Raw genomic sequence first — 57,671 nt, forward strand, 5'->3', positions numbered from 1 at the left:
TTTACCCTGATGGAGATTCTGATCGCCCTGCTCATTTTCGGCATCATTGTCACCACTGTCTTCGCCTCCCATCGATCCGTATTCATGAGCGCACCGATTATCGAAAACAGCGTCGACCTGTATGCCATGTCGGATGCATGCCTGGAGCGCATCGCTCTCGACCTCAGGTCGGCCTGCATCGTTCAGCTTCCTGTCTATGGGAAACCCCAATTCAATGCATCTCCCGATCCTTACCGGGTGGTCGGATATGATGGGGACAACGGCGGAAAAGACGGTCAACGCCTCAGGTTCGCCTCCTACGCCCATCTTCCCCTCGAGCAGTCCGTGAGGGAGGGCGTCGCCGAGCTTGTCTATTACGAGCGAACCAGGGGAGAGGCGTCGTTTGACCTAATGCGCTCGGACAGCCTTTATCCTTATCCGGAATTCGAAGCAGACGGCCGCGATCCCGTGCTGTGTGCGGGGCTCAAACGACTGGAGATCACCTATTTCGATCAGGAAGGCACCGATCACACCTACTGGGATTCTGAGTCCGATGAATTCGATTATGCCACCCCCGGAGCCGTAGAGATTCTGATTGAAATGTCCCGGGGCGAAACCGGCGCTGTATTCGAAACCCGGGTGGCCATGCCGGTGGTGCGCAGGGGGATAGAGGAATGAAAAGAAAACCCGGCAGTCGGGGAATCGCCCTGCTGATCACCCTTTCCGTCATCACCCTGCTGTTGGTGACGGCGTTGGAGCTGCACCGCAAGGTCCGGGGGGCGCTTTTGGCGTCGGACACGGAAAAAAGCGCGCTCATCCTAAGGCAAAAGGCGACAGCGGGTATTCATGCGGGCATGGCGCTGCTGGTGAAGGACAAGGAAGAAAGCGATATCGATTCCATTCAGGAAGATTGGGCCGACAGTGAAAAAATAAATGAACTCTTGCTGGATCTGCCTTTTGAGGACGGCGTTCCCGCGGTGACCATAACCGATGAACTCGGGAAGATCCAGGCCAACGCCCTGGTGCAGTTTCCCGAAGGGCGGCAGTTCAATGAGGCCCAGCGCAGCATGTGGGAGCATTTCCTAAACCTGGCCATCTCATCGGAAGAAAGAACGGAAGACACCGAACCGACGGCCATCATCAACTCCATCAAGGACTGGTTGGACTATGGCGACGACGACGCCACGACCGGACTGAGCGGCGCCGAATCCGATTATTACATGGATCTTCCCGAAGCGTATCCGGCTAGGAACGGGCCCCTGACGCATCTTGGAGAATTGACCATGATCAAGGGCATTACCGAGGCGCTTTTTCTGGGGGCGGGCGGTGTGCCGGGAATCGAAAAGTACATGACCGTATTCGGGGTGAGCGGTACCGAAGAAAATCGGTTCACGTTCAAAGGAACGATCAACATCAATACGGCCGACCACCCGGTCATCGCGGCCATTTTGCCGGTTGAGGATGAGTTTTTGGCGCAGGCCATTTATGAATACAGGGAGGAACGGTCCGACGACAAATTCATCCACGACCTTTCGACATCGACCTGGTATAAAAACGCACCCGGGTGCAGCGAGGTTGAAATCGACCCGAATCTGATCATGACGGCCAGCGATGTTTTCAGAATTTCATCCGAAGCGCGTATGGGGGAAATGAGAACGACTATCAGCGCCGTCGTCAAGCGGGTCAAGGCGCAGAAATCAGCTCGGTGGTATTGTAAAATCTTGAGCTGGCAGGAAAAATAAGCTATACAGAAACCTTATGAGCAGAAAAATTCTGGGCGTAGACATTGGCCGCAACGCTGTTTCGGCTGTACTCGTCAGAGGCGGCATAAAGGGAAACTGGATCGAGGACCACAGGCGTGTTCCCATTTCCCCGGACGTTTCTTTTGAGGAATCCCTGCCCAGCGCGCTGAATTCGGTTGCTTCCGAGATGGATATCGAAGGGGCCACCCGCATCGTCGCCTTTCCGGCGGAAGAATTGTCATACCGCAATATCGAAGCACCGTTCAGCGACCGGAAAAAGCTGCGCCAGATTCTGCCCTATGAACTGGAGACGAACCTGCCGTATCCGCCCGAACAGATTATAATCGATTTCACCGTTCTCAAGGCTTCGGCCGACCATGACAGGCATCGCGTATTCGTGGCCGCCGTTCAAGCGGAAAAGGTGGCATTTTACCTCGACCTCTTGAAGGCGCAAGGGATGGAGCCCGACGTAATGTCCATCGGCGGGTATTCCCTGGCCCAGGCACTGGTGAGATTTTCGGATGAAAAGGCCGACAGGCTGCTCTTGGCCGTCGAACCTGGGCGGGCCGGGATTTTCCTGTTATCGGGAGAGGAGATCTGCCTGGTGCGTTCGTTTGGCGTGACGACCGGCTCCGAAGCGGATATTCAAGGTCTCTGCAGGACGGTCCAGCAGACCCTTGCGGGCTTCGGGATGCGTTCGGGATTGACCTGCGACGTCCAGGAGGTCTTTTTAACGGGAAGCCTGTTTGAAAACCCCGACATGGAAAAAGCCGTAGCCGCCGGTTTAGATCTTCCGGTTCGCTCCATGGACCTCATCGGCATGAGCGGACTGGTTTCGATCGACACCGAGGGCGTGCCGTGGCGGTTTTCAACCATGGATGCCGCCCTTTCCCTGGCATTGTCGGACGTCGTCGGGTTAAACCTGTTAAATTTCCGGCGGGGGCGCTTCGCGGTCCAAAAGGAGTGGAAGGCCCACAAAAAGGATTTTCTCAAAACCGGCCTGCTGGCCGTGCTGGTTTTGCTGCTCCTGGTGGCCACCTTTACCGTCGATTATTTTTCCATGGAAACACGGTCGGTGCAGCTGAACAAAGAGATTCGAGGCATTTTTTCGGCGACGTTCCCCGATGTCACCCGTATCGTCGACCCTCTCCAGCAGATGCGTGTCAAGATCAAGGAGATTAAAGAGGCCGAAACCTTCTCCGCTGAAATGGGCAGGCCTGTCAAAGCGATCGACATCCTGAACACCCTCAGCCGGAATATTCCTTCCCGGATAGACGTTCAACTCGTCAGCGTCATCATTGGGACGGACAGTGTTCTCATCTCCGGCGACACCGCCGGATTCGACGCGGTGGACGATATGAAAAGCAGTTTGGAACAGGCGGCCATGTTCAAGAGTGTCGCCATTTCCTCAACCAACAAGGAAAGAACGGGAAACCGCGTGCGCTTCAAGATAAAGGCGACCATCTGATGCAGTGGCTCAAACCCATAACCATGAAACTCAACCGGCGCGAAAAGCTGGCCGTGATGGCGGGCATCGGCTGCTTGTGCCTGTTCATCGTCGTGAAATTCGGCGTCTTCCCGTTCATGGACAAAAAGGAACGGCTGCAGCGCAGCCTGAGGACCAGTCAGCACAATCTGGAAGAGATCCGTCTGCTCAGGGCCGAATATGAATCCCTGACGCGTGCGGGTGAAAAGGCCAAAAAACGCTTCAAACAGAGGCCCAAGGGGTTTACGCTGCTTTCGTTTCTCGTGCAGCTCGCCGGGGAGGTGGGGATAAAGGACAGGATGTCTTCCATGAAACCGACGCTGACCCAGCAGAAGGACAGCCCATACAAAGTTTCCCTGGTGGAGATGAAACTGACGGGCCTGAACCTGCAGCAGGTCACCGAGTATATCTACAAGATAGAAACTTCCAAAAACATGGTCAGCATCAAGAGAATTTCCATGACCAAAAGCGATGATCAGAAAGGTATTTTAAACGTTGTTCTCCAGGCGGAGACCCTCGAGGAGTGAGCCATGAAAAAGATAAAGAACTGGATACTTTATCCCGGCTACATCCTCGGAATAACCATTGTGTTCCTCTACATGCTGTTTCCGTCGGAAGCGGCCAAGGGGTACATCACCGGCTATCTGGACCGTCATTATCCCGACTACCAGGTCACGGTAGGAAACGTTGCGCCGGTATTTCCTCCAGGATTGGTGCTGGAATCAATCTCCCTGGCATACCGGGGGGACAAATACCTGGATCTGACTTGGCTCAAGGTTCGCCCCCGGTACCTGTCCCTCTTCAAGTCCTGGAAAACATTGCTTCTGGAGGGCCGGGCCTACAGCGGTGATCTCAAGGGTTCCGTCGATTTCCAGAAGGGCCCGTCGATGTATCGGATAAAGACGGTTGCCGATCTATCCGGCATCATGCTCGAGGAGTGCGAACCCATACAGACCCTTTCCGGGAGAAAAGTGGCCGGTGTTCTCGGAAGCGCCATCAGGTACAGCAGTGAAAAGGGACCCGATGGAAAATTGTATGTCGACCTGGCGGTGGCGGATGGCGGGATAGGGCTGACGAATCCGGTTTTCAGCATCAGCAATCTGGAGTTTGACCGCCTGGATGCGGAATTGATCGTGGACACGCGCTCTCTCAGGCTCAAACGCTGTGACGTGCGCGGAAAACAGGTTAACGGCAGTGTGACCGGCATCATCCTTTTTCGAAAGCCAATCGAGAAAAGCCGGCTCGAATTCAAAGGCAATGTCATGCCCCAGCACCTCCTGCTGGCCAGTTTACAGAAGGTGCTGCCGAAAAGCCTTCTGCCGTCGAGGAAAGCTGGCGACAAGGGGTATCCGATCAAACTTTACGGAACCATCGAGAAGCCGAAATTCGTTTTGCGATGAAAGCCTATTTTACCATAGCCAACATTCTGCTCGTCACCTGTCTTTCGTATTTCGGCGTCGACCTGTTTTACAAGGCGGCCACTTCGAGGATCGTCACCGCCACTCACATGTCGACTGCCGATGCCGCCGCGCCGTCGGCCGAGAAGGAAACCCTCAGTCCCTTGAGCGAGTACGGGAACATCCAGGAACGCAATCTTTTCAATATCGACACAAAGAAGCGCGCCAAAGCCGTTGCCGAAAAGGTCGAAATCGCCGATTTGAAAAAGACTGAACTCAAGTTGAAACTGTGGGGGACCGTAACCGGGGAGAAGCAGGAATCCTATGCGGTTATCGAAGATACCAGATTGCGGCGGCAGATGCTGTATCGGGTCGACGATGCGATCCAGAACGCCCTCATCAAGGAGATTCACAGGGAAAAGGTGATTCTGGATGTCGACGGGACACTGGAAGTCCTGGAGATGGAAAAGGTGAAAAGTGGGCCGCCCTCCAGGCGTTCGGGTGTACCTTTGCAGCGACAGGCCGGGGGGGGCGGACAGACGAACATCACCCTGAAACGGGAAAAAATCGAGAACGCCGTAAACGATTTGAACTCCTTGATGAAGAACGTCCGCATACGCCCCCATTTCAAGGACGGGCAACCGGACGGCCTGAGTATATCCGGTATTCGTTCCCGGTCCATCTTCAGCGAAATGGGGCTGCGCAACGGCGACGTCATCATCGGTGTGGACGGCAACAAGATCGAATCGGTGGACGATGCCCTCAAACTTTACGAGAGCCTCCAGTCGGCCACGGGCGTCCAGGTTCAGATCCGGCGAAGGGGTCAGCTTCGCGACATCGATTACCGTATCGAATAATAACAGGTATCTCAAGAATGCAAGGTTGCGGTTTAAATAATGCGGCTGCGCCGCTGATTGGGGAAGATTATTCATGAGCATGCATAAGGACAATAGCGGAACGATGCAGACACACTGGAAACATATTAAGCTCTTTATTTTGGTGACCTGCCTGTGCCTGGTGATGTGGCCGTACGGGGTGTCGGCACAAAACGACGAGAAACCGGCGGAGACGAAGGGGAATGCCGAATCGCCCACTCGACTGGATCCATCGCAGCCGGTGTCCATCGATTTCAACAATGTGGACATCAACGTCCTGATCAAGTTCGTCAGTGAAATGACCGGCAGAAATTTCGTCGTCGACCAGCGGGTCAAGGGAAAGGTTACCATCATATCGCCGTCGAAGATTTCGGTTGACGAGGCCTACCGCGTGTTCGAGTCCGTTCTGGAAGTGCATGGCTACACCACGGTGAAAGCCGGCAAGATCATCAAGATCGTTCCGGCGCCGGATGCCCGTTCCAAAAACATCGAGACCCGGTTGAGGGAGGAGAGCGGCGTAGGCGAGGATAAGGTGGTGACCCAGCTGATCCCCTTGAAGTTCGCCAATCCCAGCGAGGTCAAGAAACTGTTGTCGCCGCTGGTTTCCAAAAGCAGCGTCATTCTGGACTACCCACCGACCAATATGCTCATTGTCACCGATGTCTATTCCAACATTCGGCGCCTGCAGAAAATCGTGGAAACCATCGACATCATGGGCATCGGTCAGGAATTGACCATTCTGCCCCTGGATTATGCCAGCGCCAAGGATCTCGTCAAAATACTGGAGGAAGTATTTTCGGCGAAGAAGACCAGGTCCAAGAAAAACGCTGTCACGGATACGGTCAATTTCGTGTCCGACGACCGCACCAACACCCTGATCGTTCTGGCCAGCAAGACCAACACACACCGCATCCGGGAACTGATCGAGATGCTGGACAAGGAGACCCCCAAAGGCAAGGAGGGCATCCACGTGTATTACCTGGAGAACGCCGTTGCGGAAGACCTGGCCACGGTCCTCCAGGAGCTGCCTACCGATAAAAGCGCCAAGCCAGACTCAAAGGCCCCCCAAAAAGCGCCGGTGATATCCAGCGGGGTGATCATAAAGGCCGACAAGGCCACCAACAGCCTGATTATTATGGCCGAGAAGGAGGACTATAAATTTCTGGAGACCATCATCCAGAAGCTGGATATCCCCCGATCGATGGTTTACATCGAGTGCCTGATCATGGAGGTCAATGTGGAAAAGGATTTCAATCTGGGCACCGAGTGGACCGCTGCAGGCAAGACCTCCTATGAAGGGTACCAGGGTGGTTATGGCGGTGGGTTCAGCGGCCAGGATCCCGGTTACAGCAACATCGCAGGCCTCGGCGGGGGGGTCACCGGCTACGGCTCCTTCCCCACCGGTTTTTCGGTCGGTGTGCTGGGTGAGTTCATCGATGTGGGCGGGGTTAAATTCCCCAGCATCGCCGCCGTCATCCAGGCCTACAAAAAAGACAAGGATGTCCACATCCTGGCGACACCCCAGCTTTTGACCACCGACAACGAAGAGGCCAGCATCAACGTGGGCAAGAACGTTCCTTTTCAGACCCGATCGGCCGCCGAAACCGGTGTCGAAACCTACAGCTCCTACGAATACAGGGACGTGGGCATCACGCTGAAGATAACCCCCCATATCAACGAAGAGCGCTTCGTGAGGCTGACCATCTTCGAAGAGGTGACCAAGCTGGACGAACTGGCGACGACCAACGCGGACCGTCCGACGACCCTGAAGCGCACCATCGAAACCACCGTAATCGTCAACGACGAAAATACGATCGTCCTCGGGGGGCTGATCGACGACTCCTTTAACCGAACCGAAAACAAGGTTCCCTGTCTGGGGGACATTCCCTTTTTGGGGTGGGCTTTCAAATCGGTGTCCGAATCCCGGGAAAAAACCAACCTGTACATTTTTTTGACGCCGCGTGTGATCGAAAACGAGGAGGAGGCCGCCGCCATATACCAGAACAAGCATGAGACGATAGAGAAGAAAAGGAGCGGCAGCATTAAACTCTACGAAAACGATTCCGTCCATAAGCAGATGCGGTTGGAGGAAGAGAAGCCGAAGAAAACCGAATAGCGGCCAGCGTACCGCAAAACCTGAAAAACCGAAGATCTTGAAAAAAACCATTCTCGACACAGAAAAAGCATGATGCAACGCTTAGAACAGATAATGCGGACGCAATTCGACGTCTCCGAGAGCGATTTGTCCGAGGCCCTCGAGGCCCGGGATGAAAAGGGCGGCGACATCGGCGAGATCCTTTACAGCAGGGGGAAAATCACGGAAATGCAGCTTCTGGCGGCACGGGGGATGCAATACGGATTTGCGGTCATGGAAAAGATTCCCCTGGGGAACATCCGCCAGGATTTTACCCGCAAGATTTCGATCCAGTTTCTCAAAAAATATCATATGCTGCCCCTGGAGGGTTTGAAGCCGTCCTCCGGCGACGCCGTTGCGCAACTGGAAAGTGGCGCTTCGGAAGCGGAAAAAAAGACGTCAGGGTTCGCCATCGCCATCAACGACCCGGCGGATTTCCAGCCGCTGGACGATCTGTGCAGCATGTTGGGCATGGAGGGCTGCCATGTCGTGCTGGCGACCAAAGAGGAGATCCTGGCCGCCATCAATTTTGCCTATGACATGGGGAGGGATTCGGCCGAGCAACTGGTCCAGAACATGGAGGAAGACGACGGGATGATTTTGAGCGAGATAGAAAGCACCGCCGACCTCCTGGATGACACCAGCGACGCCCCCATCATCAAGCTGGTAAATCACATCCTCTCCCAGTCCATCAAGGCGAGGGCCAGCGACATTCACATCGAACCGTATCAGGAAAGCTTCAAGGTCCGCTACCGGGTGGACGGCATCCTGTACGATCTGCTGACCCCTCCCAAATGGATCCAGGCATCCCTTATCTCCAGGATCAAGGTGATGGCCAAGCTGAATATCGCCGAGAAAAGGCTGCCTCAGGACGGACGCCTGGAGGTGAGAATCGGCAGTACGCAGATCGATGTGCGCGTCTCCACCATTCCCACCACTTTCGGGGAGCGCGTCGTTCTCAGGCTGTTGAACAAAACGAGCTCTCTGCTGAAAATGACCGACCTGGGGCTCAGTGCGGAAGGGCTGGAGAGGGTGAAGCGGCTCGTGTCTTCACCCAACGGCATCATTCTGATAACCGGTCCCACCGGCAGCGGAAAAACAACGACCTTGTATGCCATCCTTTCCACCTTGAATTCTCCGGACATCAACATCATTACCATCGAGGATCCGATCGAGTATCAAATCAACGGGATCAGTCAAATACAGGTGAACCCGAAAATAGGCCTCACCTTCGCCCGCGGGCTGCGCTCCATTGTACGACAGGACCCCGACGTGGTTCTCGTCGGGGAGATTCGTGACCATGAAACCGCGGAAATAGCCGTGCAGTCGGCGCTTACCGGGCATCTCGTATTTTCGACCCTGCACACCAACGATTCGGCCGGGGCCATTACCAGACTCGTCGACATCGGAATCGAACCGTTTCTCATATCCTCTTCGGTTATTGCGGTCGTGGCGCAGCGTCTGGTGCGCGTGCTGTGCAAGAAATGCAAGGAACCCTACCATCCCAACGAAACGGTTCTGAACAATATCGGCATCCTGCAGGGCGAAATAGGGGAGGCGACCGTTTTCAGGGCGCGGGGGTGCGAACATTGCATCAACACAGGGTATCGAGGCCGTATCGGCATATTTGAAATACTGGAGCTGGAGAGCCGCCTGAAAAGCATGATTCTGGGGTCCTTCGACGCCAATCGCATCCAGGAGGAAGCGGTGCGCCAGAACCTTATTTCCCTGCGCCGGGACGGTATTCGAAAGGTCCTGGACGGAGATACCACCATCGAGGAGGTCCTGCGCGTCACCCAAAAATAATAAAAGGCGCAGTCGATGCGCCCCCGCGAATCGATGGCGTCTTTTATGTAACGCGGCTGCGCCGCTAGTATAAGTTGATACCATGATATCGTCTGCGGCGCTTTACCTTCACGCTATTGAATCCAGGGCTTTTGACCGGACTTTCCGCCTTTTCAAGGGGAATAAGGCCCCCATCGGTTAATCTTGGGAAACCGGGCTGTCGTTTATGATGTCACCCACTAAACATGTAAGACTTGCAATCTTCACCATTGTGTTGACCACGATGCCGTTGTTGGGAAGCGCTGAGTCCGCTCTGGCAGGAGATGCATTGCCGCAGGGCGTGATCAAATACGAAGCGGATACGGGTCCCATGGCCTATGCCTTGAAATTTTTTAGCAAGACAATTTCGAGGGCTGACGGGCATCGGTGCCCCATGTACCCTTCCTGTTCGGCTTACAGCGCTGAGGCCTTTGAAAAGCACGGTTTCGTGAAAGGCTGGATCCTGACCAGTGACCGCCTGCTGCGCTGCGGCCGCGACGAGAAACGACTCTCCGAAACCATCTTCATCAATTACCAACCGCATGTATACGACCCCCTGTCGCGCAATGATTTCTGGTGGAGCCACCCATGAGCGCGTTCATTAAACACGCAGCGGCGGCTTTGGCCTCGTTGATGCTGCTTTTGTTCAACCTCCCCGCAGCGGCTTCGGCCGGGCAGGTGGTTCAGGTGGATGCCCGGGAACAGTTTGGCTATGCAGAAAGCCTGTATGCCGGCGGCGACTATCTTTTGGCGGCAGGCGAGTACAAACGGTTTGAATATCTGTTCCCCGATCATGACAGCGCCGAAACCGCCGCATTCAAAGTGGGGATGTGTTATCTAAAGGCCGGGCGTTACCCGGATGCCATAGCATCCTTCAAGGATTGCATGCGCCGTTACCCGGAAGGCCGGCATTACCACGCGTCCCATTTCAAAATCAGCGGCGCCTACGTCGCGAGCGGTCAGACCGGCGCAGCCATAGCCACTCTGCAAAACCTCGTCGTGGTCGCCGAAGACGTCGACGTCAGAGACGAGGCCCGATACCGCATGGGCTGGATTTACATCGGCATGGCGCAATGGGAAAAGGCCCAAGAGGCGTTCGCCCATATCAGCGCGGAAAACAGCGGAGCCTACAGATGCCGTGAACTGTCCGCCAGGCTGGCGGAAGAAGAGAAGGAAATCCCGCGAAAAAGCCCGAAACTGGCCGGTTCTTTAGCCCTCCTGCCGGGGGGCGGCTATCTGTATTGCGGCCGGTACCAGGATGCCCTGGCCGCTTTTTTCGTGAACGGTGGCTTGATATGGGCGGCCTATGAGGCCTTCGACAACGAACTGTATGCGTTGGGGTCGGTGATCACCTTCGTGGAAATCGGCTTCTATGCGGGCAGCATCTACGGTTCCGTGGCCAGCGCGCACAAATACAATCGCAGAAATGAACGCCGCTGGATAGAGCGGTTGCGACAACAGCTTAAGGTGAAACTGGCGGCGCGCTATGAAAACCGGGGGGTTGAACTGTCCTTCAACTACACGTTTTAAATCTATTCCCTACGAGAGGCGATGCATGCCATTCGGAACGTTTTTCCGGCAACCACTCTAAATTAACACATCCTTTACAAGCAGCTGAATCTCCTCCCGACCGTTCCACCGGTTAAACTGCGGTTGGAAGGCAACCTTTTCAAAGACGTCCACTCCAACGGTTTCTGTCGGGGGATTGAAGTGAATGGCCTGAAAAGCGGGCCCGCGGGTCTGACGCAGGAACATGCGGCGGTGCCCCCCGCCGACTATTTTTGAGGACAGCACCCGGACATGATCGGCAACGAACAGGGGGGGCGGATTCTGTTCCCCGAACGGTTTCAGCATCTCCAGGTCACGGGTAAGGCGCCTGGTGATTTTCCTGAAGTCAAGCGGGCCGTCTATCGGCAGGATAGCTGCGGGCTTTCCCCCGATGGTCCGGTCTTGAACAGCCTGGTTGAGCGCCTGCCTGAATGCGTCGATCTTTCCGACGGCAATCTGCAGCCCGGCCGCCATGGCATGGCCGCCGTGGGAAATCAGAAGGCCCGAACAGGCTGAAAGCAGCCTGGACAGGTCGATGCCGGGCACACTCCTTGCCGAACCCTTGGCTACCTCACCGTCCTGCGTGAGAACAACCGCCGGACGGGCATACCGGTTGACCATTCTCGAAGCAACGATGCCCAATATTCCCAAATGCCACCCGCCGGCACAGAGGACGATGATGTCTCCCTCGAGATTTTCGGGGTGGTCGGTCAAGTGCCTGTCGATATCCGCTATGACGGCTTTCTCCAGGGACTGTCGCTGTTTGTTGAGTTCGTGAAGGCGTTCCGCCAAAAGAATCGCCTCGTCGTTGTCTCCCGTTGAAAGGAGCGCCATGGCCGTGTCGGCATGGTCGACGCGGCCGGCGGCATTCAAACGGGGGGCAATGCGGAAGGCGATGTCCCGGGCGCCGACATGGCTGCGGTCGACGCCGCATCGCTCCATGAGCGCCCGCATGCCCCTGTTACCCCTCTTTTGTAGTGTATTCAGGCCAGTGCAGGCCAAAACCCGGTTCTCATGTCTCAAGGGAACCATGTCTGCGATGGTGCCCACGGCAACCAGGTCGCACACCGCCTTGAGGTTGGGTTCCTTGCCGTGCCGCCAGTATCCCCTTTCACGCAATTGCATGCGCAGATAGATGAGTAGGTAGAAAATGACGCCGACACCGGCCAGGAATTCCATCCCGGCACTGCATTCCTTCCTTTTAGGGTTGACAATGGCCAGGGCAGGGGGGAGCTCGTCGGGTGGTTCATGGTGATCGGTAACGATGACGTCGATGCCCCGCCGGTTGGCTTCGGCAACGGCGTCATGGTCCGATGTCCCGCAATCGACCGTGATGATAAGCGATATTTTTCTGGATACGGCATGGAGCGAGACGTGTACCGGTTTCAGACCGTATCCCTCGTTGATCCGGTGAGGAATGAGATAAGAGACGCGGGCGCCTATCGAATCCAGGAAGCGATAAAGCAGGGTCGTCGCCGTGATGCCATCCACGTCATAGTCGCCGAAAATCAAAATGTTTTCTTTTTTGTCAACGGCCGCGATGATGCGCGCGGCGGCTTTTTCGATGTCCAGCAAATGATGGGGAGGACGCAGGTGACTCAAGGACGGCTCGAGAAACCGCAGGGCGTCATCGGAGGTAAATACAGATCGGTTGTTGAGGAGCCTGGCGATAACCGGGTGGCATCCGAGAGACCGGACCAGCTGCTCGCTGGTATCGGTCGCCGGCTTTCGCCACTGCCATTTTTTTTTAGGGGAACGGTCCATAGGTCAGCGGCATATACCACGAACGCGCAGGGCGGTGCAAACACGGATTTTTATATTGAATGACCGCGAGTGATGGTGGTATGCTGTTCCCACTACCCCGATGGCGAAAAAAGAAATGGCGGCAAAAGGATATGCGCAGTCAAAAGCGGTACTACCGTGTCGACAAACGTGAAATCGGTTTCATGAAATTCATATTCGAAGCCTATGACGGCATTGCGAACCTGACGACACTTGATGCAGATATGGGAACAATATTAATTAATATACCGGAAGGTTGTAATTTATATGTTGAAAATTTACTTAAAGAATTGGGCCGCGATATACTGATCGAATCGGTAAAAGGGGGAAACGTATGAGAAAAAAGGTGCTGGGTGGTTTGTTTGTCTGGATCTGTTGCCTGTCCCTGGGCATGGGAACCATGGGAGACCAGACCGCGGTTAAGCCCCCCGAACCCGATGTGAATTACACCGCCACGGTGGTTGATCAGGATGATGTTTCCCTGGACCTCGAAAAGTTTACCATGGATGGACAAACCTATCTGACCGGTAAATTAGGCAAAGCGGATCTTTCGATTGACTTTGAAAAGATTCGGTCTATTTTGTTTGTAACGGCAGACGGCAAGACAAAAGCGATCGTCACGCTCGACGACCGGAAGCAGGTCGAACTGACCATCGAACATGACGCCCCGTTTTATGGCATGTCCTCTTTTGCCGATGTGCGCATCGGGCTGCAGGATATCAAGAAAATTCTCATTACCGGGCGGAAGCGGGTAGGCGAGTGATCATGAGCAAGCTGTTGTACATCAATACCTTCGGCTGTCAGATGAATGTATACGATTCCGAAAGGATCGAGGGCAGCCTGAAAAAGCTGGGCTACACGGTTACGTCGCTGTTGGAATCGGCAGATCTGGTAATTGCCAACACGTGTGCCATCCGGGCGAAAGCCGAGCAAAAGGCATTCAGCTTTCTCGGCCGGCTGGCGAAGATCAAACGGAAAAAGCCCGAGCTGATCGTCGGGGTTGGCGGCTGTGTCGCTCAGCAGCAGGGGCGCGAGATACTGAGGCGGATGCCGCATGTCGATCTCGTTTTCGGAACCCATGCGCTCGGGCGGCTGTCTTCGGCCGTACAAAAGATTGAAAAAAATCGCTGCCGGATCGTGGACATAGACATGTCTGAAACCGTTGCCGACGAAAAGGCGGCGCCTGCCGGCCTGCCGGCGGAGGGCATAGCGAAATTTGTCACCATCATGCAGGGCTGCGACAACTATTGCTCCTACTGCGTCGTCCCCCATGTGCGAGGGCGGGAAGCCAGCAGGCACCCGGATGATATCCTCAATGAAATAAAAATGTTGGTCGATGGCGGCGTCAAAGAGGTGACCCTTCTTGGCCAGAATGTAAACAGCTATGGCATCAAGGAGGGGCTCTGTTCCTTTGCAGGACTGCTGTCGATGATCAACCGTGTGAACGGGCTGTCCAGAATACGCTTCACCACCTCCCACCCCAAAGATCTTTCGGATGACCTGATCGAGGCCTTCGGCGATCTGGAAAAACTCTGCCGCCACATCCATCTGCCCGTTCAATCCGGGTCGAACCGTGTGTTGAAGCGCATGAACCGTAAATACACCCGGGAAGCCTACATGCAAAAGGTGCGGCGTTTACGCGCGCGGTGCCCGCAGATCGCCATCACCTCCGATATCATTGTGGGCTTCCCCGGCGAGACGACGACCGATGCCGAAGACACCCTGGACCTGATGCGGCGGGTGCGGTTTGACAGTCTGTTCGCTTTCAACTATTCCGACAGGCCTTCGGCTCCTTCGCGGAAATTTTCCGGCAAGGTTGCCGCACACGAAAAAAATGAAAGACTGCAGCGGGTTCTCGCCGCCCAAGCCGTTATCACGGCGGATATCCATGCCGGCATGGTGGGAAAAACGGAACCGGTTCTGATAGAGGGCTACAGCAAGCTTCAGGAGACGGAAAAAGGGAAGCCGACGGGGGAGGGGCGGCAATGGTCGGGGCGTACGAGCTGCAATAAAATCGTTAACTTCGATATTGACGGGCCGGGCAGGACGACCGGGGACGTCATCGGGAGGACGGTGCCGATAAAAATAGAAAAAGCGCTTTCTCATTCGCTATGGGGAACATGGTGCCGCGATGCGGACACCGGGCCGACGACGAAAGGAGAAAACTGTTATGCTGCATAAGGTGAGTGTGGCCGGTCTGACCATGGACCCGGCATCGAATACGCCGATCATCATCCTGAAAACGGACGAAAGCGAACAGACGATACCCATATGGATAGGGCTTCTGGAGGCCACGTCGATTGCATCGGCACTTCAGGACATAAAATTCGATCGTCCGATGACCCACGACCTGTTCAAGAATTTGAGTGAGCGTTTGAATATCGTCGTTACGCGTGTCGAAGTCTGCGACTTGAAGGAAAACACCTTTTACGCCCGCATCTATTTCTCCTCGGAAGAAGGGGGTTTTGACATGGACGCCAGGCCGAGCGATGCCATCGCCATTGCCTTGCGCTTTGATTCGCCGATTTTCGTGGACGACAGGGTCGTGCAGAAAAGCAAGGCGGGGGAGGGCCCTCCTGAGGTCTTCGACAAAAGCGAAGAGGGGCGAAAGTGGGCTGAATATTTAGAAAAACTGAACCCAGAGGATTTCGGAAAATATAAGGTTTAATAACTGAAGCGTGGAGGGCGTCGCGTCGAGGGAGACGACGCTCGAAGTTGAAAATCGCCTTTTTTGACCCCTTGGACCTGTTTCCCGGACGGCTAACAGCCGAACACACCATTTTCGTAAATTACCTTGCTTGCCCCTCCTTTCAAACGGGCCGTCACCCGTTTTTTTTCGGTATTTACCAGGTCCCAATGCAGGGCGGAATCGTTGAAACCGAGGCTTGCTTTTATTTTTTTTGTCAGCCGGGACTTGTCGCCGCTGTAGGTGTCGGAGTAGGAAGACCCCAGGGCGATGTGGCAGTTGCCGTCCTTTCCGCCGTAATTTTCGTCGAAAAGGGTGTTGGCCATAAACCGGTCGATTTTAGAAAACCGCCTGTCGGTGAGAGAAAATTCCCCGATTCTGCAGGCACCCGCGTCCAGGGCCAGTTGCTTGCGCAAAAAAGACTCCCCTCGACCGGCCTCCACCTTCACCGCCTTGCCTTTGGCAAAAGAAAGCCTGGCCCCCTCAACCAGATTTCCGTTCCTGTAGGAAGGTTGATCCGCATAATAGGTGCCGCTGGTGCCTCTCCAGTCCGGAGAGATGAAAATTTCGAAGCTGGGGATGTTGTGACCGGAGATGCCGATCCACCGGCGCCTGTCGCCCGGCGTTACAATGAGGTCCACGTGTGACGACTCGATGTGGAGATGCTCGATGTCCAGGCTGTTGAGCCATTTCTTAATGCCGGCGGCCTTTTTGTATATCTCTTTCCAGGACGCTACCGGTTTTGTTTTGTTCAAAAAGCAGGCTTTGACCACCTGCCGGCTATAGGCGTCCAGGGAGAGGTCGGCGTGCCGGGCCAGCTCTTCGGTCGGGAGCGTGCAGAGCGTCCAGCTGAAATCGCCTTTCTCTTCCCTTTTGTCCAGGATGTCGCGCACGAATTTGCGGGCGACGGCGGCCTTGCCCAATTTTTTAGGGTCGATGTGGCTCAAATGGGTAATGGATTCCGGGGCGTGCAGATAGACACTGCCGTTTAAAGCGTTAAAAAACGGACGTTCGCCCGGGGGTGAAAAGACCAGTTGTTTGCCATTGGCTTTTTCATAAAAGTCGCATTCCATGCGGGGGGTGCTGTTCATGCGCAGCACGACATGCATGCCCATGTCCAAAAGCTTGGCCTGGAGTATTTCCGCCAAGCCAAGGGCCGCAAGGTCAAACCTGACCAAGAACAGGTTGCCGCGTTTGATTGTGTTTGTTCGGGAGGTCTTGAGTCCCCATATCAGTATGTCGGCATAACGATCGAGTTGTTTTTCCGTAAGCATTGTATGTTCCCCCACACTTATTAAAATTTGCGGCGGCGCAGCCGCGTTGCGTAAAAGTTGCTCCGCAGCGTTTACTCTTTCAGGAAAAGCGCATGATACTGAGGCTCTGTAAGGTGCCTTTTCAGAAGCCTGGTAATCAGGTTGAACACCTCTTCCAGTTCATCATCGGTCATTTTTTCCTTCAATGCTTCCATCAGACGGTCGTCCGAAAATTTTTGGAGATAATACACCAGTGTATCTTCATCGGTTTCACGGTTAAAGCCGAAACCGACGAAGCCCTGATATTCCTCCACGAATTGGTGCGAGTGCAGGGCCATCTATGTCTCCTTTCACATAATTTTGGATCTTCCGAGGGGCGCGTAATTTTACATTTATAAAAGGATTCGAGTGAAAGGGAAATGAGCTCATAGCTATCGGGTCATAGCACATGGCACGCTACCAGCTATGAGCTATTAGCTGTTTTCCACTCGGCCTCAGGATGCTATTTTACCTGTCCCCCCGGCCGTATAGCATTTTTTTAAAGATAACGCATGAAAATTATAACCGTTTGCAATGGAAACAGGTTTTCAATATAATCTATCTCGATTTATTCCAGTATGTAAGACTTGGTGGGTCAGAGCCATTGGTCCCTTATGTGATTAAATGACAGCAAAACACACACATTCAAGTGATCTTTATCTTTCGCTTTTTAAGGTGCTGTGATCTTAAAAAAAAGCCATCCGCTATTGCTCATGCAGACAGCCACCGTTGGATACATAAAGACAAAAAGCGGCATCCGCCTCCGCTGGGGAGAATGGAAAACCCGTGTTCCGCACAGGAAGGGGACGGTGGTGGTTCTATCCGGGCGCCGCGAGTATCTGGAAAAATATGACGAAAGCGCACATGACCTGACATCAAGAGGATATGATGTATTCGGTTTTGACTGGCGCGGGCAGGGGTTGTCTTCCAGGATGTTGAAAAATCCGCGTAAGGGATTCGTCCATTCGTATGACGACTATTTGTCCGATCTGACACGTTTCATGGAATCGGTGGCACTGCCGAGAGGAGAGCCGCCGTTTGTTCTGATGGCGCATTCCATGGGAGCCCACATCGGGTTGCGGTACCTGCACGACCATTCAAAACCGTTTCAGAGGGCCGTCTTGACCTCGCCCCTGATAGACATCGCCGTGCCGGGCCCGTTCAGGAAGATAATGCGACTTTATGCCGCTGCGGCGGTGGCAATGAGGATGGGTGAGAGGTATGTGCCGGGCACGGGTGGCGACGATGCAGGGACGCAGCAATTCAAAAACAACCGGCTGACGAGTGATTTGATGCGCTTTGAAACGGTGGCCGGCCAGTTGGAGCGGAACCCGGCGCTTGTTGTGGGCGGCGTGACCTTTCAGTGGCTCAAGGCGACCCTTGATTCCATCGGCATCGTCGGCAGCCCCGGATTCGCTGAAAAGGTGACTGTGCCCGTGTTGATGGTGACGGCTGGAAGAGACACCGTCGTTTGCAGGGAAGCCCAGGATGCGATCTGTAAAAGGCTCCCCAGATGCAGTCTGGTTCGAATCGAAGGCGCCAGGCACGAAATTCCGATCGAGGCGAACTGTTTTCGCGACCGGTTATGGGAGGCATTCGACCGTTTCATGGGAGAATAAACCCTGGAGAAAAAAATCACCGCCACGATCGGTCAACCCCGTATTTGGGATTATCGATCCGTAAAATTTCGTGTTTATACGTGCCGAAACGCAAAAAATTACAATAGGTGTTGATTTTTTCGAATTGTTTTCGTAGTTGGTGTTCACCAGTTGATAATCTGGATTTTGCAAATCAGGGGCTAATTCCCTTGGGGGTGATGCGAATGCAGTGGAAAGACTCCGACGACGGTTCCGAGGCGATCGACCAAGAAGCTGACGCTTATTACGAAGAGGAATATTCGCCACTGGGGGTAAAAACAGGTGCCGTCTCTCACGCATCCCAGCGGTTCGGTGCTTGGATCCTCTGGGTTCCCGCCCTCGTCGTCATACTCATCATCCTTTATCTGTTTCTGCCTGTCGGTAAAGATACCGCTGCAACAACCCGCGTCAAAGCAATCGAAGCCCGGCTCGACCTGCTTGAAAAACGCATGCTTACGATTGAAGGTGTGGGCGAGCGGGTCACGCAAATAGAAAAAAATATCAAGAATGACGGGACGGTAGAAACGCGTTTGGAAAACCTTCAAACCTCGATCGCCAAGCGAATGGATCAAGTGGACAAAGAATTGATCCAGTTGCGAAAAAAAATAGACGCGCAAGCGAGCAAAAAGCCTGCCGCTCAAGCAGGCGTACAACATCAGGAATCGGCGGTATCGAAGACGTCCACCGCCTATCATGTTGTCGAAAAAGGCGATACGCTTTACAGCATCGGTCGCCGCTACGGCATTTCCGTGAATAGGCTGCGGCAGATCAACAACCTGGGGTCGAACAGCGTTATTCACGTGGGGCAGAAACTGACCGTCAAATAACGGGTGATGGGGCATGCTGAAAATAGTTCGGGATTTCAACAGGTACCCGCCCAGCGTTAAAAAGGCGGTTGTACTTACGGCTGGGGCTTGGGTGTGGTTTTACATCTCTCTGGTGCTGATGGACCGGAGCTCCGACACTTTCGTAATCGAGAGACGTTTTCTCATGATCGGTGTGTGCATGTTAGCACTTCTGGCCAGCATGAAAAATTGGGCCAGACTGGTGTGCCTCATGGGAAACGTGATGGCGGCCCTGTTCTTCATTTTTTCCGTCGTTGTCCTTATCAAGTTGAAATTGATTGTCACTTTTCTGACGATAGAAATCGTTCTGTTGCTGCTCTCCAGTATCTACCTGGCTATCAGGCCTTCGGCACAGTTTTTTAGGGAATACAATCTGAAACCGGAACCGGGGGAGGGGACATGAGAATCGTCGATCCGTCCAACCCCATGCCCAAGTATCTTCAAATCAGCGCTTGGCTGAAGGAATTGATACAAAGCGGGCGTTTCAAAAGCGGTGAGAAACTGCCCTCGGAGGTGGAGCTTTCCAACCGGTGCCAGGTGCACCGCAACACCCTGCGTCAGGCAATTGCGGAATTGGTTTCCCAGGGAATCCTGCGGAAAGAGAAGGGATTCGGCACCTTCGTCACTTTGTCGAAGCCCCTCTCCGTAAAACATCGCCTCAACAAGATATCGAGCTTCAAAGACGACCTGAGCGAGATCGGGATACAGGAAAAGAACATCATTTTGAAAGCCGAGGTTGTCGTAGCGCCGACACTCGTTGCGGAAAAACTGGTTCTGGGGCCCGACGCCAGGGCCGTTGTCATTCGGCGGTTGCGGACGGGAGACGGCGTCCCCCTGATATATGAAGAGAGTTACCTGCCGTACAACATGTTCAAAAACATCATTCGCATGGATCTCACAGGATCCATGTACAAACTTATCTCGAAACAATTCAATACGGTACTCGAGCGCTGCGAACAGGCTATCATGGCCGTCAGCCTGGAAAAACGCATAGCACGACTTTTAGCGCTTCCGGAAAATTCGGCCGGGTTGTTCATGGAGAGCGTCACCTTCAACGACGGCAATATTCCCGTCGAGGTATTGTACTCGTATTACCGTGGCGATAAATACCGGTTCGAGGTCGAACTGGGCCGGTATCGTTTTCAGGAAAACGGCATGAACACAATGATAAAGCACTTGGGAACTGCAGGTTTGCAATAATCTGTATATACATCTAACCTACTATACGATTAGACAATTTTTTTCTGCCTAAAATGTATTCTGAACACTCTTGAAATTTGAAACGCTCAGCTTAGGCTCCACTTACCACAACTACATAGAGAAGGAGGATACCCATGTTAATCGGCGTATTGAAAGAGATCAAAATCAAGGAGAACCGGGTTGCCATGACGCCTGCAGGCGCGGAGCAATTGGTCGCCAAAGGGCACGATGTCCTCATTGAAACCGGTGCGGGCGAGGGATCGGTTTTCCCGGACAGCGCCTATGAGAAAGTCGGCGCAAAAATAGCCGGCACTGCGGCCGACGTCTATGAAAAGGCCGACATGGTTATGAAGGTAAAAGAACCCCTGCCTGTCGAATACCCCATGATTCGCAGCGGGCAAATCGTATTCACCTATTTTCACTTTGCCGCTTCCCAGGAACTGACCCGGGCCATGATCGATTCCGGCTGCATTGCGATCGCCTATGAGACGGTGGCGTGTGCCAACGGATCCCTGCCTCTATTGACCCCCATGAGCGAAGTCGCCGGAAGAATGGCCATTCAGGAAGGGTCCAAATACCTGGAGAAGACATTCGGCGGCAACGGCGTCCTCTTGAGCGGTGTGCCCGGCGTCGATCCCGGTACGGTGGTCGTCATCGGCGGCGGGGTGGTCGGTACCAACGCGGCAAAAATCGCCTGCGGCCTGGGCGCCAAGGTCTACCTCCTGGACACCAACCTGGAAAGGCTGCGTTATCTGAGCGATGTCATGCCGGCCAACTGTTTCCCGGTCATGTCGAATCCGGCGACGCTGCGCAAGCTGCTGCGGGAGGCGGATCTGGTGGTGGGGGCCGTGCTGATTCCCGGAGCCGTGGCTCCCAAGCTGGTCACCCGCGATATGCTCAAAATCATGAAAAAGGGATCGGTCATCGTCGACGTGGCCATCGACCAGGGCGGCTGCGTGGAAACCGCGAAAGCCACCACCCACGACGACCCCATCTTCGAGGTGGAGGGTGTGATTCACTATTGTGTAGCCAACATGCCCGGAGCGGTTTCCTTCACTTCGACCAACGCCCTGACCAACGCCACCCTGCCGTACGCCATACAACTGGCCGACAAAGGGTACAAAAAAGCGGCCCTGGACAATCCTGAGATCGCCAAAGGAATCAACGTGATCGGGGGCAAGGTAACCTACAAGGGGGTTGCCGACGCTTTCGGGATGGCCTACGAACCGCTTGAAAGCGTTTTGTCCTGACCGTTTTCAAACACGGTGCCAACAACCGGTTAACAGAAAAGAGATAGCGTGTTGTTTAAAAGTACCAACCATCAACAGAAAGGAGAATCAACCATGAAACCACTTAAAGATTGGATCGTCCCATGGCTTTACACGGCAAGAGAATACAATGTTGGGATATTGGATAAAGCCATGGAAAATCCGCAGAATGCCCGACTGATGCTCAATGAAAATCCCATTCCTCCCTCGGATAAGGTCATCGAAGCAGTCGTAAATTCTCTACGGAACGGCAACTGGTATCCAGATAGTTTCCTACGTCTGAGAACCAAAATTGGTAAGATGTACGGTCTGGGCCCGGACAACGTGGCCCTCTGCAACGGTTCTTCGGATACTATCGACGCCATGATGCGCATATTTCTGCAGCCCCGAGACGAGTTTATCATATCTCATCCGACCTTTGAACTGTTCCTGACGAGGGCCGAACTGTGCAATGCCAAGGTTGTGCAGATTCCGGTGAGAGAAGACGACCTGCAATACGACGTGGATGCCATGCTGGCCTCCATCAATGAACGCACCAAACTGATGCTGATCATCAATCCCAACAATCCCACGGGGGTTTTCATCGACGACGCCGATCTGATTCGATTCTGCGAAACCGGGGTTCCCCTGTGCGTAGACGAAGCCTACCTGGACTACAATCCGGACAGACCTTCCAAGGCCTCCCTGGTTGAAAAATATCCGCACGTCTTCCTGTCGGTCACCTTTTCCAAGGCCTATGGGTTCGCCGGCATTCGTTTCGGGTTCGTGCTGGGATCGGAAGAGATGATTGCGGCCTTCAACCGCATGTTCCTGCCCTGGAACGTGAGCCGGATGTCCGCAGCGGCGGCAGAAGCCATCATCGACAACCCCGATGAGGTCAGTGCCAAGGTAGAACACAACAACAAATGGATGGACATTTTTTCCGAAGAACTCAAAAAACTGGGGCTCAAGCCTTTTCCGGCACACGGCAACTACATGCTGATCGATGGCACCATGACCGGTAAATCCACCGAGGAGATCGTGGCGGCGGCTCTCGAACAGAGCATCTATCTCAAAAAGATAGGCGAGATTCACGGTAAAACGGGCTATTTCAGGGTGACCCCGGGTCTGGATGAAGAGAACGAGCGTTTCCTTACCTTTATTCGCAGCTATTTCGGTTGACGTCTTTTCATTTAAAACAAACCGCATTGTTTTTTTACACGATGATTGGAGGAAGACATGTCAATTGTAGATGCAAAAGAGATGCTCATAAAAGCGACCGAGGAAAAGTACGCGGTAGGCGCTTTTAACATTACCAACCTGATTCAGATGGAGGCGGTGGTAGACACGGCCGTGAAGATGAAAGCCCCCCTCATCATCCAAACCTCCGTGACGCCCTCCCAGTTCCTGAATGCGGCGGTTCTGGGCAATATTTACCGGACTCTGGCCGAATCCGCCCCGATTCCGATCTGCCTTCACCTGGACCACTGCACGGACGTAGATTACTGCAAGACCTGTGCGGATGCGGGCTACACCAACATCATGATCGACGCGTCCAAGCAGGATTTCGAAGAGAATATCCGGCAGACGCGCGAGGTGAGCGATTACTGCCACGCCAAAGGCGGCATATCAGTCGAGGGGGAACTGGGCACCGTGTCGGGCGTTGAAGACCAGATCAAGGTGGCCGAGGACGAAGCCGCCCTCTGCGACCCCGAGCAGGCCTTGAAATTCGTTGAAGAATCGGGCATCGACATCTTTGCCCCGGCCATCGGAACGGCTCACGGTGTTTACAAGACAAAAAACCCCAAGCTCGACTTCGACCGCATGGAGAAGATCTTTGGGCTGATCAACGGTGACGGAGTCAAAACGCCGCTGGTGGTGCACGGCGGTACGGGTCTGAAGCCGGACGTGGTCAAGCGCCTGGTTTCCCTGGGTGGATCCAAGTTCAACGTGTCCACGGATTTGAAACACGCCCTCATCGATAGCACCTACGGCTATATCGCGGACCACCGGGACGAGTACAATCCCGGCAAAATAGACATTGCCGTCAGGCAAGCCATCGCGGACAGAATAGTCTATTGGATCGACCTTTTGGGCAGTGCGGAAAAGGCCTGACAATTGGGAACGTGGATGTCGGAATGCGAACAAAAACGGAAGGGTCCATGAGGAGTACCTGTCGGCGCACCGCGGTGGCAGTCGATACCTTCGTGTTTTCGTTCGAATCATTCGTAAAATCTGAAACGCTCACCTTAGGTAAGCATGACAGTGTAAGGGAGGAGGAGGATGCCAGAAATAAAAGCAATCTTTTTCGATCAGGACGGTGTGATCATCGACACCGAAAAAGATGGGCACCGGGTTGCCTTCAACAAGGCTTTCGAGGCGTTCGGGTATGATTTCGCATGGGATGTGGATAAATACCATGACCTGCTGCGCGTATCCGGCGGAAAAGAACGCATGCGGGCCTACTTCAAGGAGGAGGGGCTGTTTGCGGACATGTCGGAAGAGGACCTGGGGGAACACATCAAAAATCTGCACAAGACCAAAACCGGACTGTTTATCAAACTGATCGAGAGCGGCGCCCTGCCGCTGAGAAGCGGCATCCGGCGGTTTATGGAAGAGGGCGTGGCAGCGGGCCTCACCCTGGGCGTCTGTACCACGGCCAACGAAAGGTCGGCCAACGCCATCGCCAAGGGAATGCTGGGTGACATTCCCTTCAACTTTGTTCTGGCCGGAGACGTCGTCAGCAAGAAGAAGCCCGACCCGGAAATCTACCTGATGGCTTTGGAAAAGACCGGGTTGGCACCGGAAAACTGCCTCGTGATTGAAGACTCGCGGGTAGGGGTGCTTGCCGCCAAAGCCGCCGGCATGAACGTGGTGGCCACCACCAATGTCTACACCGAGAACGAAGACCTGGACGATGCCGACATCATCGTCAGCTGCCTGGGCGATACCGACGGTGAAAAGGGAACCCTGAAAAAGGGCGACCCGAAACTGCAACACGACGGCGTACTGCGTGTCGAACAGCTAGTGGCCTATTTTGCGTAAATCGTTTCAAATTTCGATCGAAAAATTGAACAGCTAAAGCTGTCGCGTTCCCCCTGCAAAGGGAACGTCAGCAAACAAACAGAGGTGACAAATGACCATTAATTATCAACAGGCCAATCTTCTCAATGCCGGCAGCTTCGGATTGAACGTCCTTAGCCCCGATGACATCGAGCAGATCCACAGAGCCACCCTCGATGTTCTCTGGAGCATCGGGCTGAAAGTGATGAGCCCCCGTGCCCGAACCATATTCGGGGATCACGGGTGCCCGGTGGATGAAAAGAGCCAGATTGTAAAAATCAGACCGGACCTGGTGGAGGACGCCATTCAGTCGACGCCGGCCGCCTATCGCGCGCACGCAATCGATCCGGCAAACGACTACGTACCGGGAGGCAAGAAAACCGGGTTCGTCAATTTCGGTGAAGCCGCCCAACTTATCGATCCGGTGACGCGCAAACTGCGGGATGCCACCAAGGCGGACGTCGACAATACCGTGCGCTTCATTGACAAACTGGACAATGTCGTCGGTTGGGAAAGACCTTTGACCCCCCGCGACCTGGACGAGGACATGGCCAGCATTTACAACGCCTACTCCTTTTTCAAACACTCGTCAAAGCACGGCTTTCTGGGCATCTATTCCGTGGAGCACTTTGAAGCGGCGGTAAAGATGGGCGCCGTGCTCGCCGGCGGAGAGGACAAACTGAGCCAGGCACCGCTGTTCACCTGCTCCGCCGACCCGGTGAGCCCATTGGTCCTGACCGAGGAGGCCACGGACGTCCTGATCGAGTCCTGCAAATTCGGCATCCCCATCAAAATCAACGGGCTGGGTCTGTGCGGCGGCACCACCTGCGTGGATCTTGCCAGCACCCTGGTGACCCATAATTCCGAGGTGCTCGGCTCGATTACCCTGGGACAGCTGGTGCGCAAAGGCGCTCCCATGGTCTACGGCAGTTCCACCAGCATCATGGACCTGCGGACGACACTGGCCGCCATGGGCGCACCGGAAATGGCCATGCTGAGCGCTGCGGTGGCCAAACTCGCCCAGTTCTACAAAATGCCGTCCTGGGTGGGCGGCGGATAGGTTGACAGCAAGAGACTCGACGCCCAGTCCGGCCACGAGTTCACCCTGACAGCCCTCGTACCCGCGTTGGCAGGTGCCAACATGATTTACGGCGTCGGGATGCTCGACAGTGCCTTGGCCTGGGACTACGCTTCGGCCATGCTGCAAAATGAATTTCTGGATATGGTCCTGATGGTTGTCAACGGCATCAACGTGTCCGAAGAAAATATAAACTACGATGTCATCAAACAGGTCGGGCCCGCAGGGGAGTTCATTACCCATGAACACACGCTGAAAAATTTTCGGCGCATGTCCAAAACCCGCTTCATGAACCGTGACAACCGTGAAAACTGGGAATTGGCCGGATCACCGGATATCGCCGAAAGGGCCTATGAAGCCTCCATGGACATTCTGGAAAACTACCAGCCGGAACCCCGCCCGGATGCGGTTCAGCAGGAGCTTGACAGCATCTATGCAGAGTTCGAGGCACGCGTTAAGGAACGGAAGGCAAAGAAATGAGCTCGTAGCCGGCAGGTCATAGCTCATAGCATCCTATCGGCTGTCAGCTGTGAGCTATGACCGCTCGAGCCCTGGAACCCTTTTTTCGCTTTCGTGTTTTCGTGATTGATTTTAAATTGTAAGGCTCTTGGTACAAACGATGCCGGTTAAAGCCATCATTTTCGACCTCGACGGCACCCTGTTGGACACGCTGGAGGACATTGCCGATGCCGTCAACCGCGTCTTGCTGGCCGACGGTTTTTCAACCCATCCGCTTGAAGCCTATCGAAATTTTGTGGGAGACGGCAGTGAGATGCTTGTCAAGAGGGCGCTGCCTGAGGACCGGCGTTCCGAAGATGCCGTCAAGAAGGCGCTCACGGCTTTCAAGGAAAGCTATGGCCGGAGCTGGAACCGCAAGACCCGCCCTTACGACGGTATTCCGGAACTGCTGGACGAACTCACCAAGCACAGGATTCGGATGGCCGTCTGCAGCAACAAGCCCCACGAATTTACGAAGCTGAGCGTAGTCGAAATGCTGGGCCGTTGGCGATTCGACCGGGTTCTTGGACAAAGCCGTCAATATCCCCGAAAGCCCGCTCCGGCAATGGCGCTGGCCATTGCGGACCACATGCGGATTCATCCCGGAGAAGCGTTGTTTGTCGGCGATTCCGGGGTGGACATGCAGACGGCCGCAGCGGCGGGTATGTTTCCGGTGGGTGCGGCCTGGGGCTTCCGGACGAAAGCGGAACTGGTGGAAAACGGCTGCAGGTTTCTGGCTCGCCACCCCCGGGAGGTGTTACAGGTGATTTCAGACAGGAATGCCTCATCATTGGACATTGCACATCGAAATTCAGGATCACATCGTTGAAAACCAAATGTGGAAAAATGTATTGAGGCGTGTTTCCAATGCACCGCGTCCTCTTCATAGGCAACAGCCACACCTATTTGCACCGCATGCCCCTGATTGCGGCCGGGCTTGCAGGCATCTGCGGTTTTGACGTGCAGGTGGCTCAAGCCACCGGTGAAGGGGCCGGTTTGGCCTGGCACTGGGAAAATCGGACCACGAGAGACAAGCTCGAAAGCGGCGGGTGGACCCATGTGGTGCTCCAGGAGCGCAGCCGGGGACCTCTGGAAGATCGGCCTTCCATGTTTCGGCACGCGCGTTTGTTTGACCGGGAGATTCGCCGCCTCGATGCCCGCACGGTGTTTTACATGACGTGGGCCGCCAGGGAAAAGCCGGAAGACCAGTCAATCATCGCCGAGGCCTATGAGACGATCGCCTTAGAATGCCGCGCATGTCTGGCGCCCGTGGGGCGGGCCTGGGAGATCGTGAAAGGGATGCATCCCGGCATGGAGCTGCACCACCGGGACGGCCGCCACGCCGGCAAGGCGGGTGCCTACCTGGCTGCCTGTGTTTTTTGTGGGATCTTGTCGGGGGGCGTTCCTCGGCAAACTCTGTCCGGAAGACTTTCGTCAGGGGGGCGCACGCTTGTCAACCTGAGTGAAGATACGGCCGGGGTGCTGCAGCGGGCGGCCATCGATGCCCTCAGGAACCCAGGAGAAAGTCACGAAGGTCGGCGACACGGCTCATAACCCGGTCCGCGCCCGCGTCGAGGAGCCTTTTTCCCAAAAGGGTTTTGTCGGGCGACGCATAGGTGACGCCTATGCCGACATAGTCATAGGCTGAACGGGCGGCCGCCATCATGTCGTCGGGCATGTCGCCCACATAAAAAAACCGCCCGTTTTTCCGTCCATGCCCGTCCGCGATGGCGTCCAGCATGAAGGGGTGGGGTTTACTGAACGACACAGGGTTACCTGCCTCTGCGGCGGCTTTTTCTTCCGCCGCCGTGCAATCGTCGAGCGTCATCATCGTCCGGAAATACGTTTGCAACGCAAAACGATCCAGTGCATGTTCGGCCTCGGCCCGGGGGCGTCCCGTGGCGATGGCCAGATGGTGCAGTGCCGACAATTCCCCGATAAATGCTTCCGGCAGCAGCAACTCCTCCCTGTCGATCAACCCACTGCCCCGGTAGACGCGCGGTGAAAAGCCATAGGTGCTTTTAAAAAGTGCACGTCCGAGATAGATTTCCTGAAAAATCTGCTTGATGACATTGCCGCTGCCGACATCTCCGGCAGAAAGGCGCCGGATCAAATGGTTGGCAGGGACGGGTCCGTTGTAGTGCAGGTTTTTTAACGGGGTGTCGACGGTGGAGAGATAACGGCCCAGGTCGGCCACATTGCAGCCGGGGATCGTTTTGGCATGCAGTCCCCAGGCCTCGCCGTCCGGCATGCCTTGCGGCGAATCCACGCGGCGCATGAGGAGCCCGATGACATGATAGGTCAGTTCCCAGTCGTTGTTCAACCCGCCGGCCTGCTTTACCGCAGACAGGTCCTCCAGGGAAAACAAGGGGTCCGGTAGTGCGTCGGCTTTGAGCGCCGGCTCGAAAAACAGCTTGACCGTTTGTCTGACCGCGTCGCGATAGGAGTTCGAGACATCCACGATAACGCCGTCCATGTCGAATACGATCAAATTGGGCCTGTCCATACTTCGACCTTTATGCTGATATCTTGAAGCACGTTAAATAGCGTTTGACACAACCGGATTTGGGCATCTTCACCCGCCACCGATGACGGAGAGCGGTTTTAGGTTTCGGTTAGTTGTCTTGTCAAACGCTATAGCGGGTTCTTCCCATACTATGCCTCCGGCAATCGGTCAATAATTTGTAGACGGCTTCGATGGAAGGCGCAAAGGAATAGCGTTTCCCGGCGTACTTTTGCCTTTTTGATCCTTCGGGGTCCATCATCACCGGGGTTTCGGCCCAGTCCAGCAGAGGGATGTCGGTGTATCCGTCACCCACCGCGACGACGCCTCGCACCTGGCCGCCCGCAAGCCGTCTGGCCAGGCGAAGCTTGTCCTCGGACGTGATCAAATAGGAATCGATGCCGGCGACCCGGCCGTTTTCATACCGGAGCTGGTTGGCATAAACGGCTTCAAAACAGCTGCGGATGCGGGCCTTGTGCAGAATGCGTTCGCTCAGGTCCAGCGTTCCACAACTGACGACCACCATGCGCCAGCCGTCGCCGCACAGACGGTGCAGGGTGTCTCTGTCCTGCCGGGAGATGGCGGCGGCGATGGATGCGGCCGTCTTGTCCAGCAGGGGAACGGGGGTACCCTTGAGGCACCGGCCGTAAAAACGCTGATACAGTTTCCGCGTGCGGCCTCCGGTGAACCACTGGCGCCTGTCGGCGTCGATCAGCATGCGCAGCATGCATTTTTGCGGTCGCCAATGCGGCCCCTTGAGCTGATCCAGCCGCAGCCGCATCAGGGTTTGCTCGCTGTCATAAGGGCGCAACGGGTAAAGGGTCCCGTCGAAATCCCAAATGATCATCCCGGGATCTGGCGGCACCGGGGTCATGCAGGCAGGGACTTTACCAGGTTTCCGACAGCCGCAAGGTAGGCGGAAAGTCCCCTGGCAAAAATATCGTTATGGTTGGCGCCGGGAATCTGAAGCAGCTTCTTGTTCTTGGCGGCTGCCGATTCGTAGAGCGCCTCACCGTCGGAGAAGGGAATGATGTGATCGTATTCCGCGTGGATGATCAAGGTCGGCTTGTCGAAACGGCCGATTTTATCGATGTTCCCGAAACCATTTTCTTCTCTGAACCCCAACCTCCGGGCATCGATGCCCAGGAGCGCGAGGAGGGGGGCGGCCAGGGCAAAACCGCTTTCGATGATCAGGGCGTCGATTTCATGTGCGTATCGGCCGGCAAGCTCGAGAGCTGAAGCGCTTCCCAAAGAGCGCCCCATGACGATCAGCGGCCCGCAATATCCCTTTTCTTTCAGCCAGTTTTTGACGAAGGCGAATATGGCATGGCAATCGCGCATCATGGCGGATACGGTCGGGGTCCCGTCTGAGCGACCGTAGCCGCGATAATCAACGGGCATGAAATTGATGCCCAGCCGGTTGTAAACCGGGCCCAGTTCATCGTAGTCGGCCACGATCTCTCCGTTGCCGTGAAAAAAGAGGATGTTGGCGGCGGTTTCCCCGGAGATGTGGAAACGCGCGCCTATGGACACATCCGGTTCCACAGGGATGGGAACGTCAATACCCGGTGACTCGTTCGGGGATAAAGGGTTCTCGGCACGCGGGTGAAACAAAAGCATCGAAACCTCGGGCCTGTCTAAAACGTGATAGTCGTTTGCCGGTTCCGCATTCATGCTGAATCCTTAAATAATTGACCCATCGGGGTGTTTTTAACGTCATCCCAGCGCAGAGGCTGCCCCGGTGTAATGTTGAGCCGGAGCGGGGATCCGGATCATTCGGCTAATCGCTTTCTGGATGCCGGATAAAGTCCGACATGACTTGTTAGGCTATTTAGCTGTCAGGTTGATAGCTCACGACTTGCTATCATCTATGAGCCATGCGCATTTTTCAGCTTGGGCCCATACAATTCACATTCTCTCAAGATCGAAGCTAATGTAGCGCAGGGCTTTGGCCCTGCCAAGATTTTTTTTTACGCCATTTGATATCTTGACATCCAAACAACAATGTTATTATGGATTCGGCATGGTGAATTCGATCCATTTGCTTAAAAATCCGATCATGCAATACGCTTGGGGATCACACACGGCCCTGGCGGAGCTCACCGGCAGACCGGCCCCCAGCGTCCAACCGGAAGCGGAGCTGTGGATGGGGGCGCATCCCAAAGCGCCTTCCACGGTCATCGTTGACGGGGGAGGCGATACCTCACTGCTGAAGCTGATCGATGCGCATCCGGTCGACATCCTGGGTCAAGAAACCGCGGCGGCTTATGGGAACCGGCTGCCGTACCTGTTCAAGGTGCTGGCCATAGAAAAGGCCCTGTCCATTCAAGCCCATCCGGACCTCTCCCAGGCCCGCGACGGATTTCAGCGGGAAAATCGCAGGCAACTCGCCCTGGACGCGCCGGAGCGCAACTACCGGGACGGCAATCACAAACCCGAACTGATATGCGCCCTGACGCCCTTCTGGGCTTTGAACGGTTTTCGGGCGGCGGCGGAGATGGAAACTTACTTGCGTCAAGGGTGTGGCCCCCCCCTCGAAAGCGCATTGGAAAACCTATCCGGGGCGCCCGTTGTAGGCGGCTTGAAGGGCCTTGTCGGCCGGCTTTTGAATATGGGCGCAAAAGAGATATGCGCCATTCTTGACGCAGTTGTCGGCTATGCCCGGGAAAGGCAACCCGGGGATCCGGTTTTCGATTGGGTGATACGGCTGCACGATATGTTTCCAGGGGATATCGGCGCCCTGTTCCCCTGCATATTGAACCTGGTCCGTCTGGAACCCGGCCAGGCCATGTACCTGCCGGCCGGTCAGCTGCATGCCTATCTCGGCGGCGTGGGTGTCGAGCTGATGGCCAATTCGGACAACGTACTCAGGGGCGGGCTGACGTCCAAACACGTGGACGTACCCGAACTGCTTCAAGTTGTTGTTTTCGAGGAACAACCCTTGAAAACGCTTTTTCCCCGCGAAAAAAGTCCTTGTGAAAAGGTGTATGCGACGCCGGCTGAAGAGTTCGAGCTTTCTGTCATCCATCCATCGGATGGATGCGTTTACCGCTCCGGGGGTAAAAGGAGTGCCGAGATTCTGCTGGCAACCGACGGCAGGGTCGCGGTTTTTGACGACACGAAAGACACAACGATAGAACTCGTCAGAGGCATGGCGGCAATCGTGCCCGCATCCGTCGATCGCTACAGCATCAGCGGCCGGGGGACCGTGTACCGTGCGGGGGTGGGGGCTTTATGAAAGAGCGTACCGATTATAAATGACGTCGACATTCATTTATTTGCTTTTTGAGTTCCGCACCATGTAAAACATACCCACCGTTTGAAGCAGCGAGAGCAATACGAAGAACCCGATCCAGGTCGGCAGGCCGGCCACCAGCGGCCTGATCCGTCCCCATGCCCAGTAATCCATTGCCAAAACGAAGACGGCGCCCATCAGGTATACATAGGGGTTGCGGATCCACGCGGGCCGTTTCCAGACAATCCGCTCCTTTCTGCCGAGAAGCAACAGATGGACCCCCCCATAGACTGCAAAGGTGACCAGCATGACCCAGACGACGGGCAGAAAGGGTCCGGCGGCAATTAATTCGAAGTAAAAGAGCAGCATGACGCTTTCGCCGAAGATGATGGAAAAGATGGCCGCTGGGGGGAACAGGTTCTTGAGATAGAGACCGAAAATGACGGTCGGGAAAAGGACGGCCAGGCCGGTGAATGTCTGCGTGGCGATCTGCAGAATGGTGGCGGGCGGTTTATAGGCCAGCAGCAAGCCGGACAGGCTCAGGAAAACAACGAAAAGGCGGCCGCTCAGGCTGGTTTTACCGTTGAATTTGCCCCCGATGGGCAGAATGTCCCTGGTGAAAATGGAGCTCAAGGTTAGCAGTTGGGAGTCCATGGTGGACATCAGAGCGGCCAGTCCGGCGGCGATGACCAGGGCGGCCATGACATCTCCCGATATCAAGGTCATGGTCATGGGCAAAATCTTATCGGCCTCCTTGCCAACCAGGCCGGGGAAGGAGAGGTGCCCCAACACGCCCACTGAGATCGGCAGGAAAAAAACCAGCGTGCATATCAAAGGGTAGAAAAGCATGATTCTGGCTAGGGTGGTCTTGCTTTTGGCGGAAAAAAATCGTTGAAACAGCTGGGGAAACATGGGGTCACAGAAGAACCACAGCATGATAAAGCTGAACCAGATACCGTAGGTGTATTTACCGGTTCCGCCCGGACGGGAGAAAAGCTCGGGGTTGGCAAAGAGTATATGGCGGTTGGCTTCGATAAAACCACCGTGGTGCCGGGCCAGGATTACGAGGGAAGCCAGAAGCAAAAGAAACATGACGACCCCCTGAAAGAGATCGGTCCATGCCACGGCTCTCATCCCGCCGCGCAGGGTGTAGATCAGGATGATGACGGTAACCAGCACACAGCCCCATACGTACGGCAGGCCAACCAGCGCTTCGAGGGCGTAGCCGGCTGCCATGGGCTGCAGGGCTAGGTAGGGAACGGTGAAAACGATCATCACCAGGGAAAACAGGAGGCTCAGCACAGGGCTGCCGTAGAGGTTGCGTATCAGCTCCGGGGGTGTGACCGCCCCGGTCGTTCTGCCGACGTCCCATATCCTTCGCCCGATGATCCAGAAGGTCAGGGCCATGAAGCCGGTACCGAAGCCCATGATCGGGAAAAACGCGTAGCCGTCACGATAGCCCGCTCCCGAAGTGCCGAAGACGGTGAAGGCGGAGAAATTGGTTGCCACCATGGTGCCCAGGAGAATCAGAGAGCCCAACTTGCGGTCCGCCAGAAAATAGGTTTCCGGTGACGATTTCAGGCGGGTTCGTGCAATGAAGCCAATGGCGAGGATAATCAGGAAATAGGCGCTCAGAACAATAAGTTTGGTTATCATTATGAATCTCCAGCCTTGATATAGGTATCGAATAAGAAAAGCCACCCCGATTGAGGTCGGGATGGCTTTCACCTGGCATGACCTGTCATTGAAACGATTGCTTTTTGGGCTGCTTTTACCGTATCGGTGTGCGTTTTGTCAATCCCGGTGTTCCAACTGTGGGGTCAAGGTCGCAGGCGACGGACATGGAAGCTCGAGGGGAAGCACACCCGGTTTTTGATGCGTGGCCGTCAGTCGGTATGATAGTTCGCCGGATCGTTGACAAATGCGTCGAAATCATATGCTGCCAGAAACCTGGATATCATTTCACCGACCTTATCGGCGGTGTCGACCTTGTAGTGGCCCTTCGCATTCCGCCCGGTCATGCGTTTGGCCTGCTCGACGATGGCCTGCAGGGCTTCGGTGGTCATTTCGACGATGACATTGACGGCGATAGTGGTGTCCGGCTGGCTCATGAAGGGTCCCCCTGCATCTTTCACCTGTTTTAAGGGTGGATTTTAACTAGTTTTCGTGATTTGTAATGACCTTTACACAACCACGACCACTGATTGCGTGTCAACTGTCAATTATGAAAAATTTAGGCGAGTATCAGCAAGAGCAACTGGAAGCACTGGCATTGGTCAGAAGCCACCTTGACGGATTGGACGCGGCGTCTCTGGCCGGTCTTGAAGCGCAATGCGCCGATTACCTGTCATTTCGGAAGGAAGTGGATCGATTTTTGGAAACATATTTCAGCGGCATTTGTACAGAAGCCTGCTATCGGAGCGGCATGAGCGCCTGCTGTACGCGGGAGGGCATCATCACCTTCTTTGCAGACGTGGTGGTCAATGCCCTCGCTTCCCCGCGGGAAGCCGTGGAAACCATGCACGCGCGCCTGGTGCAGCCCCATCGGGGAAACAAGTGCCTCTATCTCGGTGAATCAGGATGCCTCTGGCACGTAAAGCCGCTGGTGTGTGCCATGTTTCTATGCGACAGGGCCGAAAACGAGGTGCTGGGAGAGGACCCGCAGCTGTGCAACACATGGGAAGAACTGAAGCGGCGTGAAAAAACCTTTCGTTGGCCCGACCGGGCCGTTCTTTTCGACGACCTGGAGAAGGTGTTCATCGATGCGGGGCATTCGTCGACGCTCATGTACCTGCACAACAGTCCCGGATTGCTTAAAATAAAAAAGTCGGCGCAGAAGAAAAAGGGCTGCCCAGAATAAAAAATGGACAGGGAGACCGGAAAAAAGATCGACCGCCTTTGCGGTAAAGCGCAGGCCCTGATTGCCGTACTGGATTCAGGCTTGGGCGGCCTTTCCGTGTGTGCCGAACTCGAAGGGGAGCTGCGCAGGCATCCTATTTTCCGGCATGCACATCTGTCTTATTTCAATGTCTGGCCGGAAGCGGGTCGTGGCTACAATTCAATGGCGGACGTTGCCGAACGTGTCGAGGTTTTCGACCGTGCCCTGGAATCCGTGAGTACGGCTGAACCGGACATGATTTTGATCGCCTGCAACACGCTTTCGGTGCTGTACAACCGCACGCGTTTCAGTCGTGCGACTCACATACCGGTAGTGGATATCATCGATTACGGCGTGGATATGATTCATGCAGAACTGAAAGCCGTCCCGAAAAGCCAGGTTATCCTTCTGGGGACGCGGACAACGATTTCCGAAGGCGTCCACCAGCGGGCGCTCGTGCAGCAGGGGATAGATCCCGGACGCATTGCGTCCCAGGACTGTCACGGGGTCGCCACCGCAATCGAAAAGGGCCCGCACAGCCCAAGGGTGGCGGACCTGGTCGCGACCTATATGGATGAAGCCATGAAGAAGCTTGACGGACGCCAAGCGGTCTTTGCGGCGCTTTGCTGTACCCATTTCGGCTACAGCCGCGACATCTTCCGGCACGCGCTGCGGAAGCGTCTGACGGTCGATGTAACAATGTTGGATCCGACCCTGGCGATGGGACGGTTTCTGCTGCGGATGGACTGTAACCCGGCATTCGATAGGGGAAGCGTCACCGTCGACGTGCTATCCAAGATAGAGCTGGCGCCTGCCGGCGTTAGGCAGATATCCGCAATTATCAGGCCGCAGGCACCCGCCACGGCTGATGCCCTGGAAAGGTATGTGTATAAACCTGATTTGTTTTAATGCGCCGGGGATTGGAGAAAAAAGGATCCGAGTGAAAGAAAAATGAGCTCATAGCTGACAGGTTAATAGCCCATAGCACGCTCTCAGCTATGAGTTATGCGCTTTTTTCCCCCGGCTCCTTGGCCTCTCAGCTTCCAAGCCTTCAATTTTAGCCGGAGGTGGTTAACTTTTTAAATTGCCTAGTGATGTTAGGAGTACCGCCCGTGAAAAAAGTACTTATTATCACCGGTCCCGCCGGGGATGCCCAGGGTTGGGGGGATCTCGAGGTGACCCGACAGCTGTGCGGCGCCCTAAACACGCTGGACAAAACGGCCGCATTCGTCTTTGTCGAAAGCAGGGAAGATTTCATGCGGGCGATCGAAAACAACGCCTTCGACATCGTATGGAGCGCCCTGTACCACATATCCACCAAGACCGACATTGTCGGGCTGAGCCAAGGTGACGGCCTCTGGGTCGCCGATATGTTGGATGAAAAGGGCATTCCCTATGTCGGCCCCAATGCCCTGACCATGAAGCAGTTGATTCGGAAAGACTGGACCCACAAGATTCTTCAGAAAAGCCATGTGAGCGTGCCCGACAATTTTACGGTCGGCATCGGGGAAGAGATACCGCCGGCGACGTATCCGCTCTTCGTAAAACCCAGCTGTGAGTCCAGGTCCGTAGGCATCAGCGATGACAGCGTTGTCAATGACCGCGGGCAGCTCGAAAAGGCCATCCGGAGCGTTCATGCAGATTTCGAACAGCCCGCGCTTGTGGAAGCGTATCTTCCCGGGGAAGAGTACACGGTGCTGATGCTGTCCAATGGAGAAAACCAGGAATTTTTGCCGGGTATCGTCAAGGTGAATGCCTCCCACTTCGCGCGGTATCCGATCTTGAGGAGCGATTTGAGGGGGGTGGGACTCACCAAGATTCATCGCCCCGAAAAGAAGGTCGCGGAAAGTGTGGATCTTGCCAGGCGGGCGGTCGAAGCGCTGAATTGCCTCGACCATGTACGCATCGACATGCGTGCCGACACGCGCGGAGAACTGAAGATCATCGAAGTAAACGGCATACCCGGGCTCAAGCCTGGAAAAAGCTGGAGCCCTCAAATTTACTCGCTATATCACACCTCTCCCGGCGGTGCCGAAGCGGAATACCGGCAATTGGTGCATTTGATCGTGGCGTCGGGCTTGAGCCGTTACGGTCTATAGCGGTTGCCCCGAATCGTTTGATACGAAATAACGTTCAACATAGGCAGGGATAAATCCCCGTGCTGCATAGCATTCGGCTTGATACCATGTAGTTCGGGGCTTCAGCCCTGAAAAATTGTTAATATGACTTCTACGAATATGCTGAATTGGGAAGAGGGGATCTGGAAGAACGAGAATGCCCCGGAGGCCGATGCAGAGGTGCTGATCGCTTCCGACTGGGCTCCCATCAGGGCTTTCGACCGTGTGATCATGGAGACGCCCGAAGGCGTGTACGGCGATCTTCTGCCGGTTCTGCGTGAAAGCGACCTCAGGATCGTCAACCTGGAGTGCCCCCTGTGCGGCCATAATACGCCGGTTTGGAAAAGCGGTTCCGTTTTGAAGGGCAAGGCAGAGCACGTGCGCGGATTGCGTGTGGTGCCCTTCGAAGTCGTGACCCTGGGAAACAACCATGTTTTCGACTATGGCACAACTGCCTTTGCACAGACCCTGGCGGTGCTGGAGGAAAACGGGATTGCCGCGGTGGGCGCCGGTATGTCGACACGGGAAGCGAAAACGCCGCTGCGATTGGAGGTGAACGGCATCCGTGTCGGCATCGTCAACTTCAGCGAAGGCGAAGACCTCACCGCCGCCACCAACGGCCCCGGTGTTTTTGGATGGGAAGTCGAGGCGGTCGCCGCCGTTATAAACGCAATCAAGGCATCCGTGGACATCGTCATCGTCGTCTGCCACTGCGGCTTGGAATACATTCCCATTCCGCCGCCTTACGTGGCCCGGGCCTTCAGGCATCTGGCCGATGCCGGCGCGCATCTGGTTGTAGGACACCACCCCCACGTGCCGCAGGGTTTGCACATCTACCATCAGGTGCCCATCTGCTACAGCCTGGGCAATTTCGTTTTTTACCAGGAGACCGACCTGCTTTACCGAAAGGTGGGGTTTTTTGTCAAAGCGGGACTGGCCAAAGGAGCGGTCGCCTATCTGAAACTCGTTCCCTACGGCATCAGGAAGGCGGGGCTTCATCTCCTTAACCGTGAAGAACGTCAATGGTTTCTAAAAGAGATGCGCACGGTGTCGATGCCCCTGGACACGCCTGCCGCTATCGAAGATGCTTGGCACGGCTTTTTACATTACTACGGTACGCAAGGGTTGCGCGGTGAAATAGGGATGATCCTGGAAAAAATGCGGGATGAGCCGCGGAAAGGCGCCGCCATGCTCAGAAATCGCCTCACCACCATGCAGCACAACCAGCATTGGATCGACATGCTAACCCGCATCATGAACGACGACCTGGCAACGTCCCCGCAGTGGGCTTACAACCTTGCCGAGAAATGGCTGACCGCAATCACCATGACATAAAGGGTTCGAGAATTCGATGGGCTCAGGGACCAAGTGGATGCAAATTCGCTGTTCGCCTCTTTTCGATTTTGAGTGGCCTGTCTTCACTCTATTGGGAAATGAACATCGAACATCCAACGTCAACTGTGGTTTATTCGCTTCATGTATTCGGGTTTCCTGGGCCATCAGCCAAAGCAGACAGCCAACCGTTCGATGTTCAGCGTTCGATGTTGGACGTTCATCTTAGACCTTCGGCCACTGACTTCTAGGATGTTACCTTCGACCCCCCGACGCCTTTACCTGCCGGGCTTGAAGGCCTTGAACAGAGAGGCATCCATCACGGCTTCATAACCGGTCATTTTAGCTGCCAGCCGTTTGTTTTCATCCACCAGGAGAAAGTTGCCCGTCATCTTGTGTTTGGTGAGATCGGTCACCTCCAGCACGGCGGTGACGCCCTTAGCGGGAAACGTCTCGCAATACTGCCGGTAACTGGCGCAGTAACTGGGCAGGGATACCTGGCCGGTCTCCTCATAGCACCAGACCGTGGCCATCTGGAAGGCGCAGTCCAGAACAAGGGGATCCGCGATCCAGCCGCTTCGCAAGTGTTCCCGGATCCATCGGGAGGGGGATGGCGCCGATGATATCCTGGCGGTCATGCCCCTGGGCGAACAGGATAGGATTTCCTTGATGCCGCGCAGTTCGATACCGTGAAAAAGGATCTCCTCATAGACTTCCCCGGCACTGCGGTGGTATCCGTCCTCCGACAGGAAGCGGCCCAGGTCGACTGACGGCGGTTCCGGCATGGCATCCAGCAAAATAGCTTTTCCGCGGGAGTGAATGACGTCTTTGCCCTCCAGCATGCCGTCCCGAAGTTCGAGACTCACCTCGTAATGGCCATTCTTTCTGCTGGTCTTGCCCGCAAAGAGGCGGATCAATTTCTTTTTGTCGACCAGTTTGACCCCTTTGAGAATGCGCATGTCATCCAGGCCGTGCAGCACCAGACCCGGATTTTCGTGCAGTGCTCCGTGACCGAACCACTCGGTTATCAAGGAGAAGGGGACCACCGGGTTGCCACCGATGACGTGTGACGTCAGGATGGGATAATCATGCGTGTCGATCTCTTTTTTGAACGAGAGCGTCATGGGGGGCTCGTCTTCGGGCACCGCCTTACCTGCCGGCGTCCCTTCAGCCGTGGCTGCATCGACATCGATGGATCGGGAAGGCAGTGACGACCCGATAACGATCTCCACCGGGTCGTTGCCGGACCGGCCCATGGCGGCCACCAGGCTGCGGGCGCCTTCTTTCAGGGGAATGAGGCCTACATGCTGCTTTTTGAAAGCCGTGCGGAGAGCGGGTGTCACCATTCCGCCGTCCCAGGGGCCCCAGTTGACGGCCAGCGTGCGGCACGCGGGGTGCTGCCGCGAAAAGGCGGCAGCCATTTTGTTGAGGGCCTCGTTGGCCATGGCGTAATCCACTTGCCCGGCGTTGCCGATCCTGGCGCTGATGGATGAGAAAATCACCAGGTGTTTCAGCGGGTCGTTTTTAACGCATGACAGCAGGTTGCGGAGCCCGGACACCTTGGTGCCGTAAACCATATCGAACTGTGATGGGCTTTTGTCGACGATCAACCGGTCTTCGATGACGCCCGCTCCGTGAACGATGGCCGTGACAGGGCCCAAGCTGCTGCGAACCGTCTCCAGCGCTTCGGCGACCCGATCATGTTCGCGAACATCCACAGAAAGATACATGGCTCTTGTCCCGAGGGTTTCCAGCTTTTCCAGGGTGGCCCGCACCTCACGGCTGGCCATGTGCCGTACAAACGATTGTTCTATCTCTTTGGGTGAAGCGCCGTTGTTGTTGAATTCATTTTCCAGAATGGCCCGCTTTATAGCGGCCGTGTCGTCAAGCCCGCGCAGCCAGGCGGGTTCCGCGGCCGGCTGGGGAGACCGTCCCATAAGGGCCATGGCGGCGCCCGTCCGTCCGGCCAGTGCTTCGGCCGCTGCGGCGGTCACCCCCCTTGCGCCTCCGGTAACCACGATGACGTCGCCGGCGTCCAGGTCAAGCCGGGAGGGCTCGCTTTCAATTGCTTCGTGCGGCTGGTTTTGCAGGACCGGTGTGCGGCGTTGAGTCGACGTCAGGCCGATTTCCAGGGGGCCGGAGATTGTCGGTTCCATCAGTTCTTCGGCGACCCTGTCGGCGATCGCGGAAAGGTCCTCCCAGAGGGGGTCGATGTCCAGCGCCCGGCAGGTTACCCCGTGCCACTCGAGGGCGGCGGTCTTTGTCAATCCCGCCAGTCCGCCCATAACAGGGTTGTCGATTTCACGGCCCGCGAATCCGAATGCGCCGTCGAGCCTGGTAATCGTGGCAAACAGGAGGTCGTCGCCCCGGTCACCCCGGTGCTTTTCCCGGCGGTCCGGATTTGCGGCGAAGGACTTTGCCAGTTGAAAAGCGCTTTTTAGAAACACGTCTTCGTCCGCTCGATTTTCGAAACGTTCGGGGGCAGGGATGATCAGGCCGGCGGCATCCGTCAACGTCTGCCCGTCCAGAATCAGTGCGGCAGCATCGTCCCGGGACAGGACACAGGCCGCAACCCCGCGCTCACCGAGTGATGCGACAAGGGCGGCGGCGAATGGGCCGCCGTCGTCGAGTAGGTAAAGCTTGCGCCCGGGCCGGAATCGTAAACGGCGGGTTTGGGAACGCAGTGCGTTCTCGACGGTCACGGTCTTCCAGTCGAGGGCGGGCGCCGGTGATTCGGGAGGACCGGCTTCCTGCGCTTGTTCGTTTACCGGCGGTGCGCTTTCCGACCGCCCGGATGAGCGGCCGGAAGCATCGGTTCCGGTGGTCGGCACCCGTGGGGCTTCACCGCGGTGTTCGTCGCCGGCATCGCCTGACTCGCTGAGATGGGCGGAGATCTGTCCGAGGGTTTTCAGACTGCCCATCAGATCCGGGGTTACCTCCGGAAGGCCGGGCATCCGTTCCTCGAGGGTGGACAGGATTTCCACGCGTTTGATGGAATCGATGCCCAGGTCGGCCTCGACGTCCATGTCCATGCTCAGCATTTCCCGCGGGTAGCCGGTCAGTTCGCTGACCACCTGAATCAGGGTTTGTGATATATCCGTCACTTCGGTGGCGGCGGCGAATTCAGCACTACCGGCACGGGAAAGCACATCGCCGGACGAATACACCGGTTGTGCATCGGAGGCGATTCCCCCGATGTGAGCCGCGATTTGTCCCAGTGTTTTCAAGGCCGCCATTGTCTCCGGCTCCATCGGCGGCAAATCGGGCAACCGTTCTTCGAGGGTGGACAAAATTTCGACGCGTTTGATGGAATCGATGCCCAGGTCGGCCTCGATGTCCATGTCCAAGTTCAGCATTTCCACCGGATAGCCGGTCAGATCACTGACGACGTTCAGCAGGGTGGCAGAGGTTGCATCTGACTGATCGGACTGCCTGATATTGTGCGAGATGGAATGGTCGGGTTCGATCTGCGACGCGCTCGATTCGGTCGCCGGCGCCGCTGCAGGGGCATGCCCGCGCCGGGCTTCGACGATTTTCGCAGGGGGTGCGGGGGGCACCTGGGGCCGTTCATGCACACTGCCCGCATCCGGCACGGTGGCCGCCGGCCGACCGGGTTGTGCGGCCGCGATGCCGAGGGATGCTTCCGCAAGGCGCTGAACGCTTTCCATCATGTGCTGCAGGGTGCGGCCGGAGGCGGCTTGGGTCTCCAGAAATTTCTGGTGGGCTTCTGCGGTTCTGGCCTGGAGCGCCCGCATTGATCTCAGTCCCTCGGTGACTGTCTTGAGGGCACTTTCCACATGGGTAGACGGCGTGGTCTGTATGCCGTTCCTGTCTGTATTTTTCATGGCTGGTATTGAAGGCTTGTTCGGGTTTCTGTTGTTAGTGGTGACTGCCGGTGAAGCCGTGGGCACGGCGTTCTCTCCGGTAAAAATCGAGTGCTTGAGCTGTGGCGGCTTCACGGGTTGCCCGACGGCCGGCGGCCCTTCTGCCGCGGTCCGGACAGGCTTTTTTGACGGCAAGGGGGGATGCGGTGGAACCGTTGATTGCCCGTGTGTCTGGTCAACAGGCTTTTCCGGGCGATAGTTGGCGCCGCTCAGCATGACGGTCATGCGCTGCTTTTCAGGGGCGGCGGCTTTTTCTTCCCAGGCGTCTAGAGAAACGGGACAGCCCGTGACGGCAAGCGTGGACAAGGTGCAGGCCAGATCAATGAGGCCGTACTGTCTTCCACCGGAAGCATCCATGGCAACGGCGTGGAATGACTTCTTGGACAGGATGGTTTTGACAAGGTCGGTGAGGACGCTTTTGGGGCCGACTTCCACAAAGGTCCGGATGCCCGCGGCATGCATATTTTCGATCATGGATGTAAAACGGACCGGGTTTACCATCTGCCGGGCCAGTGTTTTCACGGCCTGTTCAGGTGTGGTTTCATAGGGCCGTCCGGTGCTGTTGGCATAGACCGGTATGCTGCCGGAAACGAATTGCGACCTGCGCACCTCCTGTTCGAAGGGGTGTTGTCCCCCCTGAATCAAGGGGCTGTGAAAGGCCGCCGAAACCGGCAGCCGCATGCCGTGAAGCCCTTTTTCCCTCAAGCGTCCCTCGGCACGTTCGATGCCCTCGATGGGGCCGGAAAGTACGGCCTGTTCGGGGCTGTTGAAATTTGCCAGGACGACATCGGGGACGTTACGGATAAGGTTCTCGATCGTTCCAAGGGGCGCCTTGACAGCCAGCATGGTGCCTTCCGGTCCCTTGCCGGCCGCATCTGCCATCGCCTTTCCGCGTACCGCGGACAGACGCATGAATGTTTGCCGGTCGATAAAACCGGCGGCATGCAGGGCGCTGAGTTCACCGTAGCTGTGACCGCATACGGCATCCGGCTTCAGGCCGAAGCGGCCGAGGATGTCGAACATGGCAAGGCTGATGCTGCCGATAGCGGGCTGGGCGATATCGGTGCGGTTCAGCTGCTGCCGTTCTTTCGATTGCGACCTTGAAAAGGGCCGTGGAAAAATGGCGTCACTGACAGCACTGCCGGCATCCATGAGGCTGTCGGCCAGTTCGAGGGCTTCCAGCCCTTCGGGAAAGATAGCGCACAAGTCGCGGCCCATGCCCTGATATTGGCTGCCCTGACCGGGAAAGATGAAAGCGAGGTCACCGGGACACCGGCCCTGCATGTAAAAAATCTGTTTCTCGAGGTGGACTTTCCGGCTGGTTTCGGGACGGTCGATAGCGGCCGCAGCCTGCTTCAGCATCGCTTTGAGACTGTCCCTGTCAACTGCCGGATCTGCGGTCAGTTCGTGAACAAAGGCGAGGCGCAGGGGGGCGTTGGCGGAGAATCGGTTCCGGGTGGCAGCGGCCAGCCGATTGATGTCGAGCCGATGGACGGGCCCGGCATCCACACGGCGCTGCATTTCCGCAAGGCCTTTTTTAAGGTTGTCCTTGTTTTGCGCCGAAAAGGCGAAAATTTCCACCGATCCATCCCAGGACACATCTTTTTTACGGCTGCCGTATTCCTCGAGCACCAGATGAAAGTTGCTGCCGCCGAAACCGAAGGAACTCACGCCGGCGCGCCGCGGGTGTTCCCGATGGGCCAGCCAGGGTCGGTTCTCCGAATTGATGAAGAAGGGCGAGTCTTCGATGTCCAGGTCGGGGTCCGGGGCAACGGCCTTCAGGGTAGGGGGCAGCACCTTGTTTTTTAGGGCCAGTGCCGCCTTGATGATCCCGGCGGCACCGGCTGCCGCTTTGGTGTGGCCGATCATCGATTTGACGGAACCGACAGCGATGGGGCTGTTTCCGGCAATCGCGCCGAATGCCGTTTTCAGCGCGTTCAGTTCGACTTTGTCCCCCACACGGGTGCCGGTGCCGTGGGCTTCCACAAGGCCGACGGTGGCCGGTTCAACGCCTGCATTTTCATAGGCCCTGCGGAGGGCCTTGGCCTGTCCTTCGGCATTCGGGGCGTAAATGCTTTGCGACTTTCCGTCGCTGGAACTGCCCATGCCCTTGATAACGGCGTAGATGTTGTCGCCATCCTGTTCGGCCCGGTCGAGGCTTTTCAACACGAGCATGCCGAGGCCTTCCCCCAGAACCGTGCCGTCCGCATCTTTCGAAAAAGGACGGATGTCGCCGGTTTTGGAAAGGATCATGGTTTTCGAAAAGCACATGTGCATGAAGATGTCGTTGATGGTGTCCACGCCGCCGGTAACCACCATGTCACTGCTGCCGGACTGCAGTTCCAGCATGGCTAAGTGGACGGCGCTCATGGAACTCGCGCAGGCGGCATCCACGACGCAGTTTGTTCCGCCAAGGTCGAGGCGGTTGCAGATCCTTCCGGCAACGACATTTCCCAAAAGCCCCGGAAAAGAGTTTTCCTGCCAGGGAACATAGGCGTCGGCAATGCGTTGAACAATATTTTCGACCGATCCCGGGTCGAGTCCCTCCTTTTGCATAGCGTCCCGCCAAATAGGGTGCCCCAGCCTGGAACCCAGAGGAATAACCATTTCCTGGGTCCCGGTGACCCCTAGTACGACACTGGTGCGATCACGGTCGAACTCGCGTCCCGAATGGCCATAGCCGGCGTCCAGGAGGGCGTCCCTGGCGGTTACGAGCGCCAGGAGTTGGGAGGTGTCGGTGGCTTCAATCGTAGCGGGGGGAATGCCGAACTCGGACGGGTCGAAGGCGATGTGAGGCAAGAAACCGCCGCGTCGGCAATAAACCAGATCGGCTTTCCCGGGTTCCTGACTGAAGTAGGCCTCCGTGGACCAGTGCGTATCGGGGATGTCGCCGATGGCGTCTCTGCCGCGGGACAGAAGCTGCCAGAACGCCTTGAGTCCCGGGGACCGGGGGAAGAGACACCCCATCCCGATAATGGCGATGGGCATGTTTTGTATATGATTCGAATCGGTTTCGTTTTTAGGCATCATTCTTTCCAAGCCTGCCGCATGCGTTGCGGCGTTTTTCCAATTCCGGAACAGGGAACCGCTTTAAATTTTAATATATATATCACAAACAGCGTGTGATCAAGGATTAGGTAAAAATTTAAAGTTGTCAAATTGATATAACAACTATATAATCACACAGGTTTCAAATAGATGCAGTCAGATGAAAATATGTTTATTTGGATCATCCTCAATAGTTGAAACGCTCAGTTGAGCCGTATACACCCCTTGAACTGCATGGCGGTTGGCTGAAAAATGGTAACCTTTTATTCAAACCGGGATATCAGCGAACGGCTTGGGATCCGTTTGACCAAGTGGAAACGCTGGTCGCGTGAATTTTTACCGCCGGACCCCCTGGGTGGCCTGCGCTCTGGTTATGCGCGTCAATACAGTATCGATCAGGCGTTTATCGTGTTTCTCGGCGGACACCTCGTGGCGGATATGCATTTTTCGATACCGGAGGCCAAAAAGATCGCTGCGGATTTGGCCGGCTGGTTCGAAAAACAGGGACCCCTGGTCGACCGCTCCGGAAATGGGTCGCAAGCAAATTCATCCCATCCATGGCCCAAAGACACGGCGGTCACCATATACAGACGCGCTCCTAAGGACCTACATCAGGCTCAAACCGACAGCGGCTTTTTTTACGTCCAAAGGACGTGTCTGGCCGACGAAGGCTTTGAAAAGGGCGGGCCCCGTGTCCGCAGGGAAACCTATCGTGAAGAGGTGATACCGTCCGCATCGGGAGCGGTGCCCGGCGATGCAGGAGAAACCCTTGAAAAAATAGACGGGCGCATATTGTATGCGAGCCAGTTGAGGAACCGCTTCGTAAACAAGTTGCTGGGTACTGCCCCGGCGTGAGGCTGCAATGCCAACACAACCTGTCAAATGGGTTTGCTGAATCAGCGGCCTCAGGCAGAGCCTTCCAGTATGAGGAAAACCCCTCGAAGGGGCCTGCGCTGCCGTCGGCGCCGATTTGTTACAAGATTTTTTTCTCTGTTTTTTATATTTCTGTTGAGCAGATATGATACCGGCAAAGGCAAGCAACCCGAGGAACCCGCTAACCCAATGAACTCAATGAACCCGTCGACCCACGTTGGGCCTTACGTGGTGCCCATCAGTTTGCGAATCTCAGACAGGGGTTTGGGCGGGTAGTCCAGCGCATGTCGCGGCAGGGCGACCCCCTGCATCGTCAGCTGGCTCGCCCGAAGGAGTGTGGCGGCCCCCAGCATGAGATTCATGGCGACTTCCGCGGTATGGCGGTTGTCCGTTCGTTCGAGAAGGGTCCCTTTCGTCCAGGCGTTGAAGGCCCCGATGGAGGGGCCGCACCATACCTGATAGTCCATTTGACGCGTCGGCTCACCGCTGTTGGCCCAATTCGACGACTGGCCCAGATACGATCGGAACACGAGCGCCATTTTGTGCCGGGGATCGGCGGCCGCTTTTTCAATCTGGGACGGATCGCGGGTCTCGAAAAAGCGACGGGTCCGGCGCCATTGCTCGTCGAAGGAGCATCGGAAGTAATCACGTTCCAGAGCCATGCGTTCCTTTTCAGGAATCGATGCATAATTGGGGTGGCGTGTATATAGGTCATACAGTTTTGCCGCCTTCAGGGGAAACATGGTACCTCTTTTCAACACCTGGACCTTGACACCCATTTCAAACATGTCCGCCGCGGGAGCCATGGCGACATCCGCCTGACCGGCTTCGGCCAGCATTTTTCTGACCGTGTCCGATGTACCCGCCTCGACACAGGCCTGATTGATGCTGCCGGTCAGCACATAGGCCGCCCCCATGGAAAAGGCGGCCGCCGCGGCACTGGGTGTGGCGATGCCGCCGCCGAGGCCCACATGCAGGGGCGTTGTGAACCCGTGCTTATCGGCCATCTGATTGCGCAGCGCAAGAATGGTCGGCAGGAGCGTCAAGGCCGGGCGATTGTCGGTGTGCCCACCGGAGTCGGCCTCGGCCGTAACGATGTCGGCCATGGGCACGAAAGGCGACAGATCCGCTTCCGTTCTGGAAATAAGCCCCTGCTCCACCAGGCGGTCTACTATTTTTACCGGCGGAGGCGAGAAGAATCTTCGGGCGACCTCTTCACGGGATATTTTCCCCACGATACGGTTGGGGCAGACGACGGTGCCGGAAGGGTCACGGTGGATGCCTTTTAAACGGTAGTACACGAGTGGCGGCGTCAAATCCATATAAGCGGATGCACTGATCAGTTTTATGCCGTGGTCCAGATAGAGTTCCACCGTCTTGAATTCGAGTTCCGGGTCCCCGGGGCTGTGGATGAGGTTGAAGCCGTAGGGCATGTTTTCCCCGCGGCGTTTGAGCTCGACGGCAGCCTGTTCGATGGCGGTAACGTCGAGGCCTGCGGCGCCGAAGAAACCGATCGCGCCTGCGCGTCCGGCCGCTTCCACCATATCCACCGATGTGATGGCATTGGCCATGGCGCCGACAACGTAGGCGTAGCGCACCCCCAGGGCCGCTTTGAGATCGGGATCCCCCAGAGATTCCGGCGTCAGGGGAGGGACGACGGCCACTAGCGGCTGTGCCGTTTCAGGCCGTTCCAGGGGTGAAAGATGAACATTGCCGTGGTGCGCGATGTGGATACCGCCGTTCTGCTCGATCAGATAGACCGGCTCACGGACCTCCTGAAGGGCTGCGGCAATGATCTTTTCATAGGGCTCCGGCCTGATGTCGCCGCCATCCCAGTATCCCAATATGGTGTGATGACCCATGTAAAATATAGAGACCTTATCCTTAGCTATTAAACATTACGGTTCGAGGTTTTCCAACGTTAAGCCAACGGCAAGATGCCTTTCAAGGATAAACGCCCTGCAGGACAGATGCATGGCGTTTATCCTCTGGGGTGAAATCTTGCATGCATCTTTTTTAGATGGCTGCGGGCAACGTGCGTATATATCTGTGTCGTCGAAATGTCAACATGGCCCAGCATAACCTGTACGACCCTGAGATCGGCGCCCCCTTCTAACAGGTGACTGGCGAAGGAGTGGCGCAGCGTGTGCGGGGTGATGTTTTTGGCAATGCCCGCCTTAAGTGCATATTTTTTCAAAAGCTTCCAGAACCCTTGACGGGTCATGGGCCTGCCGGCTCTGGCGACAAAGAGGTACGCACTGCTGTATGTCTTCAAAAGCACGGGCCGGGCATGTTCCGTGTAGCGCCGGAGACTTTCGCCTGCATAACGGCCGAAAGGCACGACGCGCTCCTTTGAACCTTTTCCGAAGACGCGGGTGAATCCCGCTTCGAGGTTGACATCCTGGAGTTTCAGGCCGGTCAGTTCCGAAACCCTCAACCCGGCGGCGTACATGAGCTCGATCATGGCCGCGTCCCGGATCCCGACAGGTCTTTCCCTGTCGGGCGCGCTCAGGAGGGATTCGACCTCGCGCAAGGACAATACATCCGGCAGTTTCTGCCCCCGTTTGGGAAGTTCCACCACCTGGGTAGGGTTGCTTTCAATTATTTTCTCCTGTCTCAGAAACCTGAAAAATCCCCTGATGGTGACCAGGTGCCGTGCCCGCGAACCGGTTCCCAGACCGGAAGCCCGCAGGTGTATGAGGTATTGCAGGACTACCGCCGTGTCGACGGCGGCTATGGTGTCGACTTTCGCTTCACTTTTCAGATATGACAAAAACCTGGCCATGTCCCGGCTGTAGGATTCGATGGTTTTTTCGGCCAGGCCTTTTTCGACGAGGATATAATTGAAATAGCGGTCGACGAGTTGGTCGAGAGAAGGTGGCATGACAACCTTTTCCAATCGAATGAAATAATAGTAGATGCCTTGGCCCATAGGACCAGGATTTCAATACACGATTAAAGTCGGATGATGCCGGAATCCGGCATCGTCGATCACTCAAACCCAGTCCGAGCTAAGGCCAAAGAAAGTTCTTTCTCCGTTGACGGTCGCCCTTCGATCGGGTCACGAGGAAAGCTCGATTTCCAAATCCAGGCGGTTCAACACTTCAGCCTCTTTTTTTCGGACGACTACCTGGTTTTCAAGACGGACGCCGCCCCATCCCGGCACATAAATGCCCGGCTCCACAGTGACCAGTGCGCATTCATCCAGAGCCGAGTCCCTCAACGGGCTCAAACGGGGGCCTTCATGGATGGCCAATCCGGTTCCATGCCCCAGGGCGTGGCCGAACTTTCCTTTGAAACCATTTTTTTCGATGTAGTCGCGTGCGACGCTGTCTACCTGCTTGGTGCTGGCACCGGCGCGGATCGCCTGAATGGCCATCTGTTGGGCCTGTCTGACGGTATCGAAAACCCGGCGGAATTCGTCGGAGGCGGCGCCTAAAATCAGGGTCCTGGATGTGTCGGAGCAGTAGCCGTCTACGCGGGCGCCCCAGTCGAACAGGATCGGCTCGCCGACCTGTATGGCACGATCGGTGGGGACCGCATGGGGCAGGGCGCTGTTGGGGCCTGCCGCAACGATCGTCGGGAAAGAGAGGCTGTCGGCACCGGCTTGGCGCATGCTTTTTTCCAACAGCCAGGCGACCTCTTTTTCCGTCATGCCCGGCCGCAACAGTGAAATGGTTTCCATGAAAGCGGATTCGGCAACGGCAAGCGCCTTGCGGGTGGCTTCGATTTCGACCTGCTGTTTGACCACCCGGAGTTCTTCCACGATGTTTTCGGTGGGCGTCAGTTCCACGAGGCTATGCGCCTTTTCCAGGGCCCGCCGGAACTCATCGAACTGTTTGAAGGAAACCCGGCGGCTTTCGAATCCCATCTTCCGGATTTTCAGCTTTGCGGCAATTTCGGCCAGCGCTTTGGCCGGGCTCTCTCTGTAGCAGAAAATCGTGCAGTCGCCGGCTTCCTTTTCAGCCTGCAGGAGATAGCGCGAGTCCGTCGCCAGCAACGCATCGTCAGCAGTGACGAACAGGAAACCGGCCGATTCGTCGAACTGGCCGTCTTCACCGGTAAAACCACTCAGGTAGCGACGGTTTTCCGCTACCGACACCATCAAACTACCCAACGCTTTTTGGGCCAGCTTCTTTCTCAAAGCCTCCCTTCTTGTCTGCATGAGTGTATGCACCCCGAACCTCCTTGATACCGTACCGATACTGGTGTTGACTTTTTAACATTCTTATAGCTAATATAAATGCCGAATTCAATTTCAAATTTCCGCACAGAGGGCCGGTGCGGGATGCCTTCGTCACTGGAAAGATGCAACAGGAACCCTTGATGCTCAACCTGCTGAAAAAAATCTTCAGGCTCAATCCGGTTACGCTCACCGTCATTCTTATCGCTCTCGGCATCCTGCTCTATCTGATCGAAATACCTTTCCTGGAACTCGTGGAGTTGAAAACCGTAGACCTGCGGTTTGCCGGGAGGAAAAACGTTTCTCAAAATTCCAAGGTCGTTTTAGCGGTCATAGATGAAAAAAGCGTCGACCGTGAGGGGAAATGGGTCTGGCCGCGGTCGAAAATCGCCGACCTCGTAACGAAGTTGTCCGATGCCGGCGCCGAGGTAATCGCCCTGGACCTCGTGATGTCCGAGCCCGATGAAAAAAGTGTGGTGAGCACCATTGCCGGGATCGAACGCAACCTGACGAATCTGGATGCCGACAACAAGGCATATCTGGAAAAACTGAAAAAGAGCTCCGACAACGACCGACTGCTGGCCGACGCCATCCTTGGATCCAAAGCCAAGGTCGTGCTGGGTTACTTTTTTCAGATGGAAAAAGAACACAGCGGAGACGAAGACGAGGCGCTGGCGCGAGAGGAGGCACACAGTATTCGCAGCTCCCGTTACGGCATTACGCGTTACCTCAGCGGATCGGCGATGCAGGCGCCTCTTTTTAAAGCCATGGTTGCCAACGGGAATATTCCTTCCATCGCATCGACCACCGAGTACAGCGGTTATTTCAACATGTTTCCGGATATCGACGGGGTCGTGCGCTGGATACCGGCCGTCATCAGCTACCGGGACGAGACGTATGCCCCGCTTTCGCTGATGACGGTGAGCGCTCTTCTCGGCGAGCGCCCTCGGCTGATGGTGGCGGATTACGGCGTCGAAAAGGTCGAAATCGGCCCATACGCTATTCCGACGGATGAACTGGGGCGCATCATGATCAACTACCGGGGCGACGCCAAAACCTTCCGGCACATATCGATCACCGACATCCTGAACGGAGAGGTCCCGGCGGATGTTTTCAGTGGCAAAATCGTCATGGTGGGCGCCACGGCCGTGGGTATCTACGACATGCGTGTGACCCCGTTTTCGAGTGTTTTCCCGGGGGTAGAAATCCATGCCAATATCGTTGACAGCGTGCTTTCGAGAGACTTCCTTTTTCAACCCGCCTGGGCGGGCGTCTTCGACATCGCGGTGATCGTGCTTGCCGGCGCAATCCTCGGCTTCGTCCTGCCCAGGGTAAGCGTGTTCCCGGGCATTGCAACGGCCGGCCTGCTCTTTTTCGGACACATGTATTTCTGCCGTTATATCTTCAACGCCCGCGGATGGATCCTCAACATGGTCTATCCCCTGATGGTCATATTGGCGGTGTACATCGGCATCACGGCCTACAAATACCTGGTGGAATCACGGCAAAAACGCTTTATCCGCAATGCCTTTTCCACCTATCTGGCTCCGACGGTCGTCAAGAAGCTCATCGATTCGCCCGAGACCCTGGAATTGGGGGGGGAGGAGCGGGATATCACGGCATTTTTCTCGGATGTCCAAGGGTTCACGAGCATTTCCGAAAAATTGACGCCGGCCGAGTTGGTGGAGCTGCTGAACGAGTTCCTGACCGAAATGACGGACATCATCCTGCAGCATGAAGGCACCGTGGACAAGTTCGAAGGAGACGCCATCATTGCCTTCTTCGGAGCGCCCAACGAGCTGGGAAACCAGGCGGAAACGGCGGCAATAACCTGTGTCCATATGCAGAAACGCCTGCATGAACTGCGTCTGAAATGGAAGAGCGAAGGGCGTCCGGAACTGAAAATGCGGATAGGGTTGTGCACCGGGCCCGCCGTTGTCGGGAACATGGGTTCCAGAAATCGAATGGACTACACCATGATGGGAGACACGGTCAACACCGCCGCCCGGCTCGAAGGGGTGAACAAGGTTTACGGCATCTACTCCCTGGTCTGTGAACAAACGTTCAAGCGGGCCGGCGACCGGGTGGTCGGCCGCGAAATTGACGCCATCAACGTTGTGGGCAAGAAGGAACCCGTCGTGGTCTACCAGCTTCTTGGTTTTCCCGAAGAGACGGATGAAAAAATACGGGGCACGATCCAACACTACGCGGCCGGGCTCCAAAACTACCGGCAGATGCGGTGGGATGACGCCCTCGCGTGTTTCCAGGCCGCCCTGGAAATTAGCCCCGATGACGGCCCCAGTATGACCATGGCCGGACGCTGCAGGGAATACCGCCAAAATCCGCCTGCGGCCGGCTGGAACGGTTCCTACACCATGAAAACGAAATAACAGGTAATCGAACATGGGCATAGTTAAAAGACATCCCGCGCTGTTTTTCGGCTTGGGCCTTACGGCTCTGTTTCTGATTTTCTGGTTCGTGCGGCTGCCGTTCATAGATGTTCTGGATCTGAAGGTTTACGACATCATGATGAAATTCAGGGGGCAGGCCGACAGTCCCAGCAACATCGTCATGGTCGATATCGACGACGCCTCCATAGAGAAACTCGGCAGGTGGCCCTGGCCACGCTCCCTGATTGCCAAAGGTGTCGAAAGAATCAATGCCGGCCATCCGAAAGTTATCGGGCTTAATTTGCTTCTGACAGAGCCGGAGACCAGCCCCGGTCTCGAGGAGTTGGTTAAACTCGAAGAGATGCTTGAAGGGAAGCCGGAAAAGGAGGAGGGAACTGCCAATGCCCGCCTGCTCGGGGCCATAGGGGAAGCCAAGGCGAGGCTGGACCATGACAAAATGCTCACCGCGGCCATGGCCGCTTCGGGAAATGTGATCCTGCCGTTTTTCTTCAAGGAGGCCGCGGTCACCAGGGAGGAAACCGTTGAACCCGGCGATCCGATCATGTCCGCCTCCATTCAGAATGTCCATAGAGAGCAGGGTGTCCCGGTGCCGCGCGGCGACGACATCGTGCTACCGATCGACCCGTTTTTAGAGGCCGCGGCCGGTATCGGACATTTCAACCTGTCCTACGACATGGACGGCACCGCCCGAAAGGAACGCCTGGTTTACGAGTTCGGCGGATTGTATTTTCCTTCTTACACCCTGAGACTCGCCGCCTATTATCTGAATGTCGGATTGGAGGAAGTGAACGCCGATTTGGGCACGTCCGTGAACCTGGGCTCCCTGGTGGAGATTCCCACCACGTTCTATTCGGAGCTGCTGGTCAGTTTCAAGGGCCCCCGGGGTTCGTTCAAACGCTTCTCTTACGTTGACGTCATCGACGACAAAATTCCAACCACCGTCTTCAAAGACAAGCTCGTGTTGGTGAGCCCCTCGGCGGCCGGTATCATGAATCCGCTGAGCACCCCGACAGACCCGACCATGCCTGTTGGCGAGTTCACCGCCCAGACCATATGGGCCATGCTCAACAAGCAGTTCGTCCAAAAGCCGCTGTGGTCCGATATGCTCGAGCTGCTGCTTATTGTGCTGCTGGGAATCGTCATCGCCGTTATTCTGCCTCGCATGAAAGCCGTTGTTGCCGGGTCTGTTTTTATCGCGATTCTGCTCATTTTTATGTTGGGCGACATCTACCTGTTTGTCGCCAGGGGCATGTGGGTGCCGTCCGTGTATCCACTGCTCGAGATCATCATCGGTTATATCGGGGTGGTCAGCCTGGGTTATTTTGCCACAGAGGCATCCAAGGAGAAAGTGGAAGGCGAGTCTGCCGAAACCAACCGCATGCTCGGGTTGAGTTTTCAAAGCCAGGGAATGCTCGACATGGCTTTCGACAAGTTCCGACGGGTACCGGTAAACGATGAAATGAAGGATATCCTCTACAATCTTGGACTGGACTACGAAAGAAAACGCCAGTTCAACAAAGCTGCTTCCGTGTATGAATACATTGAAGGAGCCGACAAGCATTTCAAGGATGTCGTCGGAAGAAAAATGAAGCTCATGCAGGCCAGCGAAACCATGATGTTCGGCGACCGATTTCTTGCCGGCAGCGGCGAACGCGACATGCTCGATACCGGAAGCGAAATAAAGCCAACCCTGGGCCGTTATGAAGTCGAGAAGCAACTGGGCAAGGGAGCCATGGGCATAGTGTATCTTGGCAAAGACCCGCGCATCAACAGGACCACGGCTATAAAGACCTTTCGCTTCACCGATGATTTCCAAGAGAGCGAGATAGCTGAGCTGAAGGAGAAGTTTTTCAGGGAGGCCGAAAGTGCAGGGACGCTTTCGCATCCGAATATCGTCACCATTTACGACGCCGGCGATGAACAGGATCTGGCCTACATTGCCATGGAATACCTGGAAGGGGAGGATTTGCAAAAATACATCAAGAGGGACAACCTGCTTCCCATGCGCAAGGTTATCTCTTACGTCGCCGACATCGCCGACGGCCTCGACTATGCCCATAAACGTGGTATCGTCCACCGGGACATCAAACCGGCCAACGTAATGCTGCTCAAGAACGGCATGGTCAAAATCACCGACTTCGGCATCGCCAGAATCACGGCCACATCACAGACCCGGACGGGTGTGGTCAAGGGCACGCCGTATTACATGTCGCCGGAACAGTTTTCCGGCAAGAAGGTCGACGGAAGATCAGATATTTTTTCGCTGGGGGTCATGATGTACCAGCTGTTGACGGCTACCCTCCCGTTCTACGCCGACAACCCGGCTGCGTTGATGCACAAGATCATGAATGCACCTCATCCGGACCCGAGGAAGGTCAACCCCAAGATCGTAAAACCGCTGGTGCTGATTCTGGACAAGGCGCTGGCCAAGGACAGGGAAAAGCGGTACCAGACGGCGGCCCGTATGTGTTCACATCTGCGGCAGTTAGGTAACAAAATCGACCAGGTGACGGCTCGGCAAAAAGCGCGGTCCCACCCTGCCGGACCTTGACCAGGGAGCGGTTTTATTATACCCTAAACACGGGCTAACTAGCATCTAACAGGACTTATATGTACGTCATTGAATCGGCCGGTCTGACAGACATCGGAAGGTATCGAAAAAACAACGAAGACGCTTTGTTTCTGGATGATAACCAGCAACTCTATGTGGTTGCCGACGGCATGGGTGGTCACCAGGCCGGGGAGATCGCCAGTGGCATCGTTGTTGAAACCCTGTGGGACTACATCAAACGCTTCGAAAGCGGCGAGGGTGATGTAGAAGAACTCGAAGACCAGGACGAGTCGCTGTCCAAAGAAGCCAACCGGCTGCTGGCGGGCATTTATCTGGCCAACAAAAGTGTTTATCATACAGCCCAGGAGAAAGAAGACTACCGCGGTATGGGGTCGACCGTATCATCGGTGTATTTTACGGAGAATACGCTGATCGCCGCCAATGTGGGAGACAGTCCCATCTACCTTGTTCACGACGGGAGCATCGAAATGCTCTCCGTTCAGCATACGGTGCTTGCGGAACAGGCCGCCATGGACCCTCAGGGAGCCGATCAACTGGCGGACGAGTTCAGACACATGCTGACGCGTGCCATCGGCGTGGACGAAAACGTAAAAGCAGATATTTCCGAAATCCAGTGTTTCCAAGGCGACATTCTGGTCATCGGCTCCGACGGCCTGACGGAAGCGATCGAAAAGGAAGAGATCCACGACGTGGTGAAAAGGGAAAAACCGGAAAATGCCTGCCGTACGCTCGTAGACCTGGCCAACGAAAGAGGCGGGAGAGACAACATTACGGTAATTGTGCTTAAGGTCAAGAAAACCAATATAAGACCGGGTGGTTTTTTTCGATTCCTGTCAAAAATTTTCAGATAACCAGATAACCGTAAAGAGGACTCCATCATGCCGGTGCTGACACTCAAATTCAAAGACACCAAAATCAATGACTACAGGCTGCAGGAGGGCGGCAATCTGACCATCGGACGCAGGGACGCTAACAACATCGTTATCGAAAACCTCGCCGTTTCCGGCTTCCATGCCAAGATCGACTCCATCGACAAGGGGTATCTGCTCACCGATCTCAAAAGCAAAAACGGGACGTTCGTAAACGGACAACTCGTCGCGTCGCACTGGCTGGGCCACGGTGATACGATCAATATAGGCAAACATACGCTGCTGTTCATTTTCGAAGATGGGGAGGAAAGAAGCTCCGCCTCCGGCTCCATGGACAAGACCATGGTGATGGACACCGACAAGTACAGGGATATGTTGTCCAAAAGTTCCTCCAACGCTGCCGGACAGCTGCGGCAAAGCGAATCCAACGGTGTGCTTTCTTTTCTTTCCGGAGATCTAAAAGAGTACGAAATCAAGAAAAAGCTTGTCAAAATCGGAAAAGACAACTCTTCAGACATCATCGTCGGCGGACTGATGACGGGAAAGACGGCCGCCACCATAAGCAAACGTCCCAAGGGCTACTACCTCAGCTACGTCGGCGGCATGGCCAAACCGAAGGTGAACAACGAGGTCGTCAGGGAGTCGGTGCTGCTCAAGGAGTTTGACACGATCGAAATCGGATCCTTAAAAGCCCAGTTCGTATTCAAGTCGTGAATGCCCCTATCGAAATGACAAGAACCAAAGCGAGAGGGGAACCGACTGCAACATCACGCTGACGTTCGCGGAGCGCCACCGGTGAACGACGGCGTGATTGCTTTAAGGAGTACATCTTGGATATCAACACGCACCTAGCCATCGACCGTAGGCTCTGCGGCACACCCGTTGCGATAGACACCCGTTATGCCCGTGTGGAAATGGCCCTTACCGAGGAGATGACCGCCGATGCGGCCGGCCTGGTGCACGGCGGATTCATCTTCGGCCTGGCCGACTATGCCGCCATGCTGGCTGTCAATGACCCCAATGTCGTCCTGGGTGGAGCCGATGTGACTTTTTTAAAGCCGGTGGCCATCGAAGAAAGGGTTGTCGCCGAAGCATCCGTTGAAGATGTGAAAGGCAAAAAGCATGTGGTGCACGTCATGGTGAAGCGTGAAACCGAGACAGTTTTTCGAGGTGTCTTCACCTGCTTTGTGCTGGAAAAGCATGTCCTGGAATAAAATCGCGTGTCACGATTTTATGAAACGCGACTTCGTCGCTACAGAAAATATACGGTTTTAGATTGAAGTTGCCCTGACCAAAATCATAGGAGGTAGTGGGCGTGAAGAAAAAAGTGGGTGTTTTGTTGTCCGGTTGCGGTGTGTTCGACGGTTCAGAGATACACGAATCCGTGCTGACCCTTCTGTACCTCGACCGTGCCGGCGTTGAAACCATCTGTATGGCTCCCGATATGGAGCAG

48 protein-coding genes and 1 pseudogene (1 of these 49 running past the window's edge) are annotated in these 57,671 nt (G+C 55.7%); 37 read left to right on the forward strand and 12 right to left on the reverse strand.

Annotated elements, in window-relative coordinates; all coding sequences use genetic code 11:
• The 10 genes from LJE94_01220 to LJE94_01265 form a co-directional block, all read left to right on the forward strand.
• Positions 1-657, forward strand: a 657-nt coding sequence (locus LJE94_01220; protein MCG6908726.1) for a hypothetical protein, incomplete at its 5' end; no start/stop codon positions are given.
• Positions 654-1,721, forward strand: coding sequence for a general secretion pathway protein GspK (locus LJE94_01225; protein ID MCG6908727.1), 1,068 nt, complete (start codon positions 654-656; stop codon positions 1,719-1,721). The genes LJE94_01220 and LJE94_01225, both read left to right, overlap by 4 nt.
• A gap of 16 nt (positions 1,722-1,737) precedes the next feature.
• The gene (gene gspL / locus LJE94_01230; GenBank protein MCG6908728.1) at positions 1,738-3,189 is read left to right on the forward strand and encodes a type II secretion system protein GspL; all 1,452 of its coding nucleotides are present in this window, start codon (positions 1,738-1,740) and stop codon (positions 3,187-3,189) included.
• On the forward strand, positions 3,189-3,734 hold the full coding sequence (locus tag LJE94_01235) for a type II secretion system protein M (protein ID MCG6908729.1): 546 nt from the start codon (positions 3,189-3,191) through the stop codon (positions 3,732-3,734). Before gspL ends, LJE94_01235 begins: the two co-directional genes overlap by 1 nt.
• Positions 3,735-3,737: 3 nt before the next feature.
• Positions 3,738-4,607, forward strand: coding sequence for a type II secretion system protein GspN (gene gspN / locus LJE94_01240; protein ID MCG6908730.1), 870 nt, complete (start codon positions 3,738-3,740; stop codon positions 4,605-4,607).
• A complete protein-coding gene (locus LJE94_01245) occupies positions 4,604-5,461 on the forward strand; it encodes a PDZ domain-containing protein (protein MCG6908731.1) in 858 nt (285 codons plus the stop codon). The genes gspN and LJE94_01245 overlap by 4 nt, the downstream gene beginning before the upstream one ends.
• A gap of 73 nt (positions 5,462-5,534) precedes the next feature.
• Complete coding sequence (gene gspD, locus LJE94_01250; protein MCG6908732.1) at positions 5,535-7,595, forward strand: type II secretion system secretin GspD; 2,061 nt, start codon at positions 5,535-5,537, stop codon at positions 7,593-7,595.
• Between the two features lie 93 nt (positions 7,596-7,688).
• Positions 7,689-9,419 (forward strand): type II secretion system ATPase GspE, encoded by a 1,731-nt coding sequence (gspE, locus tag LJE94_01255; GenBank protein ID MCG6908733.1) that lies wholly within the window; start codon positions 7,689-7,691, stop codon positions 9,417-9,419.
• 205 nt (positions 9,420-9,624) lie between these two features.
• Positions 9,625-10,029, forward strand: coding sequence for a membrane protein insertion efficiency factor YidD (yidD, locus tag LJE94_01260; GenBank protein MCG6908734.1), 405 nt, complete (start codon positions 9,625-9,627; stop codon positions 10,027-10,029).
• Positions 10,026-10,967: a tetratricopeptide repeat protein gene (locus LJE94_01265; GenBank protein MCG6908735.1), complete on the forward strand. Its 942-nt coding sequence runs from the start codon at positions 10,026-10,028 to the stop codon at positions 10,965-10,967. The genes yidD and LJE94_01265 overlap by 4 nt, the downstream gene beginning before the upstream one ends.
• Positions 10,968-11,024: 57 nt before the next feature.
• On the opposite strand, the gene recJ is transcribed toward LJE94_01265, so the two are convergent.
• Positions 11,025-12,749 carry a single-stranded-DNA-specific exonuclease RecJ gene (gene recJ / locus LJE94_01270; GenBank protein ID MCG6908736.1) on the reverse strand — a complete coding sequence of 575 codons (1,725 nt, stop codon included), beginning with the start codon at positions 12,747-12,749 and terminating at the stop codon, positions 11,025-11,027.
• A 59-nt stretch (positions 12,750-12,808) separates the two neighbouring features.
• On the opposite strand from recJ, the gene LJE94_01275 reads away from it, so the two are divergent.
• The 4 genes from LJE94_01275 to LJE94_01290 are packed head-to-tail and all read left to right on the forward strand — an operon-like array spanning position 12,809 to position 15,435.
• A complete protein-coding gene (locus LJE94_01275) occupies positions 12,809-13,105 on the forward strand; it encodes a DUF4911 domain-containing protein (GenBank protein ID MCG6908737.1) in 297 nt (98 codons plus the stop codon).
• Positions 13,102-13,530: a hypothetical protein gene (locus tag LJE94_01280; protein MCG6908738.1), complete on the forward strand. Its 429-nt coding sequence runs from the start codon at positions 13,102-13,104 to the stop codon at positions 13,528-13,530. The genes LJE94_01275 and LJE94_01280 overlap by 4 nt, the downstream gene beginning before the upstream one ends.
• Positions 13,531-13,532: 2 nt before the next feature.
• Entirely contained in the window at positions 13,533-14,948 is a 1,416-nt protein-coding gene (gene miaB, locus LJE94_01285; GenBank protein ID MCG6908739.1) for a tRNA (N6-isopentenyl adenosine(37)-C2)-methylthiotransferase MiaB, read from the forward strand.
• Complete coding sequence (locus tag LJE94_01290) at positions 14,938-15,435, forward strand: bifunctional nuclease family protein (protein ID MCG6908740.1); 498 nt, start codon at positions 14,938-14,940, stop codon at positions 15,433-15,435. The genes miaB and LJE94_01290 overlap by 11 nt, the downstream gene beginning before the upstream one ends.
• A gap of 92 nt (positions 15,436-15,527) precedes the next feature.
• Here the strand turns inward: LJE94_01290 and LJE94_01295 are convergent, their stop codons facing one another.
• Both LJE94_01295 and LJE94_01300 read right to left on the reverse strand, forming a co-directional pair.
• Positions 15,528-16,727 carry an aminopeptidase gene (locus LJE94_01295; GenBank protein ID MCG6908741.1) on the reverse strand — a complete coding sequence of 400 codons (1,200 nt, stop codon included), beginning with the start codon at positions 16,725-16,727 and terminating at the stop codon, positions 15,528-15,530.
• Between the two features lie 71 nt (positions 16,728-16,798).
• Positions 16,799-17,044: a cytoplasmic protein gene (locus LJE94_01300; protein ID MCG6908742.1), complete on the reverse strand. Its 246-nt coding sequence runs from the start codon at positions 17,042-17,044 to the stop codon at positions 16,799-16,801.
• A 381-nt stretch (positions 17,045-17,425) separates the two neighbouring features.
• Here LJE94_01300 and LJE94_01305 point away from each other — a divergent pair, with 381 nt between their 5' ends.
• The 11 genes and pseudogenes from LJE94_01305 (at position 17,426) to LJE94_01355 (ending at position 27,867) form a co-directional block, all read left to right on the forward strand.
• Complete coding sequence (locus LJE94_01305) at positions 17,426-18,364, forward strand: alpha/beta hydrolase (protein MCG6908743.1); 939 nt, start codon at positions 17,426-17,428, stop codon at positions 18,362-18,364.
• Between the two features lie 203 nt (positions 18,365-18,567).
• Positions 18,568-19,209, forward strand: a complete 642-nt coding sequence (locus tag LJE94_01310; protein MCG6908744.1) for a LysM peptidoglycan-binding domain-containing protein — start codon at positions 18,568-18,570, stop codon at positions 19,207-19,209.
• 13 nt (positions 19,210-19,222) lie between these two features.
• Positions 19,223-19,630 (forward strand): hypothetical protein, encoded by a 408-nt coding sequence (locus tag LJE94_01315; protein ID MCG6908745.1) that lies wholly within the window; start codon positions 19,223-19,225, stop codon positions 19,628-19,630.
• Positions 19,627-20,427, forward strand: a complete 801-nt coding sequence (locus LJE94_01320) for a GntR family transcriptional regulator (GenBank protein ID MCG6908746.1) — start codon at positions 19,627-19,629, stop codon at positions 20,425-20,427. Before LJE94_01315 ends, LJE94_01320 begins: the two co-directional genes overlap by 4 nt.
• 134 nt (positions 20,428-20,561) lie before the next feature.
• Positions 20,562-21,677: an alanine dehydrogenase gene (gene ald / locus LJE94_01325; protein ID MCG6908747.1), complete on the forward strand. Its 1,116-nt coding sequence runs from the start codon at positions 20,562-20,564 to the stop codon at positions 21,675-21,677.
• Between the two features lie 93 nt (positions 21,678-21,770).
• On the forward strand, positions 21,771-22,856 hold the full coding sequence (locus LJE94_01330; protein ID MCG6908748.1) for an aminotransferase class I/II-fold pyridoxal phosphate-dependent enzyme: 1,086 nt from the start codon (positions 21,771-21,773) through the stop codon (positions 22,854-22,856).
• 57 nt (positions 22,857-22,913) lie between these two features.
• Positions 22,914-23,789: a class II fructose-bisphosphate aldolase gene (locus tag LJE94_01335; GenBank protein ID MCG6908749.1), complete on the forward strand. Its 876-nt coding sequence runs from the start codon at positions 22,914-22,916 to the stop codon at positions 23,787-23,789.
• 168 nt (positions 23,790-23,957) lie between these two features.
• A complete protein-coding gene (locus tag LJE94_01340) occupies positions 23,958-24,719 on the forward strand; it encodes an HAD-IA family hydrolase (protein MCG6908750.1) in 762 nt (253 codons plus the stop codon).
• Positions 24,720-24,810: 91 nt separating this feature from the next.
• A pseudogene (locus tag LJE94_01345) lies at positions 24,811-26,295 on the forward strand (trimethylamine methyltransferase family protein).
• 139 nt (positions 26,296-26,434) lie between these two features.
• Positions 26,435-27,142 carry an HAD-IA family hydrolase gene (locus LJE94_01350; protein MCG6908751.1) on the forward strand — a complete coding sequence of 236 codons (708 nt, stop codon included), beginning with the start codon at positions 26,435-26,437 and terminating at the stop codon, positions 27,140-27,142.
• A 38-nt stretch (positions 27,143-27,180) separates the two neighbouring features.
• Positions 27,181-27,867 carry a hypothetical protein gene (locus LJE94_01355; GenBank protein MCG6908752.1) on the forward strand — a complete coding sequence of 229 codons (687 nt, stop codon included), beginning with the start codon at positions 27,181-27,183 and terminating at the stop codon, positions 27,865-27,867.
• On the opposite strand, the gene LJE94_01360 is transcribed toward LJE94_01355, so the two are convergent.
• The 3 genes from LJE94_01360 to LJE94_01370 form a co-directional block, all read right to left on the reverse strand.
• A complete protein-coding gene (locus LJE94_01360; GenBank protein ID MCG6908753.1) occupies positions 27,821-28,819 on the reverse strand; it encodes an HAD family hydrolase in 999 nt (332 codons plus the stop codon). The two genes, LJE94_01355 and LJE94_01360, sit on opposite strands and share 47 nt — an antisense overlap.
• Before the next feature lie 121 nt (positions 28,820-28,940).
• Entirely contained in the window at positions 28,941-29,663 is a 723-nt protein-coding gene (locus LJE94_01365; protein ID MCG6908754.1) for a haloacid dehalogenase-like hydrolase, read from the reverse strand.
• A gap of 23 nt (positions 29,664-29,686) precedes the next feature.
• Positions 29,687-30,490, reverse strand: a complete 804-nt coding sequence (locus LJE94_01370; protein MCG6908755.1) for an alpha/beta hydrolase — start codon at positions 30,488-30,490, stop codon at positions 29,687-29,689.
• Positions 30,491-30,839: 349 nt separating this feature from the next.
• Between LJE94_01370 and manA the strand changes: the two genes are divergently transcribed.
• Positions 30,840-32,054 (forward strand): mannose-6-phosphate isomerase, class I, encoded by a 1,215-nt coding sequence (gene manA, locus LJE94_01375; protein MCG6908756.1) that lies wholly within the window; start codon positions 30,840-30,842, stop codon positions 32,052-32,054.
• 36 nt (positions 32,055-32,090) lie between these two features.
• On the opposite strand, the gene LJE94_01380 is transcribed toward manA, so the two are convergent.
• Positions 32,091-33,707: a sodium:solute symporter family protein gene (locus LJE94_01380; protein ID MCG6908757.1), complete on the reverse strand. Its 1,617-nt coding sequence runs from the start codon at positions 33,705-33,707 to the stop codon at positions 32,091-32,093.
• Between the two features lie 230 nt (positions 33,708-33,937).
• Complete coding sequence (locus LJE94_01385) at positions 33,938-34,162, reverse strand: hypothetical protein (protein ID MCG6908758.1); 225 nt, start codon at positions 34,160-34,162, stop codon at positions 33,938-33,940.
• Between the two features lie 113 nt (positions 34,163-34,275).
• Between LJE94_01385 and LJE94_01390 the strand changes: the two genes are divergently transcribed.
• The 4 genes from LJE94_01390 (at position 34,276) to LJE94_01405 (ending at position 38,381) form a co-directional block, all read left to right on the forward strand.
• Positions 34,276-34,911, forward strand: coding sequence for a hypothetical protein (locus tag LJE94_01390; protein MCG6908759.1), 636 nt, complete (start codon positions 34,276-34,278; stop codon positions 34,909-34,911).
• A gap of 3 nt (positions 34,912-34,914) precedes the next feature.
• Positions 34,915-35,838: an aspartate/glutamate racemase family protein gene (locus LJE94_01395; protein ID MCG6908760.1), complete on the forward strand. Its 924-nt coding sequence runs from the start codon at positions 34,915-34,917 to the stop codon at positions 35,836-35,838.
• A 203-nt stretch (positions 35,839-36,041) separates the two neighbouring features.
• On the forward strand, positions 36,042-37,028 hold the full coding sequence (locus LJE94_01400; protein ID MCG6908761.1) for an ATP-grasp domain-containing protein: 987 nt from the start codon (positions 36,042-36,044) through the stop codon (positions 37,026-37,028).
• A 123-nt stretch (positions 37,029-37,151) separates the two neighbouring features.
• Positions 37,152-38,381, forward strand: coding sequence for a CapA family protein (locus LJE94_01405; GenBank protein ID MCG6908762.1), 1,230 nt, complete (start codon positions 37,152-37,154; stop codon positions 38,379-38,381).
• A gap of 275 nt (positions 38,382-38,656) precedes the next feature.
• Here LJE94_01405 and LJE94_01410 read toward each other — a convergent pair whose 3' ends face one another.
• Complete coding sequence (locus LJE94_01410) at positions 38,657-45,292, reverse strand: SDR family NAD(P)-dependent oxidoreductase (protein ID MCG6908763.1); 6,636 nt, start codon at positions 45,290-45,292, stop codon at positions 38,657-38,659.
• A 270-nt stretch (positions 45,293-45,562) separates the two neighbouring features.
• On the opposite strand from LJE94_01410, the gene LJE94_01415 reads away from it, so the two are divergent.
• The gene (locus LJE94_01415; GenBank protein MCG6908764.1) at positions 45,563-46,165 is read left to right on the forward strand and encodes a hypothetical protein; all 603 of its coding nucleotides are present in this window, start codon (positions 45,563-45,565) and stop codon (positions 46,163-46,165) included.
• A 242-nt stretch (positions 46,166-46,407) separates the two neighbouring features.
• Here LJE94_01415 and LJE94_01420 read toward each other — a convergent pair whose 3' ends face one another.
• The 3 genes from LJE94_01420 to LJE94_01430 form a co-directional block, all read right to left on the reverse strand.
• A complete protein-coding gene (locus LJE94_01420; protein ID MCG6908765.1) occupies positions 46,408-48,045 on the reverse strand; it encodes a PfaD family polyunsaturated fatty acid/polyketide biosynthesis protein in 1,638 nt (545 codons plus the stop codon).
• Positions 48,046-48,164: 119 nt separating this feature from the next.
• Positions 48,165-49,067 carry a site-specific tyrosine recombinase XerD gene (xerD, locus tag LJE94_01425; protein MCG6908766.1) on the reverse strand — a complete coding sequence of 301 codons (903 nt, stop codon included), beginning with the start codon at positions 49,065-49,067 and terminating at the stop codon, positions 48,165-48,167.
• Between the two features lie 177 nt (positions 49,068-49,244).
• Positions 49,245-50,360: an aminopeptidase P family protein gene (locus LJE94_01430; GenBank protein MCG6908767.1), complete on the reverse strand. Its 1,116-nt coding sequence runs from the start codon at positions 50,358-50,360 to the stop codon at positions 49,245-49,247.
• 131 nt (positions 50,361-50,491) lie between these two features.
• Here LJE94_01430 and LJE94_01435 point away from each other — a divergent pair, with 131 nt between their 5' ends.
• From LJE94_01435 to elbB, 6 genes are all read left to right on the forward strand, one after another.
• Positions 50,492-52,756 carry an adenylate/guanylate cyclase domain-containing protein gene (locus tag LJE94_01435; GenBank protein ID MCG6908768.1) on the forward strand — a complete coding sequence of 755 codons (2,265 nt, stop codon included), beginning with the start codon at positions 50,492-50,494 and terminating at the stop codon, positions 52,754-52,756.
• 13 nt (positions 52,757-52,769) lie between these two features.
• Positions 52,770-55,328, forward strand: coding sequence for a serine/threonine-protein kinase (locus LJE94_01440; protein ID MCG6908769.1), 2,559 nt, complete (start codon positions 52,770-52,772; stop codon positions 55,326-55,328).
• A gap of 59 nt (positions 55,329-55,387) precedes the next feature.
• Positions 55,388-56,200 carry a protein phosphatase 2C domain-containing protein gene (locus LJE94_01445; GenBank protein ID MCG6908770.1) on the forward strand — a complete coding sequence of 271 codons (813 nt, stop codon included), beginning with the start codon at positions 55,388-55,390 and terminating at the stop codon, positions 56,198-56,200.
• A 27-nt stretch (positions 56,201-56,227) separates the two neighbouring features.
• Positions 56,228-56,932 carry an FHA domain-containing protein gene (locus LJE94_01450; GenBank protein MCG6908771.1) on the forward strand — a complete coding sequence of 235 codons (705 nt, stop codon included), beginning with the start codon at positions 56,228-56,230 and terminating at the stop codon, positions 56,930-56,932.
• 116 nt (positions 56,933-57,048) lie between these two features.
• Positions 57,049-57,432, forward strand: a complete 384-nt coding sequence (locus LJE94_01455) for a PaaI family thioesterase (GenBank protein ID MCG6908772.1) — start codon at positions 57,049-57,051, stop codon at positions 57,430-57,432.
• A gap of 101 nt (positions 57,433-57,533) precedes the next feature.
• On the forward strand, positions 57,534-57,671 hold the beginning of the coding sequence (gene elbB / locus LJE94_01460) for an isoprenoid biosynthesis glyoxalase ElbB (GenBank protein ID MCG6908773.1). The gene runs 528 nt beyond the window's last position; 138 of the gene's 666 nt are visible here — the first part of the coding sequence; the start codon lies at positions 57,534-57,536; the stop codon falls past the right edge of the window.

The organism is Deltaproteobacteria bacterium (assembly GCA_022340465.1).
In the GTDB taxonomy this organism is placed as follows: domain Bacteria; phylum Desulfobacterota; class Desulfobacteria; order Desulfobacterales; family B30-G6; genus JAJDNW01.

Bases quoted from the DNA above. Each gene is read 5' to 3' on its own strand.
- LJE94_01225 (MCG6908727.1), top strand. From the start codon at position 654: ATGAAAAGAAAACCCGGCAGTCGGGGAATCGCCCTGCTGATCACCCTT.
- gspL (MCG6908728.1), top strand. From the start codon at position 1,738: ATGAGCAGAAAAATTCTGGGCGTAGACATTGGCCGCAACGCTGTTTCG.
- LJE94_01235 (MCG6908729.1), top strand. From the start codon at position 3,189: ATGCAGTGGCTCAAACCCATAACCATGAAACTCAACCGGCGCGAAAAG.
- gspN (MCG6908730.1), top strand. From the start codon at position 3,738: ATGAAAAAGATAAAGAACTGGATACTTTATCCCGGCTACATCCTCGGA.
- LJE94_01245 (MCG6908731.1), top strand. From the start codon at position 4,604: ATGAAAGCCTATTTTACCATAGCCAACATTCTGCTCGTCACCTGTCTT.
- gspD (MCG6908732.1), top strand. From the start codon at position 5,535: ATGAGCATGCATAAGGACAATAGCGGAACGATGCAGACACACTGGAAA.
- gspE (MCG6908733.1), top strand. From the start codon at position 7,689: ATGCGGACGCAATTCGACGTCTCCGAGAGCGATTTGTCCGAGGCCCTC.
- yidD (MCG6908734.1), top strand. From the start codon at position 9,625: ATGATGTCACCCACTAAACATGTAAGACTTGCAATCTTCACCATTGTG.
- LJE94_01265 (MCG6908735.1), top strand. From the start codon at position 10,026: ATGAGCGCGTTCATTAAACACGCAGCGGCGGCTTTGGCCTCGTTGATG.
- recJ (MCG6908736.1), bottom strand. From the start codon at position 12,749: ATGGACCGTTCCCCTAAAAAAAAATGGCAGTGGCGAAAGCCGGCGACC.
- LJE94_01275 (MCG6908737.1), top strand. From the start codon at position 12,809: ATGACCGCGAGTGATGGTGGTATGCTGTTCCCACTACCCCGATGGCGA.
- LJE94_01280 (MCG6908738.1), top strand. From the start codon at position 13,102: ATGAGAAAAAAGGTGCTGGGTGGTTTGTTTGTCTGGATCTGTTGCCTG.
- miaB (MCG6908739.1), top strand. From the start codon at position 13,533: ATGAGCAAGCTGTTGTACATCAATACCTTCGGCTGTCAGATGAATGTA.
- LJE94_01290 (MCG6908740.1), top strand. From the start codon at position 14,938: ATGCTGCATAAGGTGAGTGTGGCCGGTCTGACCATGGACCCGGCATCG.
- LJE94_01295 (MCG6908741.1), bottom strand. From the start codon at position 16,727: ATGCTTACGGAAAAACAACTCGATCGTTATGCCGACATACTGATATGG.
- LJE94_01300 (MCG6908742.1), bottom strand. From the start codon at position 17,044: ATGGCCCTGCACTCGCACCAATTCGTGGAGGAATATCAGGGCTTCGTC.
- LJE94_01310 (MCG6908744.1), top strand. From the start codon at position 18,568: ATGCAGTGGAAAGACTCCGACGACGGTTCCGAGGCGATCGACCAAGAA.
- LJE94_01315 (MCG6908745.1), top strand. From the start codon at position 19,223: ATGCTGAAAATAGTTCGGGATTTCAACAGGTACCCGCCCAGCGTTAAA.
- LJE94_01320 (MCG6908746.1), top strand. From the start codon at position 19,627: ATGAGAATCGTCGATCCGTCCAACCCCATGCCCAAGTATCTTCAAATC.
- ald (MCG6908747.1), top strand. From the start codon at position 20,562: ATGTTAATCGGCGTATTGAAAGAGATCAAAATCAAGGAGAACCGGGTT.
- LJE94_01330 (MCG6908748.1), top strand. From the start codon at position 21,771: ATGAAACCACTTAAAGATTGGATCGTCCCATGGCTTTACACGGCAAGA.
- LJE94_01335 (MCG6908749.1), top strand. From the start codon at position 22,914: ATGTCAATTGTAGATGCAAAAGAGATGCTCATAAAAGCGACCGAGGAA.
- LJE94_01340 (MCG6908750.1), top strand. From the start codon at position 23,958: ATGCCAGAAATAAAAGCAATCTTTTTCGATCAGGACGGTGTGATCATC.
- LJE94_01350 (MCG6908751.1), top strand. From the start codon at position 26,435: ATGCCGGTTAAAGCCATCATTTTCGACCTCGACGGCACCCTGTTGGAC.
- LJE94_01355 (MCG6908752.1), top strand. From the start codon at position 27,181: ATGCACCGCGTCCTCTTCATAGGCAACAGCCACACCTATTTGCACCGC.
- LJE94_01360 (MCG6908753.1), bottom strand. From the start codon at position 28,819: ATGGACAGGCCCAATTTGATCGTATTCGACATGGACGGCGTTATCGTG.
- LJE94_01365 (MCG6908754.1), bottom strand. From the start codon at position 29,663: ATGATCATTTGGGATTTCGACGGGACCCTTTACCCGTTGCGCCCTTAT.
- LJE94_01370 (MCG6908755.1), bottom strand. From the start codon at position 30,490: ATGAATGCGGAACCGGCAAACGACTATCACGTTTTAGACAGGCCCGAG.
- manA (MCG6908756.1), top strand. From the start codon at position 30,840: ATGGTGAATTCGATCCATTTGCTTAAAAATCCGATCATGCAATACGCT.
- LJE94_01380 (MCG6908757.1), bottom strand. From the start codon at position 33,707: ATGATAACCAAACTTATTGTTCTGAGCGCCTATTTCCTGATTATCCTC.
- LJE94_01385 (MCG6908758.1), bottom strand. From the start codon at position 34,162: ATGAGCCAGCCGGACACCACTATCGCCGTCAATGTCATCGTCGAAATG.
- LJE94_01390 (MCG6908759.1), top strand. From the start codon at position 34,276: ATGAAAAATTTAGGCGAGTATCAGCAAGAGCAACTGGAAGCACTGGCA.
- LJE94_01395 (MCG6908760.1), top strand. From the start codon at position 34,915: ATGGACAGGGAGACCGGAAAAAAGATCGACCGCCTTTGCGGTAAAGCG.
- LJE94_01405 (MCG6908762.1), top strand. From the start codon at position 37,152: ATGACTTCTACGAATATGCTGAATTGGGAAGAGGGGATCTGGAAGAAC.
- LJE94_01410 (MCG6908763.1), bottom strand. From the start codon at position 45,292: ATGATGCCTAAAAACGAAACCGATTCGAATCATATACAAAACATGCCC.
- LJE94_01415 (MCG6908764.1), top strand. From the start codon at position 45,563: ATGGTAACCTTTTATTCAAACCGGGATATCAGCGAACGGCTTGGGATC.
- LJE94_01420 (MCG6908765.1), bottom strand. From the start codon at position 48,045: ATGGGTCATCACACCATATTGGGATACTGGGATGGCGGCGACATCAGG.
- xerD (MCG6908766.1), bottom strand. From the start codon at position 49,067: ATGCCACCTTCTCTCGACCAACTCGTCGACCGCTATTTCAATTATATC.
- LJE94_01435 (MCG6908768.1), top strand. From the start codon at position 50,492: ATGCAACAGGAACCCTTGATGCTCAACCTGCTGAAAAAAATCTTCAGG.
- LJE94_01440 (MCG6908769.1), top strand. From the start codon at position 52,770: ATGGGCATAGTTAAAAGACATCCCGCGCTGTTTTTCGGCTTGGGCCTT.
- LJE94_01445 (MCG6908770.1), top strand. From the start codon at position 55,388: ATGTACGTCATTGAATCGGCCGGTCTGACAGACATCGGAAGGTATCGA.
- LJE94_01450 (MCG6908771.1), top strand. From the start codon at position 56,228: ATGCCGGTGCTGACACTCAAATTCAAAGACACCAAAATCAATGACTAC.